This window comes from Nonomuraea sp. NPDC003560 (assembly GCF_042878785.1).
Classification (GTDB): Bacteria; Actinomycetota; Actinomycetes; order Streptosporangiales; family Streptosporangiaceae; genus Nonomuraea.
Genome location: NZ_JBIAOF010000010.1, coordinates 1 through 57,671, shown reverse-complemented (window position 1 = coordinate 57,671; position 57,671 = coordinate 1). Strand labels below are relative to the sequence as shown.

The following is a 57,671-nucleotide window of genomic DNA, read 5'->3' as shown; positions in this document are numbered from 1 at the left end:
CACCGGCCGCGGAGGCGGCGGCAGGAGCTCCACAGCAGCCACCGGCGGCGGGCGGCGCGAAAGCCTCTGCCAGGTCGCCGATGAAGCCGCCGCTGGTCTGGTCCGTCGTCATGATGGATTCCCTTCTGCGGGTGTGAGGTCGAGGCCATCAACACTTCGACCTGTATCGAATCAGGCACGACGATCCCACGCTGCTTAGACGTTCGTCAAGATAGACGAGAGTCGAAATAAGGGATGCCTGATAGACACATGCCCATGAACGCATCCACCGCCCAGCACCTCAACATCATGTCTCCCGCATACGCCGTCGAGCATCTGCCGCACGAAGGGGTGCCCGAGGACGATTGGCTGGTGCTCGTCCGCGCCCCGGAAGGGCTGACCGTGGTCCGCGAGGCCAGAGACATGGACGCGGCGGAGCAGTGGATCGGCTTCTACGGAGGCGCCACAGCACATGGCCTGGACCTTCCCGGGATGCTGTCCGCGATCGTCAAGCCGCTGGCGGAGGCGGCGATCCCGGTATTCGTGGCCTCGACTTTCCACGCCGACCTGGTTCTGGTTCCCAAGCCGAGGAAACAGCAGGCCATCGCCGTCCTTGAGGAAGCGGGGCACCAGGTGACGAGCCAGGGCGCGAGCGCCGCCGGGGCCGCGCAGCCGTAGCGGGGGCCAGGCGAACCAGGGCGGGACGGAAGCCGACCACGAGCGCGCCCCGGTCGCGGGCCTCGCGTACGGGCGCGACGGCGACGAACCGCCCAGGTCGCCGACGCTTTCGGCGTTCTGTCCGGCCAGGACGGCCCGGTGGCGGCGGCTGGTCAGGCTCGGCATGGAAGCCCTCAGCCGTCGCCCCTGCGCCGGAGAGTCAGATAGGCTCCGATAACTCGAACAGCTATGTTCGAGTTATCGGGAAGGTGGGGGGACGTGGCACCGCGAGAAGCGCCGAGAGAGGGACGAGCATCAGCAACGGTCAGTTCACGGTCGGCCAGAACGGTCACGCCGGCCGCCTCCGGCGGCGGACTCACCGTTTCTTACGATGGGTCAGCGTCGCTCCCCGGCCTCTTCCCGGAGGCCCGTCATGCGTAGCGCCGTGCCCCTGGGGGACGACACCATCGTCGTGCTGCTGCTGGCAGGACTGATCTTCATGGCGGCCCTGGTGCTGGGCGTATGGAAATACCGGCAGATGATCCACTCGGAGCGCCACAGGGCTCATCCCTATGTGGACATCGCACATCGTGCCGCATTGCTGTATTCGTTCGCGACGCTGCTGATCGCTGTCTTCGTCGAGCTGAGCGGCTGGCCGGCGGCAGTCGATCTCGTCGCGGCGGGAGTCGTCGTGGTGTTCTTCGTCGCGGCGATCGCGAGCTACGTCCTTCACGGTCGGCGCCGGGACACCGGCAATCAGTTCCGCCATCCCGTCCGCGGCACAACGGCGTTCATGGCGGCGCTCATCGTGGGCGAAATCGGCGGCTTCACTGTGCTGCTCGCCGGATTCGTGCAAGCACAACTGCTCTGAATCCTGTCCAGGCCACGCGTGCGGCGAGTCCGCCGCCCCACGCCGGAACCGGGCTCCCGCCTCAGGCGGCCAGCACCGACTGGATGGACTTCGTGACCGTGTCGGCGGCATCCTCACGGGCCAGGCGTCCTTGGCGTACCTCGTTCGCCGCGCCGTGCAGGATGTAGTGGGTGAGGCTGACCAGCCAGGCGGCGGGCAGGTCGGTACGGAAGACGCCTTGATCCTGGCCCCGGTGGACGAGGTCGGCCATGCGCTGGGCGGGTTCGGCGTGCAGGTCCCGGATCCGTCCCGCGGGAAGGACTCCTTCGGCCGCGGCCAGCAGGGCCGCTGATTCGGCCACCAGTTCCCAGCTGGACGCCAGCAGGCGGCCCATGGCTTCGCGCGCGTCGCCAGTCAGGTCGACGGAGGCCAGAAGCTCGTCACCGTCTCGCAGCGCCTCGACCAGTGCCGCCTCGATGAGGTCGGCCCGGGTCCGGAAGTGCCCGTACAGGGTCATCCGCCCGACGCCGGCAGCGCGGGCGATGTCGTCGGTGGTCGCATGCGGGTCCGAACGCATCAGTTCGCGTGCCGCGGACACGATGCGGGCGATGCTGCGCTCGGCATCGGCACGGCGCCTGGAACGCACAGGAGGTGCAGCCATGCCCCCAGCCTATCTCGTATGCGTGCATACGGCTTATAGTGACCAGCGCAACTCGTATATGGACATACGAGATATCGGCTGGAGGATCTGATGACCCAACCTGCAGTGCACCAAGCAGAGCTCCACGAGCCGCTCCCGGCCCGGTGGCGCATCCTCGGCTTCCTCGGCGTGGCCCAGCTCATGCTGATCCTCGACGTCACCGTCGTCGCCATCGCGCTGCCCCACATGGAGACGGACCTCGGTCTCGGTCGCGAGGCCCTGACCTGGACGGTCAGCGCCTACACGCTCACCTTCGGCGGCCTCATGCTGCTCGGCGGCCGCATCACGGACCTGCTGGGCGCCAAGCGGATCGTGATCGCCGGCCTGTTGCTGTTCACCGTCGCCTCGCTGGTCACAGGGCTGGCCGGGTCGGCGGGCATGCTGCTCGCCGGTCGGGTGGCCCAGGGCGTCGGGGCCGCGCTGCTGTCGCCCGCGGCGCTGTCGCTGGTGGTCGCCCTGTTCGACGGAGAGGAGCGGAACAAGGCCCTGGGGGTCTGGTCCGCGCTCGGCGGCGGCGGCGCCGCGCTCGGCGTTCTCCTCGGCGGCCTGCTCACCGCCGGTCCGGGATGGTCGTGGGTGTTCCACGTCAACGTGCCGATCGGCCTGGTGATCGCCGTGGTCCTCGCCGTACTGCTCCCGGCGCGTACGCCTTCGCCCGCCTCCCGGCCCCGGCTCGACGTACTCGGTGCGATCCTGGTGACGTCCGCCGGCGCGTCGTTGATCTACGCCCTCATCGCCGCCGGCGAGCGGGGGTGGCTCAGCGCCCTCACCGGGTGGCTCGTGCTCGCCGCTGCCGTGGGCTACGTGCTGTTCGTGCTGTGGCAGAGGCGGGCGCGTTCGCCCCTGATGGACGTGCGACTGCTCGCCCGGCGGCCCGTGGCGGTCGGGGCCTTCCTCATCCTGATGGCCACGGCACTGATGATCGCGGTGTTCTTCCTGGGAACCTTCTACTTCCAGCACGCTCTGGGCTACGGCGCGCTGCAGGCCGGGCTGCTGTTCCTGCCGGTCGCGCTGGCGACGATGCTCGGCGCCAACCTGACCGGGCGCCTGCTCGGCCGGTGGGGCGGGCGCGCCCTGGCCGTCTCGGGTCTGACGGTCGCGGCGATCGGCATGGCCGTACCGGCCTTCTCGACGAGCGTCGTCAGCGTCGTGGCGGGCGTGGCCGTCGCGGCGGCGGGCACCGGGGCGATGTTCGTCATCGCCTCGGCGACCGCGCTCGGTCAAGTGGCGCCCCACGAGGCCGGGATCGCCTCCGGCATCGTGAGCACCTTCCACGAGTTCGGCGCGTCCGTCGGAGCCGCCGTCATGTCCAGCGTCGCAGCCGCGAGCCTGGCCGGGACCACGTTGAACGGCTTCACCAGCGGATTCGCCGTGGCCGCGATCGCATCGGCGGTCGGCGCGGTCGTCGCAGCGCTGGTGACGCCCGGCCGCCCGTCACCCACGGCGCAAGCCGGCTCTCAGTGAGCGGGGACCGCCCGGTCCGGGCGCCACGGCCTGTCAACTCCCCTGAACCCGACTGGAAAGGATCACTGTGACCACGATCCGTCGTGCCACGCCCGAAGACGCCGCCATCGTGCACGACCTCATTCGCGGCCTGGCCGAACACCAAGGCCAGGCCGCGGCCATCACCGTAGGCGTCGAGGATCTGGAGCGGATGCTCGCCCGCCCCGAGATCACCTACCTGCTCGCCGAGCGGGGCGGCCGGGCCGTCGGCTACGTCTCCTGGCTGGAGCGCATCAGCTTCTGGTCCGGCCAGAACTACCTCGCCCTGGACGACCTGTACGTGACCGGCGCCGAACGCGGCGACGGCGTGGGCGAACGGCTGATGCAGGCCGCGGCCGAAGCCGCCGACGGCAAGGTGATCCGCTGGGAGGTGTCCGAAGCCAACGTCGCCGCGCAACGCTTCTACGCCCGCATCGGCGCGACCCTCACCGCCAAGAAGATCTGCCGCTGGCAACCGGCGCGGACTCGCCCGGAACCGTCGAACACCTGGTGAACGGCGTGGTATCCGCTTCTTCGCCGGGGCTCGCCCGCATACTGGGGACACGCCCCCTCCCATCGTCAATCGCTTCACATGCCCGTCGAGAGGGAGATCATGAGGGTTGTGGCGACATTCGGCCTGCTCGCGGCCCTTGTCGCAACCCCCTGCACGATCGCGGCGGGCGCGCCCGTCCTGCCGATGCCCGACCCTCCGGTGGAGGAGGGCGACAGCGCCGATCTCCAGACCAACCCTGAGGGAGCGGCGGGCCGGCCCAAGGCACCGGCGGGTATCGGCAATTGGACGGGGGTCAAGATCAGGCCGCGTCGCCCGCGTCAGGACAGTTACGTTCGCGTGCTCGTACGCTGCCCCGCCGAGGCCACCGACGCGATCGTGGCCGCCAAACCGTTCAACCCGCCGGGTTCGAGGACGTTCCGCACACAGCTGGGCGTCGGGATGAGGAACAACCGGGGCTTCGACAAGATGTACCTCTCCTACGACGCGCTCCTCGGCCGGCGCAGGGTCACGCTGAAATGCGTGAAGGTCACCATGCTGGAGCACCCGCGCAGGAGAGTGATAGAGCTGGTCAGCCGATCCGGCACCTACGTCTTCGTCCGAAGGTTCGAGCCCGGCAAGTTCTGACCGGTCACCCTATGCGAAGCCACCGCCCGGCGCCGGGCCCTGGCCGGCGCATGTCGTGACGGCGTCCGGTGACAGCGATCATTGTGCTCGAAAGGCATCCCCGTCCCCTGCCACAGCGGCATACTCTCGCGCAGGAACCTGATCAGGACGCGTACCGTTGATCATCTCGGAGGAGGGGATCGATGGCACCTGCCGACGACCACGGCTTGCCGGACGACCTGCGTACGGAGATGCGCCAGGGCTTCGGGCGCTGGATGTCCGGCCCTGCCAAGAGCCGGCAACCGCGCCGGGTCAAGCGCTGGAGCGCGAACGCGATGCTGGGCATGCTCGCCGCCGCCACCGCCGCGCCCGTCATCGTGAGCGTGGCGACCGGTCAGGCCGTCCCGGAACTGATCTCGTCGACGGGTGGCCTGGGCACGAACATCCTCAGCGAGCTGATCGTCCGCCTCGCCGACAGGATGCGCTCGCCCAGCAGGGAGCTCGCCGAGAGCGAACTGCTCGCCGAACTCCGCACGCTGCTGGAGGCCGACGACGAGCGTGCCGCCGCCCTGAGCCGCGAGCTGGCCAGGCTCCTGCGCGGCGTCGGCGCCACCGAGATCATCGCCGAGTCGTCCGGCTGGGCCGAGGCCGCCGAGACGCTGGACCTGCTCGGTTCGAGCTTCTCCGAGCTGGCGTTCCTGCAACTGGAGCTGAACGAGACGGTACGCAGGATCGAGGCCGCCGTACAGGAGCAGAACACGGCGCTCCAGCGGCAGGAGGACCGCCTCGACCGCGTGTCGGAGCTCGCGCGTGATGTGCACTGGCTGCGCTGGAGGACCGAGCCCGAGCCACAGGCGGACGTCCCGCTCGCCGGGTGCCCGTACATGGGGCTCAAGCCGTACGGGGTGCTGAACCGGCCGTTCTTCTACGGGCGGGAGGAGGAGACGGAGCTGCTGCGCGAGGCGATGGCAGCCAGGGTGCGGGGGCCGGGGCTGCACCTGCTGGCGGGGGCCTCGGGCGCGGGCAAGACGTCGCTGCTGCACGCCGGGGTGCTGCCCAGCCTGTCCTCCGGCCTGCCCGGTCTGCCCGAGGCCGCGCGGTGGCCGCGTACGATCATGAATCCGACCCGGGCCCCGCTCGCCCAGCTGAAGGCCCGGCTGGGCGCCGCCTTCGGCTTCGAGTGCCCCGCGCTGGAGCAGCAGCCGCACCGCGCGCACGAGGTCGTCCACGAACTCCTCGTCCGGCACGCGGAAGACCGTCCGCCGGGCCGCCTGATCCTCATCGTCGACCAGTTCGAGGAGATCTTCACGCTCGTCCGTTCAGCGGGCGAGGCCGAGGCGTTCCTGGAGGTCCTGCGCGCGATCAGCGAGGAGCCGGTCGGCCCTGACGACGCTCCGGCGGCCGTGGTCGTCCTCGGGGTGCGCGCCGACTTCTGGGGACGGTGCGCCGAGCACGACCTGCTGCGCGCCGCCCAGGACAGCCGGTCGACCACGCTCGGGCCCATGAGCGATTCCGGGCGTCTCCAGGCCGTGGTCGGCCCGGCGGAGAAGGCCGGGCTGAAGGCGGAGAGCGCGCTGGTCCAGGTGCTCATGGACGAGCTCAGGGCGCGGCCCAAGGACATGGGCGTGCTCCCGCTGCTCTCCCAGGCCATGCTCATGACCTGGCGCAACCGCGAGGGCGACCGCCTCACCCTGCGAGGCTACGACCGCGCGGGACGGATCGAACAGGCCGTGCGCAACGCCGCCGAGGAGGTCTACGGGGATCTGCCGCCGCACCGGCAGGAGGTGGCGCGCCGGCTCTTCCTCCGGCTGACCCAGGTGGTGCCCGACGGGCACGCCCGCAGGACGCTGCCGCTCGACCGGGTGGACGACGACGGCCGCGCGGTCCTGCACGCCTTCGCCGCGATGCGCCTGGTCGTCCTCGGCGAGAAGGCCGCCGAGATCTCCCACGACGTGCTCCTGGACGCCTGGCCCCGGCTGGGCGGGTGGCTGGAGGGCGACCGGCCGGGGCGCCTGCTCGTCGCCAGGATGCAGCAGCAGGCCGAGGACTGGGAACAGCAGGGAAGACGCGCCGAGCTGCTGTACCCGGCGCGCCGGCTCAAGGAGGTCAGGCTCGTCCTGGACCGCTGGGCGGGCGACGACCGCTACCCGGCGGTCGAGCCGGTGGCCGCACGCTTCCTGGAAGCCTCCACGGCGTCGCTGCGCCGGCGCCGGGTTGTCCGGCTCGCGTTCGGAACCGCGGCGGTGGCGGCGGTGACCGTGGCGGGATTGCTGGCGGCGAACTCCGTCCAGGAGGCCGCGGCACGCGACCGGCGCGCGATGTCGGCGGCCGTCGATTCCCGGAGCCGCTCGGTGCGGCAGGACGACCCGTTCCTGGCCGGCCTGCTCTCCGCCACCTCCTTCCGGATCGCGCCCGGCGACGAGAGCCGGCAGGGCATGATCGACTTCCTGGCCACCACGGCACGCGCGGTGCTGCCGAGCGCGGACGTGGCCGCCTTCAGCCCCGACGGCGCCAGGCTCGCCACGATCGAGACGGACGGCGTCATCAAGCTGCTGGACACCCGCACCCGCCGGCCGATCCTGACGATCCCGACCGGGCACACCGGCGCCGTCCATCACCTGCGATTCAGTCCCGACGGGAAGACGCTGGCCACCTACGGGCAGGACCACACCGTACGGCTGTGGGACGCGGCGTCGGGCAGGCCGCTCGCCGCCCCGATCCAGCCGGTCGCCGACATCGGCGACCACACCGGCCGGATCTCCTCGATCGCGTTCGCCCCTGACGGCCGTACTCTCGCCGTCGCCACGACGGGCGGACGCGTCACGTTCTGGAACGGGGACCGCTCGGACGGACGGCAGATCCAGACGGGAGGGCCCGTCGACGCGATGACGTTCGGGCCGGACGGCCGGACGTTGCGCGCGGTGGTCAACGGCAGGCTACGAGTCTGGGACAGATCCACCGGGCGGGCCTCATCGGCGATCCCCGGAACGGTGACGCATGCCGATGTGTCCGGCGACCTCCTGATCACCTCGACCGGCGACGAGGTCCGGCTCTGGAACGCCGCCACCCTCCGGCCCGCCGGCGCGATCCGTACCGGCCCGATCGACGGGCTGGCCCTCAGCGACGACGGCGGCACTCTGGCCGTGATCAGCGGCAGGCGGAACATCCAGTACTGGGACCTCACCACCCGCCGCCGCGTCGGCACGACCGTCACCGGCCACACCGGCGACATCCATGCCGTGCGCTTCGCGGCGGGCGACACCCTCCTCGCCACCGTCGGCGGCGACGCGACGGCGCGGCTCTGGAACGCCAAGGCCATGACCGAGCTCGGCGCCGCCGTCCAGGCCGGTGACTCCGCCACCGTCTCCTTCACCCCCGACGGGCGGGCCCTGGCGATGGCGACGGAAGGCGGCCTGCGGCTGCGGGACCTCGCCACGGGCCGGCTCCAAGCCCTGCCGCCCGGCGCGATCGCCCTGTCCCCCGACGGCCGTACCGTCGCCACCGTGACCGGCGGGAAGCTGACGCTCAAGGACCGCGCGACCGGCCGTCCGACCGGCACGCCGCTGCCCCTGGCGGACGGACGAGTCGCGTTCAGCGCGGACTGGCGTCTGGCCGCGATCGCCGTCGAGAACGACATCCAGGTCTGGAACCTCGCCACCGGCAAGCCCGTCGGCCCCGTCATGACCGGCCACGGAGCCGGCCCGCAAAGCTACGACCCCGACAGCACCGTGGTGACCGGCCCCGTCGACGGCATCGCCGACATGGCGTTCACCCCCGACGGCAAGCTGCTGGCCTCGGTCGGGGTGGACCTGACCCTGCGGTTCTGGGACGTCGGCACCGGCTCCTCGACCCGGTTCGTTGACGACTCGACCGAGTGGGTGGAGATCGACCGGGCCGGCCGCCGCGCGGTCACCCTGGGGATCTCGTCCGACGAGAAGCACGCCGTCATCCGCGTGTGGGACGTGGCGACCCGGCAGCCGATCGGCGACGCCTGGCAGGCCCACGGCATCGGCGGCGCCGGGGCCGCCGCGTTCAGCCCCGACGGACGCGTCATCGCCACCGGAGGCCGCGACGGCGAGATCCGGCTCTGGGACGTGGCCACCCGCCGCCCCCTCGGCAACCCGCTCGCCGGACCCCGAGCGGACGTCACCTCACTGGCGTTCAGCCCGGACGGCGCCACGCTGGCCGGCGCGAGCTCCGACGGAACCGTACGACGGTGGGCCGTCGCGTTCCCCGAGGATCCGCTGGCGGCGGTGTGCGAGGTGGCCGGACGGTCACTGACGCAGGAGGAGTGGCGTCGTAACCTGCCGACGACCACGCCACCGGAGAGCCTGGCCTGCGCCCCCTGAAGGGCGCGAGCGCGCCCCCCGCCGGGCCTGCGAGGTCAGCCCCGGCAGACGGCGTAGGCCCGGATGATCGTCTGGGTCAGGGCGCCGCCGGACGTGCCGGATCGCTCCGCTCCGCAAGGAGCCGGAGCCCGAGGTGGATCGCGACCGGCGCACGACTCTTGAGACGTGGCACAGCCTGGACGGCAAGCAGCTGGCGCTGGACAACGGGCGCGGCAAGCTCGTCACGGAGGAGTACGGCACCGGCGTCACGGGCGCGGACCTGGCCGAGGCGCCGGTCACACCCGAGGAGATGATCGCCAGGATCGGGGCGAGCGTCGACGCGATCCCCGTGACGGAGTTCGACGACGCCGACGCGACCAGGCAGCAGCGGATCTTCCGGACGATCTCCCAGTTGCTGGGCGAGCAGCCGCTGGTCGCCGACGTGCGGGCCGCGTTGTTCCGGGCGCTGCCCATGATCCAGGGGGTCGCGGTCAAGCAGGACGCGATCGACGCGGCAGGCCGCCACGGGGTCGCGTTCGCGTACACGGGGACCTGGGAACGCTTCGAGATCATCGTGAGCGCGCAGGACTACCAGTTCTTGGGGACGTACGGCGAGAGCGTCGCCGATCGCACCTTCGACCTTCCTGGCGGCGCGACCCGCACGGTCAAGGCGGGCACTCCTCTGGTGTGGAGCGCACGGATGACGGCCAAGGTCGTCGACAAGGCCGGAGACCAGCCGTAGGAGAGCTCGAGGTAAGGCGATCCACATCCCGACGCGGCGAGACGTGATCACGCCGCTTGACCACGACGCGAGCCTCACGATGGGCGCGGCCACCAGGCCGCGCCCATCGTCATGTGCGCCTCGGACTCGCCCGCCGCGCCCGGAACCCCACGACGTGGCCGACCTCAGCGTCCCGGGTTTGACGCGTACACTTGCACCTGTAAGACTGAACTAACAGGTGCAAGACAGACCCTCTCCAAGGACGACATGCCGACCAGCGAAGAGTTGCTCCGCCTGCTCGGCGCGGTCGGGCATCCACTCAGGTTGCAGATCCTCGCCGAGCTCGCCGGCGGCCGAATCCACGTCAGCGAGCTGGCTCGCCGGATCAAGGTGTCCCGCGCGCTGCTCTACATGCATCTGGAGCGGCTGGAGAAGGCGGGGCTGATCGAAGGGCGGCTGGAGCTGTCGGCCGACGGCAAGGCGATGAAGTACATCGAGCTGCTGCCCTTCGAGCTCACCCTGACGATCGACACCGTCCTCGCGGCTCTGCGCGCGGACGACGAGGAAGGACCCCATCAGGTGCAGGAGACCCCGCAGTGATCGACATCGGTTCCATCGTGATCCCCATCGTGGTCGTGCTGATTCTGTTCGGCGCGATCACGGCCTGCATGGCGTTCTACTTCCGGTTCGAACGGCACCGCACCGACGTGCTGACCGCCGAGATGGCCAGATATCGCGAACTGGCCGAGCAGGCCGTGCAGCGACAGGGTGAGGTGCAGGCCAGGCTGGGCGAGCTGACGGAGAAGGTCGCGGCGATGGAGAGGATTCTGCTCAGCGTCGACTGACGAGCCTGTGACACAGGTCCGGGGGCGAGCGGCAACTCACCCCCGGACGGCGGAACCGCACGACCACGCCGTGACGGCGTGCCTTTGACGCGTACGTGCTCCCACAGAAAGGAGAGCAGCTCATGCTGCTCGAACGCAAATCATCCCGCTGGCGTGCCCTCATGTGCTCGCTGGCGGTGGCCGCGCCGCTGCTGGCAGTGAGCGCCCCCGCCGCCGCGACGGCGGCCGATCCGGCACGGTCGGCACGGCAGTTCGCCGACGCCTACGTGCCCCGCCAGCTCAAGGAGCACCACATCCCGGGGGCGTCGATCGCCGTCGTGGCCGGCGGCCGTCAGGTCTTTGCCCAGGGGTACGGCGTCGCCGACGTGGAGACCGGCCGTCCCGTGGACGCCGAGCGGACGGTCTTCGCCCCCGCGTCGGTGGCCAAGCTGATCACCGCCACCGCCGTCATGCAGCTCGTCGAACGAGGCCGGATCGACCTGAACGCCGACGTCAACCAGTACCTCACCACGTTCAAGATCGACGACGCCTACCCGGGCCGGCCGGTCACCATGGCGAACCTGCTGACCCACACCGCCGGGTTCGCCGGCGGTGACTTCGGCACCGGCGCGGCCACCGCCCGTGATGTGCACCCGCTCGGCGCCCACCTCGCCGACCACCAGCCGCCCCGGATCCGGCCGCCCGGCACCAGGGCCGTCTACTCCAACTACGGGATGGGCCTGGCCGGCTACCTGGTCGAGGTGCGCTCGGGCCTGCCCTTCCACCAGTACGTGCAGGAGAACATCTTCCGCCCGCTCGGCATGACGCACTCCAGCATGGCCCAGCCCGAGCCCGGCCCCGTCGCCGAGGCGCTGGCCCCCGGTTACCGTCTCCAGGACGGCCACCAGGTCCGGGCAGAAGGGGCCAAATACGGGCACATGCCGCCGCACGGAGCCGGCTTCCGCTCCACCGCCACCGACATGGCCGCGTTCATGCTGGCCCAGCTGACCGGCGGCAGGGGGATACTCAGGCCGGACAGCGTGCGGCTCATGCAGAGCCGCCACTTCGGCAACGCCGATGGCACCGCCGGCATGGGGTACGGCTTCCAGGAGTACACCAGGAACGGCCGGCGCCTGCTGGTGCACCGGGGCAACATTCCCGGCTACTTCGCGATCATGGCGCTGATCCCCGACCGGGGCATCGGCGTCTACGCCTCCTACAACGGCATCGGCAAGGGCGGCCCCGACTCCGCCTGGTCCCTGGTCAACGCCTTCGCCGACCGCTTCGCCCCGGCCCCCGCCCCGGCGGACGGCACGCCGGGCCCGCTGCCCGACGTCGCCCAGTACACCGGCACCTACCGTACGGCCCTGGCCGCCGACATGACCGACCTGGGCAAGCTCAGCTCGCTCACCGGCACCGTGACGGTCAGCGCGGCCGGCGACGGCCTCCTGACCACCACCGGCGCGGTCGCGCTCGGCCCCACCGAGAGCCGCCAGTGGACGCAGATCGCCCCCGCCCTGTTCCGTGAGAAGAACGGCTACCGCACCATCCGGTTCCGCCCCGACGGCCTGCTGGCCACGGAGAACCCGGCGGGGCCGCTGGAGCGCCTGGCCTGGTACCAGTCGCCCACCTTTCATCTCGGCGTGCTCGGCGTGAGCCTGACCGTGCTGCTGCTGTCGGCTGTGGGCGGACCCCTCGCGCATGCCGTACGCCTCGCCCGGCGCCGCCGCAGGCCCACCGGCTCCGGCGGGTCCGGCGGGTCCGGCGGGTCCGGCGGGTCCGGCGGGTCCGGCGGGTCCGGCGGGCCCGGCGGGCCCGGCGGGCCCGGCGGGTCCGGCGGGTCCGGCGGGTCCGGCGGGCCCGGCATGGATGGCGGGCCCGGCAGCTTTGGCGGGGCCGGCGGGGTCGGCGACGGATCCGCAGTCGCGGGTGCTTTCGGGGTCGCCGCCGGAGGCGGGCGGGCGGCGCGGCGGCGGCCGGTTCGCGGGCCACGCCTGGCCGGGCTGCCCGCGTGGATCACGGCGGTGCTCGTCACGGCCTCCGCCGGATCGCTCGTGGCGATGTTCGCCGACTTCGACGCCAACCAGGCCGAGTTCTTCCTGGGCGGCAGCCCGTTGTTCACGGCCATCACCACGCTGCCCGTCCTGGCCGCGGCCGGGGCCGGGGTGACGCTGGTCACCGCCGGGCTGGCCTGGGTCAAGGGCTGGTGGACCCTGGCCGGACGGGTTCACTGCACCGTCGTGGTCCTCGCCGCGCTCGCCTACCTGAGTGTGGCCGCCGCCTACAACCTGATCGGCTGAGAGCCTCCGGCGGCTCCGCCGCCCGAACGGTTGGCAGGAAGGCTAAGCCGCGAGTGCCGCGACTACCTGCTCATCCAGGCGGGCGGCACCTGCGCAAGGTCCTGACCGAACACGGGCGCCATGTCAACCAGCATCGCCCGCATCAAGACCGCTCCCTCCTCCCCCCTTGCACGCCCCCAGCCAGGTGATCGACATGACCTCCCCGATCCACCGCCGGAGGACCGTCCCAGGACTGATCGCCGAGTACCGCGGAGCAGCCTGATCGCTCTACGAACGCCCAGTTCAGCAACGGTATTCGCGTTCGAGCACCGCACAGGCCCGCCGGGTTGGGTCAGTCGGCCGCTCTGCGCTTGCGGTAGGCGCGTTGCTGGCAGGCTCGCGAGCAGTAGACGCGAGGGCGGCCCGAGGGGGCGGATTCCAGTGGTGTGCCACACTCGGGGCATCTTTCGTCACGGCTTTCGTCACGCTCTCGGATCAGCACCTCGACGCCGTCGAGGAGGCGGCGCAGGCCGAAGGTGAAGGAGTCCTCCGGGTCGTCCCAGCCGCCCGTCTCCCACAGGCGCGAGAGGGCGGGAAAGCGGTCGAGGCGTTCGTACAGGGAGTCGCGGGCACCCCACCACTCCTGCTCGGACACGCCGCTGCGGCGTTCCTCGCGCCGGGTCTCGGCCAGGAGCAGCGCCTCGGCGTCCACGAACCGGCCGAGCAGGCCGACCACCGCGACCACCTCGGACGGCCGCAGCGCGGTGCCGGTCAGCGCGCCGAGCATGTGGTCGTAGTGGGCGACCGCGTTCGGGCCCGGCAGGTGGCGGGAGCCGCGCACCTCGGCCAGCCACGGGTGCCGCATGCGGAGCTCCCACGCCCGCCGGGCCGCCTCCTCCAGCCGCCCTCGCCAGCCGCCATCGGCGTCCGGGCCGGCGTCCAGAGAAGTGTCCGGGGCGGCGTCCGAAGTGGTGACGAGGGCTTCGCCCAGCACCTCGTCGCGCATCAGGTCCACGAGCTGGTCGCGGCCGGGTACGTGGCGGTAGAGGGACATGGTCGTGAAGCCCAGCCGGTCGGCGACCTTGCGCATCGACAACCCCTCCAGGCCCTCGGCGTCGGCCAGCTCGACCGCGGCCCGCACGATCCGGCCCAGGCTGAGGCCGGGCCGCGGCTCCCGTTCCGCGTCCCGCCACAGCAGCTCGACCCCTTGGTCCGGGTCCCCCGCCACACCTCGTGCCATTGGCACCTCCCTCGTTTATGGTGTACTACTCCGTGTACGCCATAAACAGCAAAGGGGAAACCTGTGTTCCACTTCCATGTCGCACCCGGCGGGGACGACTCCTGGCCCGGCTCCCTCGACCGCCCCTTCGCCACCGTCCGACGCGCCCGGGAGGCCGCCAGGGAGTCCGGCGGGGAGTCCGTCGTCCATCTCAGGCGCGGCGTCCACGTGCTGGGCGAGCCTCTGGAGCTCACCGAGGCCGACTCGGGCACCGTCTACCAGGCGTACGGCCACGGCACCCCCGACCAGGAGGACGTCGTGCTGAGCGGTGGCCGGACGATCACCGGCTGGCAGGTGCGCGACGGCGTCTGGCTGGCCGACGTCGGCGACCTGGAGACCCGCCAGCTCTACGTGGACGGCCGCCGCGCCGAACGGGCCGGGATCGAGGGGTTGCCCGGTTCGTCCCCGGCCGCGACCGCCACCGGCTACGTCACCGACAGCGCCGCGCCGCTGGCCTGGACCAGCCCGCGCGACGTGGAGTTCGTCCACCGCGGCGTGTACCCGTGGACCGAGGGCCGCCTGCCCGTCGCGGACGTCGCCCAGGACGGCGACCGGACCGTGATCACCATGGCGACGCCCGCCTTCCGGTGGGCCGCCGAGCTGTACAACTCCACCTGGGAGGGCACCACCTCCGCCGGTCCCGGCCTGCCCACCAGGATCGAGAACGACCCGAGCTTCCTGCGCGAGCCGGGCACGTTCGTGCTCGACCGCTCACGGCCGGGCCACCACGTGCTGCGCTACCTGCCCCGTCCCGGCGAGGACCCGGCCCGTACGCGGGTGGTCGCCCCGGCGCTGGAGACCCTGGTACGCGGGTCCGGCGCGCGGCGGGTGACCTTCCGCGGGCTGACGTTCGCCGAGGCGACCTGGTTGCGTCCGAGCCGCCCCGAGGGCTTCGTGCACTATCACGGCAGCGGCTTCTACGAGGGCGGCGGCGGCGGCGTGGCGGAGCTGGGCGAGGGGGCGTCCGTGACGTATCCCACGGCTTCCGTGACGATTCCCGCCTGCGTCACGTTCGAGGACTGCTCGGACGTGGTGATCGAGGGGTGCCGGTTCACCAGGCTGGGGGCGTCCGGGCTGGGGGTGTCCGGCGGCGAGGGGCACGTCGTGCGCGGCTGCGACTTCGACACGCTCTCGGCGGGGGCCGTCGTGGTGACGGGCAGCCGCGGCACGCTGATCGAGGACAACGGGGTGCGCGGCGTCGGGCTCGAATATCCGGGATCGCCGGGGATCGCGGTGATGGGGACGTCCGGGTGCGTCGTCGCGCACAACGAGGTCAGGGACGTGCCGCACTGCGGGATCACCGCCGGTCCCGGCGATGGCACCCGGATCGTACGCAACCGGACCGTCGACACCATGCAGGTGCTGGCCGACGGCGGCGGCGTGTACGTGTCGGGGCCGCAGGGCGGTTCCCATGACGACGGGGCGCTGGTGCTGGGCAACGTCATCGAGGACACCCGCACGCCGTACAACTTCGGGCTCTACACCGACTACGGCGCCTCCTGGGTTCGGGTGGAGGAGAACGTCGTCGCGCGCGCCGACAACACGGCGGTGCTGCACGTGGGCCCGCCGCTGGAGAACGTCGTCTACCGGGGCAACTTCTGGGACGCCGACCCGCTCGGCCACGACGCCCCGCCACCCGGGGTCACGTACGAGGAGAACCGCACCATCAAGGACGAGCAGGAACTGAACGCCGCGACCACCGCCATCCGCGCCCAGGCGGGCCCGCGCCGCACCCTCTGACGAACGCACGCCCGAGCCGGGACCAGTCGTCCCGGCCGGGCCGGTCGCGAGCGACGAGCACTCGATCGGCAGGCGGCCCGACAGCCCCGCCTCGGCCGCATGGCGAAACTGCCGGCGCAGTCATCGAGCACGCCATACGGGCTGCCGGCCGCCGTTCCTGATTCGAGACCGTGATGGCAAGGTCACCGTTCTCATGGACGAGATCTCGCCAGAATCGGTATCCAGACCGTATTCACCGGCATCCGAATGCCGCGCATGAACTCCATCATGGAACGGTCGGTGCAGACACTGGACCGCGGTCATCAAGCCCTCGACCGGCTCCACAGGCCGCCGCCGCTAGGCTCCGACGTGTTGGGATGCAGCCGGGAAGGGATCCGATCATCAGCAGCGACTTTGCCTCTCCGCCGGAGGACCGGTCACGGCCGGCGCGCCGCCGCGTCACCGAAGCGGCCGTCCTGAGCGCCCACGACCAGAGCCCGGCCGAGATCGCCCAATGGACCTGCCCGCATGGGCGGCATGCCGGCCATGGCTGCGTCGCCTGCTACCACGCCTGTGCCGAGGCCGATCCGGCACATCCGCAATGGGAGGTCGCGGCGTGGTTCACCACCGAGCGGCCGATCCCCATCAGGGCGTTGCAGGACGTGCACCGCCACGACCGCGGGCTCACGCTGACCCAGCCGTCGACGCCCCTGGTCTACCTTCTGAGCGCACGGGTGACAGCCGCTCTGGGCGTGGAGGCGGTGGCGGGAGTGGTGGGGTTCCTGGTGCAGAACCGGCACATCGTCGACGCGTTCACGGTGACGGAGATCCGCGCCGTCCACTCCTGAACGCCCCTCGCCGGGCGCCGCGGGCTGTGCGGCACCCGGCGTCGCGCACCGCGGCCCCTGGAGGACTGCGCCGGGCACCGCTGCACCGCGCCAACGCGGGAATCGACCCGTGCCCGATGGTCCCAGCCGTTCCACGCCCCGCCGGACGACCCCGAAGATGGGGGTCAGGCAGAGCGTTCGGGCTGTCCATCGATTGCGGCAGCGAGTTGACGCGCTGTTGGTCTTGCGGCCGGGGCCAGGCTTGTGGACCCTTGGACGGTGGCCGACAGCGTAGACGCGGTGTGCGATCACCCGTACCGGAGTTCCTGGATCCACCGCACGGTCAGACCGAGCCCGGTGGTCTCTCTGTCCACCGATGCGATCCCAAGGAAGGATCGCCTGGAGTGGTGGGCGCACATCGCCGCGCACGAGGTCGTCCCCACAGCGCTGTCCAGCGAGCACGCCGAGGACTTCCACGGCCGGGTGCGGTCCATCGACCTGTCGCATGTGCGGGTGGGCGACTTCACGATGTCGCCGCTGAAGGGCCGGCGCACCCCGGCCCACATCAGCCGGCACGACCCCGAAGGCTACGAGCTCTTTCTGCTGCACAACAACGCGAACCGGCTGCGGCAGCACGGCAACGAATCCTTGTTGCAAGCCGGTGACATGGGCTTGTTCGACACCTCCTCCCCGTACGTGACCGAGTTCCTCGGCACGGACCGGCCGACCCGGGTGACGCTGCTGTTCCTGCCACGCGATGCACTGCCGCTGACCAGCGGCCAGATGGAGCGGCTGCTGGCCACCAGGCTCCGGGCGGCCACCGGCTCGGGGGCGCTGCTGTCCCGCTACCTCACCGGCCTGCTGGAGCACGCCGACGGTTGCCACCCTGCCGAGCTGCCTCGCCTCGGCACCATCGGCGTGGACCTGGCCGCCGCCTTCCTGGCCGCGCGGATCGACGCCGGCCGCCAACTGCCGGCCGAGAGCCGGCAGCGGATCCTGGCAGCGCGGATCGACGCCTTCATCGACCAGCATCTCGGCGACGTCGATCTGGGGCCGTCGAGCATCGCCGCGCACCACCACATCTCCGTACGCACCCTGCACGCGCTGTTCGAGCAGCGGCACGAGACCGTCAGCGCCACCATTCGCCGGCGTCGGCTCGAACGTTGTCACGCCGACCTGGCCGACCCGCGGCTCAAGGACGATCCGATCGGCGAGATCGGCATGCGCTGGGGTTTCAGGAACGGCGCCGAGTTCAGCCGCGCGTTCCGCACCGCCTACGACCTCAGCCCGAGGGACCATCGCCGCCGGTCGCTCGCGGGACACGACCACCAGGACAGTCCGCACACGCCGGCCTGACCGGCCCGGCCGGGGAAGGTCAGCGGTCAGCGAGATCGCGGTAGGTGTCCCTGACGACCATCAGGCGGTCGCGGCGGAACCGAGGGGGCTCGGCGGCGCGCACCTCCCGTCCGCGGGCGGACCAGAAGGCCGCCGCGGGGACGTCGTCCTGCCCCTCGGGGATGAACTTGAGCACTTCCTCCACGGCCGAACGAGCCATGGACAGCGCCCGGCGGGCGTTCTCCGGGTCTTCGGGGACGTTACCGGCCGTGAGGTCGGCGAGCCACATCCACTCCCCGGCGTCGAGCAATTCGGACGGCTCCGCGCCGCCGAACGTCGGCCAGCCGACCGGCATGACCTCGCGCCCGGGCAGCGAGAACAGGTACTCCCGCGCCGCGCCGCAGTCTTCACAGGCACCCGAGTAGCACGTGGCCAGCGCGCCATCGACGCTGACCACGCCGCTGTCCCACTCGGTCTCCATCGAGCCGCACGCGCAGGGGTTCAGGTCGAGGTACACGAGAGCCTCGTCGCGGGTGCGGGCAATCGGCCGATCCGTCACACGCGCAACCTACAGGGAAGTGGATCAACCCACTAGGGTGTCGCCATGCAGGCACCGACCGCGTTCGAGCAGCGGCTCCAGAAGGCGCACGGGCGGCACGACCTCACCACCTGCCTCGCGCTGCTACGCCACGCCGACTTCGCCTGCCCGGTCAGCGACGCCGCCGCCCGGGGCGAGGAAGCCGTGGCCTGGCCGACGTACGCGGGGGCCGACCGGGTCTGGGTGACCGTGTTCACCTCCGAGGAGGCGATGCGGGAGGCCACGGGCGGCGCGGCCCGGCATTTCCGGGTGTTGTCGCTGGTCGAGCTCGCGGCGGGCTGGCCCGACCCGCGCTGGGGGCTGGCGGTCAACCCGGGGCTCGAACCGGCGTTCCTGCTGGAGTCGGGCACGGTCGCGCGGCTGGCGGTGCCCACGCTGGAGCAGGACCTGGTGGCCGAGCCCGGTCATGGCGTCCCGATCGTGCAGAAGCTGCTGCAGGTGGCGCAGATCCAGGAGTTGCTGGACGACGAACGGCCGCGCGTGTCCGGCTACTGCCATCACGCGCTCGACGTCGAACACATCGCGACCCCTTCGGTGCTCGCCGACGCGCTGCTCCAGGAGGACGCGCTGACCGCGGAGGGCGCGGTCAACCTGTTGCGCTGGCCGGCCGTCGGGGTGGAGCTCTACCGCACCCCGTACGGCGGCGTCGACGAGCGGGGCCGGACGGCGATGGCCGGCTGGGTGATCGAGGAGCCGCCGTTCGCCGGCATGGGCCTGGTGCCGAACGCCGCCGAGACCATCAGGGAGTACAAGATCGACGGCGTCGGCCTGCCGCACGGCGCCGAGATCGTGGAGCTGGGGTCCGACGGCGAGGAGCGCGTCCAGGCGAGGTACGACGCCGACCTGGGCCGCTGGCTGATGGTGGCGGACCGGTGAACGGGGAGTCGTACCGCGCCCGCTGGGACGGGACGGAGTACGAGGCTTCGCCGGACCTCGTCGACGGCCGGCTGTTCATGCGCCTGTACGCCCCGGCCCCCGCGGACGGTTTCGAGGAGGCGGCGCCCGGCCGGTTCGTACGCGCGGTTCCCGCGGCCGGCTGCGCGGCCGTCTGGCACGTGACGACCTTCTGCGAGTGGCGCGGCGCCCCCTTCCTGGTGCACGCGGAACGGGAGGCGGAGCTACTCGTCGAGTACACCGGCGGGAACGCGTTGCACGCGGCCGGGCTCGGCCTGGAACGGATTGAGCGCGGCGTGTACCGCGCCTGGGTGCGGCGGGAGGAGGTCTCAGCGCTCGGCGAGCAGGCTGTGATGATCGGGGCGGCCGGTGAACAACATCCTTGATGATCTCTTTCGAGCCAGATGATGTTGTTGTTATATTCACCCCAGTTAGGGGGTGGGGCCTTGACCGAAGACGCTGACATAGTAGGGCTCCAGGCCTACGCCGACGAGTTACGCGAAACCTTCATGCGCATGCAGCGCGACGCGAGCGAGCTCAACGCCCGCGCCCAGGCGATCCGGGTCACGGAGAGATCCGCCGACGGGCTCGTCTCGGCCACGGTGAGCGTCCGCGGCGAGCTGATCAGGCTCGATCTCGACCCCCGGCTGTACCGTCGGCCCAACGCCAGGGGGCTGGCCGACGCGATCACCGACACGATCCGGCGGGCCACCGCCAAGGCGCTGGAGGAGCTGGTCGACCTCTTCGAGCCCGTGGTGCCGCCCGAGCAGTTACGCGCCCATCTGGAGGGCGACCTGGACACCGTGCTCGATCAGCTCTCCGGCCCGCTGCCGGGAGAAAGACGCCGCCGATGAGCGCCGACGACCGGGCGGACGTGCACATCCGCGAACCGATCAGCCACAGCCTGAACCAGTGGGACGCCATGGCGACCGACCTCGGCACCGCCTGGCCCGCCATCGCGGCGCGGATCCGGGCGTTGAACGCCGCCCGTCCCCAGGGCGACGGGCCGGACGGCGTGTCCTTCAGCAGGCAGTACCTGGCGGGCGGGGGTCCTGAGAGATTCCTGCGCGACACCGATGATCTGATCAAGGAGATCTCCGGCTCCGGGCCGCTGCTGCGCGCGACGGTTTCCAACACCCTCACCACCGAGCAGGCGATCGACCTGGGCCTGTCGAACGCCTACCGAAAGGCATGATGGCGGGCAAGGGCGACGTCACCACCGCCACCGACGAGGCGCGGAAGCCGGCAGGCGGCACCGGCGCGTTCGACGGCGGGATCGCCACCAAGGACGTGGAGCCCGTCTGGGAGACCGAGGCGTTGCCCGGCTGGGTGGTCCACCACCTGATCCCGTTGCTCACGGCGGGCCAGAGCTGGCCCGAGGGAAGCGAGAGCAAGCTCTGGGAGTTACGCGTCGAGTACGTCAAGCTGATGAACCTGCTCATCGGCACCCTCGACCCGACCGCCGCCACGGTGCAGACCCTCAACGGCAGCCTCCAGTCGCCGGCCAAACCGGCCATCTTCAAGCGGCTCGCCAAGCTCTACGACGACAAGGCCGGCGTGGTCGCCAAGGCCCAGGAGTCCTTCTCCTACGCGAAGATGGTCGACAACTTCGCCCGCGAGACGCAGTACACCAAGCTCTCGATCAACGTCGCCTTCTGGATCGCGGTGATCGCCGCGTTCATCGCCCTGATCGCCGCGGGCTTCTTCCCGCTCGCCAGCCTGATCCTGCGCAGTGTCGGCACCGCCGGAGGCACCAGGATCGCCATGATCATGCAGCGTCTGGCGCTGGTGGCGTCGAGGTCGGGCGCGGTCACCGCGAGCGGCCAGGTCAGCAAGCTCGCCGCAGCCGGCGCGGGGTCGTTCTTCAACAAGGCGCTGGCGTACGAGCTGTTCGAGGAGATCTCCGAAGAGCTCCTGATCGACCTCACCACCCAGTACCAGCAGATCAAGATGGGCACCCGCGACTCGTGGGACTGGAAGAAGGTGAAGGCGGCGGCGATCGGCGCCGGCGCCGGCGCGATCGCGGGCACCAAGCTCGGCGATCCGATGTCGCGCTTCGCCAACGACCTGCCCGGCATCTCGCGGCTGAACCGGATGGCGGGCGACAACCGCGGCGTCGGCAACGCGTTCCTGCGCTTCCCCGGACGCGCGCTGAACACCGGCCTGAACAACATGGTCGCCTCGCCCGCCGGCAGCATCGTCGCCAACTACGCCGTCTACGACCAGTTCGCGCTGCCGGGCGCGGAAGGCTTCTACGGCGGCTTCCTCGGCGGCGCGGGGCGTACGAACACCCTCAGCCCGACCAATCTGGAGGTCCTGCACGCGGCCGTCACCCCCGTGACCTCGCTGAGCAATGTGTTGAACGAGGCGATGGCGGCCCAGCAGAACGGGTCCGCCGCCACGGCGGGTCCCTCTCTCGGTGACCTCTCGTCCACGGCCGGTCCCCAAGCCAGCCCGTCCGACTCCGGCTCGACCCCGATGGTGCCGCAGAACTACGGGGCACGAGGAGGCCGGGGCGCACAGACGCCCGACCTCGCCGTCCCCGACGCGCCCCAGACGCTCAAATCGCAACCGTCCCACAACACGAAAGCCCAGCAGGACCCCCAGGCCCAACAACTTTCCGACACCCGGAACCCTTCCGACTCCCAACCCGCTGCCCAAGCCCAACCCCAGTCGCAGGACCAGAGCCGGCCCCAGCCCCAGCCCCAGGACCAGAGCCGGCCTCAGAGCCAGAGCCAGAGCCAGGAGCAGGGCCAGGCTCAGGACCAGCGGCCGGCTGTACAGGACCCTGCGCCCGACCAGCGCTCGGCCGTTGCCCAGGACACCCCCGCCACCGTCGAGAAGACCGGCACCCCCGACTCCCAGCCGACCACCCCGGACCCGGCCGGTGCTCCTGACGCGACCGGCGACCCGGGAGCGACGAACGGGTCGGACTCGACCAGCGCGCCGGTCAAGTCCGACGCCACAGCGGTCCCCGGCCACACTGTGGCCCCCCATAACCCCGACGCCGCGAGCACACCGGATTCCGCGAATTCGACGGAGACGTTCACCACTCCGGAGACCGTGAACCCGGCCGGGTCGTCCACCACGCCGGAGCCCGCGAGGACGTCCGAGACCGTGATCACCGGCATGGCGTCGCAGGCGGCCGGATCCCCCATGACGGGACAGCAGGGTCCTGCCCCGCAGCAGGCGGCGCCCGTGCCGGTGGTCCAGCAGGCGGTCACCGGTGAGCGGGCGCGGACGCTGGTTTCCCGGCTGATCGGGGCGGCTCGGCGGGTCAAGAGCTCGCACGCGGTCGTGGGCGGCCGTCCCCTGGGGGGGTCGTTCGTCGCCAACGGCCGCGAGAGCGGCGTGCCGCCCCTCACGGTGGAGGAGGCGCGGGCGGCGTTCCAGGCCGAGGTGCACGCGTCGGACATCGGCGCGAACGTCACCGCCCTGCGCTGGACCGGGCCCGGCACACTGGTGGTCGAGTTCAGCGACCGCCCCGACCAGACGTTCGTCTTCGAGGTGGGCCACGTCTCCCGTAGACGGCTCGGGCGTACCGTGGCGTACGCAGGCAACGTCAACAAGGGTCGGCTCGCTCCCGGCGTGGCCCCCGACCAGGTGGCCAGGCTGTTGCTGCACGAGATCGTCGACACGCTGCACGCCCGCGGCCACCCTCGCCAGAACCTGCTCCGCCGCCTGATCAGGCGGCCGAACGGCCGGGACGAGTGCCTGGCGGCGCGCGTACGTGAGGAGGTGTTCCTGGCCCGCCGGATCGGCGAGGTGACCGGGTCACAGCGGGACGTGCTCATGGCCGAGCGCGCCGTCGTACGCGACTTTCTTCAGGCTCGTGGGGTGTGGCCGCCGTCTTCCTCGGCCCAGCAACCGGCTCCGGCACCCACCACGCCGTCGATCATCGGCCTCGTGGCCCGGATGAACGAGCAGGGCCGGGCGATCGAGTACGCCGTGCTCGATCTCGACCTGGCGCTGACCGCGCAGATCGACCGGCTCCTGCGCATCGAGGCGGACCTGCAGCTCCAGGCGATGGTCACGACGGCCGGGCGCGAGAACAAGCTGCTGGAGGCGGTCTCCGAGGCGAGGACCGCGTACGAGGACGCCCGGGCGCTGGTGCACCTGGCGGACAGCTCAGAGACGCGGATCACCGAATTCGGGACGGCGCTGCACCGGGCCCGCCTGCTCCAGCAGCACTTCGAGGCGGAGGTGAACAGCCTCGCCCTGGTCCCCGCACTGCCCGACGCGGCCCTGCCAGAGGAAAACGTGCTCCGCGGGCACATCCGCGCGCTGCGCGCCGCGGCCGGCGAGCTCACCGCGGCGGCGCGGCGCTCCCCCGCGACGGCGGCGGACAGGAACGCGGCGGCGGACTCGGCCCTGCGTGCCGCCGAGTCGTACCAGTTGCTCTTCGACCGGATGGAGCAGGATCGCCGCTACCTGCTCACTCCGCCGCCCGCGCTCGTCTCGCAGCTGCTCAGGCTCGCGAGCAGCTACGAGCAGCACTACCGCCAGGTCGCCGTGCAGGAGGAGGCGGAGAGCGCGCGTGCCGCCAGGGACATCGACGCGCTGCACACCGCCCTGCGCGGGAGCGTGGCGGAACGCCAGGCCACGGTCGCGGCACTGCGCTCGGCCGCCGATGAGGCCGTGGAGGCGACAGGCGAGGCCGTCAAGGCCCAGCGTGACGTGGTGCGGGCCTACGAGCAGGCGACGAGCAGGGCGTACGAGCAGGCGGCGAACGCCCTGGCCGGCAAGAAGGTGGAGGCCGCGCGCGCATGGCGGGCCGAGGCGGCCGACCTCAGCACGCTCGGCGCTCGGCACGAGCGCGCCGAGTCGCTGGCGATCGAGGCCCGCGAGGCCCAATGGGAGCTCCGTGCCCTGCTGGACGAGGTGATCGAGGGGAACGCGGTCGACCACACCCTGCTGAGCGCCCGTATCGAGGCGGCGGCCGAGGCGCTGGCGAGGTACCGGGAGATGCTCGCCGAGCTGCGGGCGGAGGCGCCCCCTCCCGCGTCGCTCGCACCGCCCGGGACGGACGGCCGGCCGAACACCGAAGTGAGGCGGCTCTGGAGGCACGTCCAGGACCGGGCGCGGGCGATCGAGGCCGCCAGGGAGCACGCCGTCGCGCTCGGCCACCGGCACCGCCGGGCGGCACGGGACGCCGAGCAGGATGCCCGAACCGCGCAGCGGAATGCGACCCGCCCCGACCACGCCGGGGCCAGGCGCACGCGTGTGGCCAGGGACGACGGCGCGACCGAGCGCAGGCGCAAGGCCGAGCAGGACGCCAGGTCGGCGTCGGCCACCGCCGACTTCCATGCCGGCGTGGCACGCCGGTACGAAGCCGCCGCTGAGGCCGCCGCGCACGCCCTCGAAGCCGTCGACGCCGCGCTGACCGCCCTGATCGAGACGAGCGGCACGGAATCCCCCACCGCCGGACGGGTTGAGTCGGCGTTTGCGGAGGTGGAGAGCCGGTGGACTGCGTACGAGGCGGCGCGCGAGGCGACCCTGCCGTCGCCGCTCGCCCTGCTGGGCGTCTTCCCGGCGGGCCCCATCGCCGACCTGACCAAGCTGACCAAGCTGGTCAACGATCTGCTCGCCCGTCAGGGCGTGGCCGCGCGCTTCACCGAGGAGGAGCTGGAACGCCAGATTTACCAGGCGTTCCGTGCCGCGGTCTCGCCGGACGGCATGATCCTGCGTCTGAACGCGGCGGGCGCGACGGTGCGGATCCGCCTGAAGCTGACCGACCTGGAGGAGGTGGCGAAGCCGCTCCGCCGCTCCTCCGAGACGATTCTCGGCCGCATGCGGCAGGGCGGCGGCCAGTCGAGCCGCACCGACCGCAGGACCAGTGGGTTCGACTTCAGCAAGGACCTGGTGCAGCTGCTCAGATGGCTGAGGAGGCTACCGGCTGAGCACGTCCGGCAGATCCTCATGTACGCCGTGGTGCGCGCCCACTTCGGCTGGGGCGACGCGCACGCCGTCTCCACCTCCGCGCAGGAGAACTGGCAGGGCGGCAACGTCGAGGACTACCGCGGCAAATCCTCCCAGTTCGCGGCGAAGGCCAGCTGGGAAGTGGAAGTCCGCACGTCATCCGGGCCGCCGGTCGGCGACACGATGCCCGCCGGGGACACCACGCAGCGTCAGAGCCTCTGGATCCCGCACACCTATCTCCTCGACTCACCCGCGAACCCTCTCCAGCTTCCGGAGAACGAGCGGCAGCGCATCCCCTTCCCCGAACATGTCGTCACCGCCATGACCGGGCTGGGCCGGCTGGCGGACCGGGCGGCCGAGCAGATCGGCCGCCTCGACCTCAGTCCCGTCGCCCGCCAGCAGATCCTCACCACGATCACCGAGGACCTGCCCAGCTATCTGGGCCAGGCCGTCAACGATCCGTCGGGGCTGCGTCGCACCATCACGGTGGACGGCGTGGCCCGTGCCGTGGTGACGGTGCGCACCACCGTGCTCCCCGGCGCCCTGCCCGTCGGCGGCACCAGCTTCGAGCATCCTCAGGAGGCGCTGCGCAACGCGTCCTCGCACGCTGGCCAGCAACGCTCCAGCAACAAGCACCACGGCTTGGGGGGCGGCGTGGGCGCCAACCTCAATCCCAAGGACCCGGACGCGGACCACCAGATCGGGATCGACGAGGACGGGCAGTTCACGCCGCAGATCGTCCCGTATTTCGACTGGGGCCAGGCGTCCTCGGCCTCGGCCGGCGTCACCACGGTCAGCATGCGCGCGGGCGTGCACAAGTCGGTGGGCCACACCGCCGGCTTCCTGCTCGGCATGACGCACACGGTGACGATCCAGGTGGACGGCCACCCGCCGATCCAGCTCACCGAAGGCGGCACCGGGCTGTTCCGCATGGCCGAATCGGCGGCCTACCGGTATGGCCTGCCGGTCGACCCCGCCGCGGAGGTCGCACGCGACGCGGACGGGAACGTGGTCCTCAGGGACGACGCGGTCAAGATGAACCCGCCCGGCAGGGAGGGCAGGCTGCCCACCTGGCTCGGCACCCCGCCGGACCACACCCGGGGCGCGGGTCCCGCCCTGGTCCAGCAGGTCACCGGCATGAACGAGGTCCGCGCCCAGGTCGAGGAGTACCTGCGCGGAAAGGGCGTGCTACCCAAGCTCGTCGACGGCGTGCCCGTCTACTCCCGCATCCCCTGGGTCAGGGCGGGCCAGATGGCCAACGAGCAGCTCGTCGCCGAACAGTTCTCCGCCGAACGTCTGGAGACGGGCTACGACCAGGCGGCCCAGGAGGGCCTGTTCATCAACCTCGTCCATCACCGGCAGGGCCTCGCCGCCGAGCACTACACCCTGCGCATCAGGCTGAGGCAGGACTTCGGCGCCGTCGACTACGAGGGGGTGACGAGCGCCGAACGGATGACGAACGTGGACATCGGCTCCGACACCCACTCCTCTACCCTCACCAGGGACAGCTCCAGAAAAGGGGGAGTCCGGGTGGAGGCCGGGTTCCAGGACCACCCCGGCCTCGACGTCGGCAATGCCAGCGGCTCCGGCGGCTTCGGCCTGGCCAACACCAGCGAGTCCGGGACGAGCAGCACCGTCAACCAGGTGAAGCTCGTCGAGGGCAACGGGCTGAGCGCGGTCTTCCGCGTCCCGCACACGATCCAGGTGGACCGGATGATCGGCCCGAACCTCAGCCAGCCGGTGGTCAAGGGCCAGGCGGGCCAGGCGCGGATCGTGCTCCCCGCCGACCTGCTGCCCTTCGCGCGGGCGCGGGACGGGCACCCGCGCCCGGAGGGCCCGCGGTTCCGCACCGGGTCCGCGGTGCTCCGGCGGGCCACGGTCGCCCATCTGGACGTGGGCGACGTGGCGACGGCCGCCGCGAACGTGCTCGACACGTCGCTCCACCGCGACTCGCCGCAGTTCCAGCATTTGGCGGCGTTCTTCAACGTCCGCGCCCTGATCAGCCACGGCGAGGTGTTCCCCGACGTACGCGGCAAGCCCAGAGGCGACAAGGCGTTCTCCAGCGGTCACCGTACGGGGGTGGACACCCGGACGACGGACGGGACGCGGCACGAGCCGGTCACGCTGCGCCTGGAGCCGGGCGAGTCCCGTTTCCTGTCCGTCACCGACATGGTGGTCGGCGACATCAACCTCACGCTCGCCGCCCACAACGGCGTCCAGCGGACGTCCAAGCCGCGCGAGGTGACGGGCGGCCTGGGCGTGCCGCTCTCCTTGAAGGTGGAGCCCGGTAGCGGAGGGGCCGCCGTCTCCTGGGGAGGCACGACCACCGAGGAGCAGAAGGCGATCTCGGGGCCCGAACGCCTGGGCATCGACACGGGCAAGCAGTACGTGTTCGCGATGAACGTCACCCCCCAGCTGACCGTGGGCGCGCGGGAGGGCCGGCTCTACGACGGGACCGTCGTCTACCTGCTCGCCGAACGCGACGCGCTCGAACTGTACGTCAGCGGGGAGGTGCGCCTGCCGCTGCACCAGCTGGCCGACGCGGCCGAACGCCTGATGAACGGCGACCTGAAGCTCGGGCGCCGGGTCGCGATCACGTTCATGGCCCGATACCTCGAGGAGCTCGCGGCGGCCAGGGAGAACCACCCGTCGGGTCTCGCGGGCCTGCCCACCCTGCCCGGCATCCCGCTCACCTCGGGCCACAGCGTCGGCCGGGCGCTCGCCGCGCTCCTTGAGCTGTTCGACGCCGACCGGCTGGCCGAGTTCATGCCGCCCGGCATCCCCGAGGGACGTCCGGGCGAGCTGGCCGGCGACACCATCGACCGCATGCTGAGCAGGCCGGAGCTCCATGCTCAGATCCTGACGAGCCTGTTGGCCGCCGCCGCGCGGCTGGCGAACGGCGAGGTGTCCGCCCAGCTCGCGCCGACCTACCAGCACGCCCTCGGCATGAGCACGGTCAAGGGGGTGAGCCTCCACCCGACCGGCGAACCGGACACCGAGGTGGAGCTGCTGGCCGAGATCATGGCCGCGGTGGAGAAGGTGGCCCCGGGCGCGCTCGCCGAGGACACCCTGCTGTGGCGGGCGCTGACGGCCGACTTCTCCGGCGAGACATGGCTCGGGAAGATCGACGACATGCTCGACCCGGACCACCCCGGCGGCGAGTACACCGTCCAGATCGACGGGGACACCGAGCCGCTGGAGATCGTCGTACGGGCCGAGCTGGGTGACGACGTGCAGTACCGGGGCGAGGTCTTCGACTACGGGCAGATCCTCCAGCTCTACACGATGTCCGAGGAGAACATCTCGGAATCGTCGTCGCTGACCGGGTCCCCCAACTCCAAGGGAGCGGCAGGCGAGACGTCGCTCACGGGGACCACCGACTGGGGGCGCAGCGGCACGGGCGCGAGCAACTGGCAGCAGACCCAGCTGCGGCGGGCGGCGTCGTTCGACGGGGCCAGGGCCGAGGTGCGGCAGGGCATCACGCTCTCCATCGAGGTACGGCGGCCCTCCCGGAACCTGCGGCCTGCCCGCACCCGGTTGTCCGGCACCATCGACCGGCTCATCCCGCCCGGCATGACCGCGGGCAAGGGAGAGGTGCCTGCGCCGGTCGCCGTCCCGGACCCGCGGCCCCTTCCCGCACCCGTGAGCTTCACCCCCGAGAGCACGCGGGCGGACGGGCTGGCCAGGGCCGTCGAGCGGCAGCTCGAAGCCGAGCACAGCGTGAAGCTCTCCCGGGAGGACTCCAGGAAGCTCGCCCGGCTTCTGTCGGGCAGCTCCAGGAACGTCATCTTCCCGTACATGCTGGCCAAGGACGGGCACATGGTGCTCAAGGTGCCGGGGCCGCACGGCAAGGAGGTGGCGATCCATGTCGGAGCGATTCTGTCCGAGCCCGCGACGATCGCCGCGGGTCTCGCGGGCCTGGAGATCGGCCAGGTCGACCGACGCCAGTGGACCACCAAGGCCGACGCGAGCGACACCAGGCTGCGCCCGCTCTCGCTCTCCGGCTCCTCCAGCGAGAACGACGGGTCGTTCATCTCCGACTTGCTGAGCCAGCTCACGATGAGCCTCACGGACTGGTTCGGCGTGACCGCCGGCGTCCGGGACCAGTCCAGCGACGGCTCGTCGGTCAGCGGCGGGAACCGGGACGAGACCAGCGTCTTCGAGAAGGGCGAGAGCAGCAGCGCCGTTCGCTTCCGCGTCGACTACACCGTGCGCTTCGAGGTCACGCCGGACTCCGGCGCCGCCCCTGACGACGGGGGCGGGATGCGGCGCGTCGTGACGGGCGAGGCCGACGTGCTCGTCTCCGACGACGTGCTCGCGGCGATCACGCAGCAGGCCGAGGACCCGCCGCCGCTCCCGGCGCAGCAGGAGCCGCCCGGCGTGCCGCGCCCGCCGCGATCCCTGGCCGCGATGCAGGAAGGCGGCCTCGACGCGCAACAGCTCGCCGCCGCGCTCGCGGCCCTGCCGGAACCCGTCGTCCATCTCGACGCCGACCTTTCCCGGCCGCCGTACGGGCAGCTCAGGCAGGCGCAACTCGCCGCCCGCGCGCTCGGCGGAGAGCTGTGGGTCACCGTCCACCTTCCGGACGGCTCGACCCCGACCTACCTCGCCACGCCCGACGGCCGGCTGCGGGCACAGGGGGAGGACGGAGACTTCGGACGGCGCTTCTCCGGCGTCCCGACGGCCCTGGTCGCGCTCGCCGAGCAGCACGGGATCGACCTGCGCGCCCTGCACGACGCGACGGCCCGCGACACGCCCCTGGCCAAGTCGCTACGGCACGAGCTGCGCAGACGCGCCGTCCTGCCGTCCACGGCTCCCGCGCCGGGCTGGCCGGTGAAGACCAAGCCCGACGACACGCAGGACCGTGCGGGGGACGACGGCTACACCACCGCCGTCCCGCTTCCCGACTCCCTGTTCGTCGCCGACGGCCGTCCGGAGGGCGAGGACGACCTCACCGTCGACGAGGCCAGGGAGGCGTTCACGGACCTCCGACTCACCGATTTCGACGCCGACGACCTGTGGTCGCTCAGCTGGAGGGACGGCGACACGCTCACGGTGCAGTCCGACTCCTTCGGGACCCTCACCTTCGAGGTCCAGGTGGAGCCCGTACCGGACGGGTACCTCGGCCGTACCAAGGCCGCCCCCAAGCGGAAGGGCCACTACGTGATGACCCTCGCGCCTCGGGTCGCGAAGGGGCAGGTGGCCAGGCTCATCCTGCACGAGATCAGCGATGTCCTGCAGCGCCTGGCCGAGGGAGACGGTCACACCCACACCGGATCGACCGAGGAGACACGCGACGAGTGCGTCACCGCGCGCGGCAACGAGCTGCGCTACCTGCGGCGCAAACTCCAGGAGGCGTACGAGGCCGGGGACACCGATGCCCAGCTCCAACTGCTCAAGGAGATCACGGCCGTCGAGGACGATCTCGCCGCGCGCACCGGGACGCGCCCGCAGGACAGCAGCATCGACGGCCTGATCAACTGGGGGCCGCCGCCCAGCGAGTTCGAGGCCATGGGCATCGTGGGCGATCCCCTGCCCGTCGGTGACGGCGCCTTCCAGGTCACGCTGACGGACGGCTCGTCCGCGATGCTCCTGGAGTTCCCCTCGACCAGCCAGAGGGACCTGCACCTTCGGGTGACCGAGCTCGGCAGGCTGCTCGGGGTGAATCTTCCCTCCCCCTCGCCGGCCGGTGACCGCCATGTCCTGGTCCCGTGGGTCGAGGGCCTGCCGCCCACCTCGCAGGGGCTGCCGACCACACGGCAGGCCGTGCTGATCGGCTATTTCGACGCGCTGCTCGGCATCCAGAACCGGGACAACCGGCTCGTCGTCGCCGAGGACGGGTCGTTGGTCCCGCTCCACGCGCCGTTCGAGGGTTGTGAAGAGCCGGGGGACGGCCTGGCCCGGCTCTTCCACCGGGACGGCCGCTGGCGGTCCAACCCGTTGTCGCCCTCCGACGTCGCGCGGCTCGGGGAGATCCTCCAGAGCGCCGGTCGCCGCTTCACGCAGCCGGCCGAGCTGATCGTCTTCGACGAGGTCCTGGCCAGGCACGAGGAGATCGCGGCCAACGCGATCGGCACGGACAGCGTGCTGGACGCCGGTCCGGACCGGCCGCTGCGCTTCGCCGACCTGGAGGAGCTGGCCTGGGTGGACAGCGGGCGGCGCGAACTGCTGGCCGGCGCCCCGGCCCCGGCCGAGGACCCGACGCGGCTCGCGGAGAACGTCGGCCTCGGCGCCGTCTCCGAGCGGCCGCACCCACAGGGGCGGGTCGTCACGTTCGCCGATGGCTCGGAGGCGCTCAGGCTCGCGCCCGAGCACGCGCCCAGGGCCGTGCTGGAGGCGTTGGTACGGCGGGCGCTGGGGCTGGCCGGGCCCGCGGTGCACCAGGACATGAACGGCGTCGTCCACCGCTCGGTAGGGAGCGACCTGCTGCGCACGAGCGCGGCCACGGGGATCAGGGAGACGCTGAACGCGCCCGCGTTCTCCCTCACCGCCGACCTCGTGATCTTCAACGACGGCCGGTGGGCCCTGCGTCACGCGTTCGACACCGCCGAGGAGGCCGACGAGTACGAGGCGCTGCTCGACCTCCGGCACGCCGCCAGGGACGCCGAGCCCGGCTACTACCGCGCCGGCCCGACCGTCGTCTACGAGCACCGGCTCGGCGGACCGCCGGCCGGTGAGGCGGAGAAGGGGATGCTCGCCGCCCGCGCGCTCTACGTCCTGCTCGCCCACAGGACGGCCGCCGAGCAGGCGCTTTCCGCCAACCCGTTCCTGCGCACGTTCCTCGACGGCGGCTCGATGCTGCTCTCCGACGACATCGACCAGGTCAGGTCCCGACTGGACGGGCTGCGCATGGAGTTCATGTTCGCCGACCTCGAATACGAGCTCGACAGCTTGCTGTACACGCTGGACGAGTTGGAGGGGGTCCTCGCCGACGCTCCGGTGTTCCTGCCGCGAGCCGCCGGCTCACCCGAGGCACCGCCCCCGTTCGCCCAGCCGGCGGCCCCCGCCCCCCTCACCGACGGCGACCTCGCCGGCCTCCCGGGGCGGGCGGGCCACGTGTCCGCGCGGGTGCCGGCGGGCCTGATCCCGCCCGGGACCGGGCCCGGGTCGGAGTTGTCCTTCGGCGAGGTGGTCGAGGGCGTCGAGGACGGCGGAATCCTGGGCGACCGGCCGCACAGCGTGCGGCTGACGATTCTGGCCGGCGACTACGTGGCCGCCTCGGAAGTGTCGCTGAAGCAGAACCACGCCGCGTTCAGGTCGGACGCCCGGTTCAGGGTGCTCGCCGTGCAGACCACCGCCGACGGCGAGCAGCACTACTTCCTGGTCCAGCCGTCCGCCGGGCCCACCACGATCCCGGTCGCGCCGCCGGCGCTCAATCCCGCGACCGCGCCTCTCATGGAGTACGTACAGCGGACCGCGGCCGGGGTGCGGCTGCACAGCGAGGGCATGCCCCTCTCCCCCTCCACCCCGGTACGGCCCGTCGCCGGGGCGTTCGTGGTGGAGGGCCGCTTCGGCGGCGACGTGGCCCTGATCCGCCGCGACCATATCGAGCCGGGCACGCTCGCCGCGCTGCTGCTGGCCGTTCCCGGGCTGGGCCCCGACGACGCGATCCTGCTCGCGGGGAGCGACCTGGCGGACGAGACGTTCCCCCAGGAGCTGGCCGACGCCACGGGCCGGGCGGTGATCGCCGCGAACGGGACGGTGGATCTCTCCCCGCAGGGGGACCTGCGGGCGTGGGGGCCGGGACGGATGCCCGGCGACTTCCACGTCTTCCTCCCGGCCGGGTGACGCACGTACGCGAGAGGCACCTCGCCGGGCCGGTCCCCGGGCGGTCGGCGGCTGTCGTCCCTGCGGTCCGGTCAGCCGATTCTGCCGGAGACGGCGTCGTCCGCGTCGTTGCCCCAGACGTCGTCGTCCTCGTGCAGCCAGGTGCTGTTCTCCGTCTCCTCCTGCTCGCCGGCCGCCCCCGCGCCGCCCATCGGCATGTATGGGAAGCCGTTGCCGGTCGCGGACGCGGATCTGGCGTTGAGCGGGAGCGCGCCGATGCCGGTCATGGCGCCGCCGGCGCCGTTGCCGGTGCCGTAGCCCGCAGGAGGGATGCTCCCGTTCGGGAAGGAGGTGGAGGTGTCCGGGGTCCAGCCGGCCGGGCGCCGGAAGTCCGCCAGCGTGGTCGAGCCGGAGGTGTCCGGCAGGCCGCCCGTACCCGGCAGGCCGGTGCCGGTGTCCGGGCCGGTGCCGCCGCCGGGGTACGCGGCGCCGCGGTCGGCGCCGCCGGGATCCCCGCCACCGGGGGTGCCGGTGCCGGGGTGGGTTCCGCCGGGGTCGGTGCCCGTGCCGGAACCGTCGGGGGTGATCCCGCCCGGATAGCCGTCCGAGCCGAGGGGGTCGCCGGGCACGTCGGGCATGGAGGGGCCGCCGGGCGGGGTGTCGTCGATGCCGTCGAAGTCCTCGTCCTGGAAGTGGTCGTCGGGACGGGTGAAGGAGTCCGGATCGATGTCGTCCCTCTCGGTGCGGTCAGACGTCTCCACCGGAGGGGTCGGAGCCGTCGGGTCCTTGAGGTCGGGCACGACCTTGTGGATGGTGAACGGCCACTGCTCGTAGGTATGGCGCAGGTCGTTGTTGAGCAGCCGGAGATGCTGGCCGGCCAGTTCGTCCGGAGAGCCCCACTCGTACCCGGCGTTCATCGTTCTGTACCAGGCGGGGATGCTGTCGTCCCAGGTCTCGCCGTTGTCGCTCCACGCCTCGCCCCTGTGCTCCACGAAGTCCCGGTGGGCCAGCAGCCGCTTGCAGAGCGCCTCCAGCGGTCCGCCCACCGCCCTGAACTTCTCCGCCAGCTCGCGGATGGTGGCGTGCAGCGTGCGCAGCGACTGCTGCGACTCCACCGACGAGGGCCCTTCCCAGATCTTGGCCATCGCGGTCGCGCCCGACACCAGGGCCTCGTTCATCGAGGTGAGCCGATCGGCGGCCGACAGGTAGGACGCCGCCACCTGCTGGAGGGACGACACATCGATATCCGTGATCACCTTCTTGATCCCCTTCACGCTCCGTCCGTCGTCGTCGACGGAGAAGGGCGCGCCCCCGCTGGGGCGGATCGGGTGATCCGCGGACACGTCTACGGCCATCTCTAGCCCCCGTTCGCGGCGTCGGCGCGCTTGTAGTTGCCCGCGCCGGCGTCGATGAGCGCGAAGGCGATCCTGAGCTTCTCGTTGAGCTGCTCGTAGACCGCGGTCAACTCCTTGTGGCTCTGCACCAGCGCCGCCCCGAAGCTCTTGCCGCCGTCCCAGCGATTCACCTTCGCGAGGTGATCGGCGAACGCCTGACACGCTCCGCCCTGCGCCTCCACGTCGGGCTGGGAGCCCTGACCTGGCGTCGTGGCGGTGGTCAGCCGGGCGTTCGGATCGCTGCCGTACAGTTCTGGGAATTTCGCCCAAAGGGCATTGGCGACTTTTACCAGCTCCGCCGGAGCGTACTCGACACCGTCTCTGTCGGCGACCAGACCCGGCCAGCTCTGCTCCAAATGCCAACCATTGTCGGTTGGTGCCATGACAGCCTCCCGCATGCGATTGATCAAGAAGCCTACTAGGCGGCCATGCCGTATAAAAGCGTGATATCCATCATCATTAAGTTTCTTTCGCAACCTGCGTAACATTGTCCGTCATGCAGACCCGAAAGGATCTTTACCAGGCGCACAAACTGATGACCCAGCGCCTGGGTCTGGCGCTGCTGCAGGGCGAGCCCGATCTGCCCGAGTCCCCCATGCGGCGGTACAACGTGGCGACCTTCGCCGGCATCATCCTGCTGGTGCTGATCACGGCCGGGTTCGGGATCTGGGGCATGCTCAGCCCGGGAGGGGCCACCAAGCTCAAGGAGGCGGGCCAGCTGCTCGTGGAGGAGGAGACCGGCGCCTCCTACATCTACAACCAGAGCGACGGCAAGCTCCAGCCGGTGGAGAACTACGTCTCCGCTCGGCTCCTGCTGGACAGCCAGGAGATCAAGGTCCGCACGGTGTCGGCCGAGTCGCTGGCCGGCTTCGCACGGGGGCAGAAGGTCGGCATCTCGGGCGCGCCCGACTCGCTGCCGAAGCCCCAGAAGCTGATCAGATCTCCGTGGACGGTCTGCGTGGTCGAACAGCAGGACGCGACCGGGGTCCGCCGTCCGTACGTCACGCTGCTGGGCGGGATCGACGTCGGCGGCACGCCGGTGGGCGGCGACGCGCTGCTCGTCGACGACGGGCAGCAGAACTGGGTGTTGTGGAACAACTACCGCATGCTGGTCAGGAACCCGCGCCGGCTCACCGACCAGGCGCCGCGCCGCGTGCCGATCTCCTGGGTGAACTCCATCCCCGCGGGTCCGGACTTCGCCGCGCCGGCGATCGCGCAGCGCGGCAAGCGGGTGCCGGGCCCCGGCGGCCGGCCCGCGAGGGTGGGGCAGGTCTTCACGCCGGCCGCCGTGCCCGGCGTTCCGGAACGCTGGTACGTGCTGCTCGCCGACGGCCTCACGCCCGTCACGCACACGCAGGCGACGCTCCTGCTCCAGGACCCGGACACCAAGATCGCCTACGGCGGCGGCCGGGTGCGCCCGATCGCCGTGGACGCCGCCACCGTCAACGCCGCCAAGATGTCGGCCCTTCGCCTCCTGGGCGGCGGGCTGCCGGTCACCATGCCGCGCTTCCGCGCCCCGGCGGCGGACGCCCCCTTGTGCGCGGTGTACGCCGACACGGTCAGGGGCTCGGTCCGGGCACGGCTGACGACCGGGGCGACGCTGGCCATCCCGAAGCCGCCGAGCAGCGGCAACCCCGACCGCGTCGACCAGGTGCTGCTGCCGCCCGGCGGCGCGGCGCTGGCCGGCCAGCTCTCGGGCGAAGGCCGGACCGACGCCATCCACGAGTACTCCCTCATCACCGACGAGGGCAGACGGTTCCGGCTGGCCTCCCCCGACCTCGTCGGCACGCTGGGCTACGACGCCGCCCAGGTGGCGCCGGTGCCCGCGCATCTGCTGCGGCTCATCCCGGAGGGCCCGCTCCTGGACCCCGCCGCCGCGCGGAAGCCCGTCGCGGAGACGTCGCCCGAACGCCTCCCCCGCCGCCCCTGAAGCCCGTCCGCTCAGGTGCGGGGGAGACCGCCCTGCGTGTCCAGCTTGGGCATCAGCGAGTGGCTCTCCACGCTGTACTCGAGCGCGGTGTTGCTGAACTCCGGCAGGTCGCCGGACTTCAGGGTGTCGAGCTCGTTCGGTATGCCCTTCATCGTGGGGAACATCTTCCCGCTGGACTCGGACACCTGGACGGCCTGGTAGAACAGGGTGCCGAGGATGGTGACCGCGATGCCGTGCTTGATCAGCACCTTCTTCATCGACGTGGTCGTGGTCCGGCTGACTTTGAGGTCGAGCGCGTACGCGATGAAGTTGCCGTAGACGCTGTGGCGAAGCGCCAGCAGCGTCATGGCATAGAGCGCCAGGTATCCGGCGACGCAGACGCAGGTGAGCGCCCCCACGTGGTACAACTTCGCGCTCTGGTCGACCGCCTCGCCGGTGGCGTTCCGTGTCGACCTGAGCGTGGCCAGGGACTTGGTGAACTCCGCGTAGGCCTCGTCGAACTTCTCGCGTGCCGTGCCCTCCCAGGTGGTCCCCGTGCCCGTGACCGTGGCCTGCAGTTGCTTGAGCTGTTCCTCCAGCGCGGCCAGTTCGGAGGTCGTCCCGCCGTTGTCGGTGGTGCGCCAGGTCTTCGACGACCCCGACATGCGCCCCGGATCGGAGATCATGAGCCCGATCATGGCCACTATGTAGAAGGCCCAGGGACGCCTGATCAGGAGCGCCGCGGCGGAGGCGGTGGCGGCCGCCTTGTAGTACAGGCCCTTGCCCTCCTCGTAACTCATCTACGTCTCCTTGCCGATGATCTCGGGGGCGATGTCCTCGTCGTCCTCCCAGACGCCCTCGTCCTCCGACAGCAGCGAGCCTTCCTGCCGGTCGCGTTCGTCGAGGCCGTTGCCCGAGCCGCCCATCGGCATCATGGGCATCATCGGCATGCCGCTGCCCATCCCCCCGGACGTGCCCATGCCGGGAACCTTCGGACCGGCTGCGGCGCCACCGCCCGAGCCCGCGCCGTTGCCGGTCGGCGACCCCCATGTGGTCCCCGGCCGGGTGCTCAGGTCGGTCAGGTTCGGGTTCGGCGTCCCGTTCAGGGCCCTGGGGTCGTACGACGACAGGGCGGTCGTGTCCCGCGGGGAGTTGATCGCCGAGTCGATGTCGGGGACCTTCATGTTCGGATCGCCGGCGCCGGACAGGCCGGGGTCCGGCCGGTCGATCCCCGGCAGGCCGGTGCCGGGAAGGTCGCTCCCGGGCCGGTCGGCGCCCGGCACGTCGCCGTTCGGCGGGGCCGTGCCGGGCAGGTCGGTGTCCGGCCGGTCCATGTCGGGCAGGTCGGCGTCCGGGAGGTCGGCACCGGGCGGGTCGGCGTCCGGCATGTCGAGGTCCGGCGATTCGGGCATCTTCGGGGTCGGCACTCCGCCGCCGGTCGGGTCGTAGTCCTGGTCCTTGCGGTACAGGCCGGCGTTCTCCTCCTCGGCCGCGTGGTAGTTCGCGTCGGCCGCCTTCAGCGCGGCCTGCCAGCTCTGCAGGGCCTTCTTGCCTCGTTCCAGGGCGGTGGACTGGGCCGCGATCGCCTGGTCATGGGCGTGGGTGAGCCCGTAGCCGATCACGCCGAAAGCGGGGAAGGGCACCCCCATGTGGCCGGACTTGGCGCGCAGTGTGTCGATGATCGCCGTCTGTCCGTTGATCTGGCCGCTCGCCGCGTTGAGCGCGCCGTCCGTGAAGGAGATGCCCGATGACGGCTGCGGCAGCTGGGTGCTCATCGGGATGCCGTACTGGCCGTAGGGCTGCTGCCCGGTCGGCTGCGCGCCGGCGCCGTTCTTCTGCTGGTCGCTCACCTGATCACCGGATCCGTCACGTCATGGCTCCCGTTCCAGGCCGACCTGTCCTCCGACAGGTAGGTGGTGCGCTCCAGGTCTCCGCCCGCGTCCCCGTTCGGGCCCGCGCCGCCCGTCATCGGCAGGAACGGCGTGCCGGACAGGCCCGCCGCACCGCCGCCGCGCATCACCCCGAGTCGCCCGCCGGGTGTGTACGCGCTGTTCGGCGAACCGATCACCGACGGTACGGGCTGGTTCGTGGCGCCCGGCGCGGCACTCATGCCGGGGGTCGCCACGAGGGGTGGACGCTCGCCGATCGTGGGCTGGTAGAACGAGCTCTCGGTCCGGGCCGGGTCTGCCTCGGGAGTGGTGTCGTCGAGCTCGGTCCTGTCCTGGGCGCCGATCACCGGCGGGGTGGTGCCGTCCTCGGCGCCCGTGCCCGTGCCGGTGTTGCCGGCCTGGTCGCCGGGTTGTTGTCCGGGTGTGTGCCCGCCGGCGGGCTGGTCACCGCCGGCTGGCCGGTCGTCCGGAGGCGTCCCCGGAGCGGCGTCGTCCGCGCCGTCCCGCGGGGGCTGGTCCTGCGTGCCCGGGTCGCCGGCACCGGTCGTGCGCCCGTCGCCCGTGCCCGTGCCGGCCGGGTCGCCCGCGCCGGTCGTGGGATCGTCGCTCCTACCCGTCCCGCCGTAGACGACGCTCGTCGTGGCGAGCGGGCCGCCCGGGACCGTGACGGCCGGCAACTCGTAGGTGATGTCGTACGGGACCGAGCCGAGATGCAGGTCGCGGATCTTCTCGTTGAGCTTCCGCAGCGCCGCCTGCGCCCGCATGTTCTCCAGCAGGGCGACGGCGTTGGCCTCGTCGTCGCCCTGCCGGTCGAGCCCGTACAGCGCCCGGTGGACCCGTACGACCTGCTGGACGTCCGGGTCGTTCTTGTCCAGTTTGATGCCTTCGACCTCGGCGATGGCCACGGGGACGGAGGTGGCGTAGCCCTCCAGGCTGCGGCCCATCTCCGCGAGCTTGCGCGCCAGCTCGTTGCCGGTGGCGTACAGGAGCTCAAGCGCGATGCGGGCCCGGTCGGCGTCCGGCCCCTTCCAGATGGTGAGGATCCGGCCCGCGTCGTCCTCGAGCCCGACGACCGCGTTGAGGACCGCCTCGGCCGTGCTGATGTAGGTGGATCCGGCGAGTCTGACCAGGTCCGGCTGTGACGTCGCCAGCAGGCGCTGGATCTCCGCCTTCGGATGGACCTCCGTCTCACCGGAGGGGACCTGGTCGCCCCGGATGACGAGCGTCTCCCGCTTGGAGCCGGCGCCGGCCGTGGTCATCCGCCCTCGTTCCGGGTGTCCGCCTCGGCGTGGTTGGCGGCGCTCGCCTCGATCGCGGCGATGACGCTCTTGTACGCCTTCACGAACTCGGCGTAGACCTGGCCGAACTTCTGCCCCGCGCCGTCCCTGCCCGCGGTCGAGCCGAACACCTTGGCGTCGATCCACTCGCCGAACTGGGCGGCGCCGGGCTGGACGTCGGCCAGGGCGCGCCCGCTGACGCCCGGCTTCTCCATGGCCTGCAGATTCTTCGACATGGCCGCGGCGATCGACCTCATCACGGAGGGTTCGTGCACCCTGCCGTCGCCCTGGAACTTGTCGGCCGTGTGCGGCGGGATGCCGAGCGGGTCGGTTCGTGGTTCGGGTTCCTGGTTGCCCATCGCTTACCCCTGCTGATACGAGACCCCGGTCACCACGTCGCCGTGGCGACCGGGAGGCGGAGGCGCGTCAGTCCGTCCAGATGGCGATGTTGCGCCGCTCGGCGGCCTCGTAGTTGCCCTTGGCGATGTTGACCGCGGTGGCGGCCTCGAAGAGCTGCCTGCCCATGGCCCGTTCGTGGGCGTCCCACTGGTCCTTCTTGGTGTTGAAGAACTGCTCGGCCTCGCCTTCCCAGCTGGCGGCGAGCTCCTTCTTGATGTCGGCGAACAGGTCGTCGGTGACCTTGTCGAGCTCGGTCACGACCTTCTTGAGCTCCTCGTAGGCCTGCTCCATGCTGCCGAACTTGACGTATGTGTGATCATCGGGAACGGTCACTGGGATCTCCGTGGCGTCGGCCGGCTAGTTGCTGTTGATGACGTTGTCGATCCGGCCCGTGAAGCCGTCCCTGGCCAGGGATCCCGACAGCTCCATGTTCTGGTCTGCGGCGTTCCGGTAGACCCCGGCGCCCATGTTGAGCCGGTCGTGGATGTCCTCAAGGATCTTGATCACGGCCTTGAACTCGACGTCCCACTCGTCGAGGGCGTGGCTGAACTTCTGGGCCGCGCCGCCCCGCCACCCCTGGGTGGTCAGGTCGCCCTTGATCGTCTGAACGCGCTGGCGCATGCCCTCGATGTACTGCGCGGTGTCCTCGCAGTACCCGGCGGCGTTGGTCAGCTGCGTCGGACTTGCTCCGTACAGTGCCACTGGACCTCCAAGTGGACATTTCCTTGTCTCGCATACCGGTTGGCCGACATGAATAGGGCGAACCCTTGCGAAACAACATCGACTCGCATGTTAACCACCACCCGTCCCAGCGATCACAACCGTCCGGCCGACGAGAAGAATTCTGCGCTCAATGCCAAAACATTCTGCGCTCTGTGCTAAAGACGCGCGGAATCCCGCATCACAGGATTGCTCCTCGAACAAATCGCCTTTCGCTCTTTTGGGGATGAAAACGTGAGAATCACGAAGAGGACTGCCGGTGCGGTCGTCGCGACCGTGCTCGGCACGACGGCGGTCTTCACCGCCACCACCGCCTCGGCGTCCCGCCAGGCGGCCGAGACGCCCGCCGTCGTCTGCGGCCCGGGTTACACCGTCCAGCGTCAGGCCGCGTTCGCCGGCGGCGTCGCCTACCTGCTCTACAACCCCGGCAAGCAGAACGCCTGCGCGGTGACGTTCAAGACCAAGGACGTGGGCACGCGCAGCATGGTCTGGTCCGCGGTGGACGTGAAGGGCGCGGGCGTGGTGAAGAACGAGGAGATCACCCCTCTGCACACCGTGCCGGTCTACCACGCCGCGCCGACCGGGTCCTGGGTGAAGTTCTCCGGCGGCGTCAAGACCGCCGACTCCGGCGGCGCGTACGAACGCATCGGCTGAGATCCGCGGGCAGGCCCGCAACGGGCGACCTGTACGGCTGACCGTTCACGCGGTTAGTGTTTCTGATCGTTTGGGCGGGTCGCAGGCTCTGGGGGCGCGGATGGCCGGGTTCGGAAGCATCGACAGCCTTGTCAACTGGACCACGGCCGAGGACTCGGCGGTGACCGGAGGCATGTCCGCCACGGTCGTCATGAGCGACGGCGACACGGGTGAGCCCGGACCGGTCGCTCCTGCGACGGCCGTCGCCGGCCTCGGGCAGGAGCCGTACGTCCAGGAGGTCGGGGACGACGGCGAGCACCGGCCGGACGACGGCGCCGTGGAGCCTGGGAACCCGGGCGGTCTGGTCGAGATCTCCGGCGACGACCCCCCACCCGAGCCACACGACCCGCTCCCCACCGACGCGCCCCCCACCGACCCGACGGCCCCCGCCCGCGAGGACACCCCGGCCGCCGAGGACGACCCGGCCCCCCAGAGCCCGCGCACCCTGGAAACCGGCCCTTCCGACTCCACCCCCTCGGATCCCCCCGCCGACCCCGAGAGGCCCGCACCCACCGCCCGACCCGCCGACTCCGAGGCACCCGGATCGACCGCGCCGGAGCCGCCCACCGACTCCGAGGGCACCGGCACCCCCGAGGCCCAGCGCCCCCCGTCGCCCACGACCCCCGACCGTCCCGAGAAGACCCCGTCGTCCGGGGAGCCGACGCCCGACCGACCGGCCGCGACCACCCCTGAGAACACCACCAAGGCGCCCGACGCCGCGAAACCCCCCACGACCACCACCCCCAAGGCGGACGACACCGAGAAATCTCCCAAGGAAGCCGCCCCGGCGAGCAGCGGCGGCGGGACGCCGAGCGGCGGCGGGACGCCGAGCGGCGGCATCCCCACCGGCGCAACCCCGGACCCCACCGCCGCCACCCCCGCCGCCGCGAACAAGGACGGCTCAGGCAAGGAACGCCCCCAGGACCCGAAGGCGACCGCGCTGAGCAACGGCGGCGTGTCCGGCGACTGGCGCAAGGCCAGCCCGGAGGCGATGGAACGGCTGGGCCAGAGCCTCGCCCCGACGCAGGCGGGCGGTACGCAGACGCCGGGAGACCGGTTCAGGGCGGTGGAACGCGCGGTCAGAGGCGCCACCCCCGGCTTCCCGGGCTTCGGCCTGGTCGGCAAGTTCGCCTTCGACGGCGCCTACGACGCGGCCCGCAACTCCGCCGCCGACTACCTCAAGCACGCCAAGAACCAGCTCGGCCGCTGGCAGACCCAGCTCAACGAGGGCGCCAAGGTCATCAGGGACGCCAACGACAAGAGCACGCTGAAGAAGTAGGAACCATGGATCATTACCGCAACGGCACGACCCTGTACACGATGGCCGTGGCCTCCTGCAACGCGGGCGCCATGCTGAAGACCAACGTGGTGCTCTCCGTCGTCTGCAAGATGTGCGCCGCGCTGATCGGCACGATGCTCTCCAGCCCCGAGGACATCCGCGGCACGGCCCGCGAGGTACGCGCCGCGACGCACGAGGTCGAGCAGGCGAAGGAGAGCGTACGGCAGCTCATCGCCGGGATCTCCAGCCAGGACTGGGCGCAGATGGCCCGGCCCGAGATGGAGCAGGTGGCCGAGAGGTTCACCCTTGAGGTGGCCAAGACCGGCGGCGTGTACAAGGAGCTGGCCCACACCCTCGACCAGCTCGCGAAGATGTCCCACACGGGTGCGGTGTCGTCCGTCGCCCTGGGCGGGTTGTTGCTGAGCCTCTCGGCCGCCGGGCACTTCTTCCCGGGCAATCCGCTGGCGGCCTCGGCGGCCGTGCGGGCGCAGGGGGCGTTCAGGCGGTTCTTCTCCAAGATGCTCGTGGTGTACGGCTCGGCCGCCGCCCTGGCCTGGCTCGCGAGCGGGCTGATGTCCGCCTTCAAGGACACGGGCATGTCGGAGGCGGTCACGCTCACCGGCAAGGACGCGCCCGCCTTCGAGCAGGTCGTCATCGCCGACCTGCCCACGCAGCGCCCGGCCTAGCTCACAACTCCAGCCGCCGCCGGATGCGGTCGAGCTCGCCCATCACGTCCTCGAACGTGCGGTTGTAAGCGGACTCCGCCTCCTTGATCTGGTTCAGCGCGGCGTCCGGGTCCCTGAGGTACGTCATGGGGTTGTCCTCGGAGTCGCCGAACGTCTCGCTCATGCCCTCGGCGACCTGCCGCTGCAGGTCGGCGGTGGCGTCGTTCAGCGCCGTCTTGATGAGGTCGGCCAGCTCGCCGGACGACAACCGCAGGCCCTTGGGGTGCAGTTGCAGCTCGCGGACGCCCTCCTGGCCGCACACGACGGTGACCAGCCCCTGCTCGTCCTGGGCCCGTCCGACGAAGGAGTCCATCTTCTTCTGGAACTCCTCCATGCGGGCGAACTGCTGGTCGGCCCCCTTGAGCAGCTTCTCGACGTCGATGTTCGCGAAGTCTCCGAATTCCTGCACAGCCTCACTCCTCCGCTCGAAACGGCCAGCAAAGTATCAGCCCGACAACCCGCGGACCCAGGTGTAGAGCTCCAGCACGCCGGCCGCCAGCGGGAAGAGCTCGACGATCAGCAGCAGGTCCAGGATGTCCCCGGCCCGTCCCCAGAACGGCGACGGCTTGCCCGAGGCCAGCCCCCTCCCGACGCCCACCATCAGCAGGGACGCCCACAACACGCAGACCGCCACCGCCAGCGCGCCGATGACCCCGCCCTTGGAGCTGAGCGCGAAGGCCGTCATGGCGAGTCCCGCCATGCCCGGCCCGAGCAGCCAGAGCCGCTGGCCGACGCCGGAGAACACGCGGGCGCGCATGATGAGCGTCAGCGAGATCGCGACGGTCATGATGTACGCGATCAGGCCGTCGTGCAGCACCAGCAGCGCCTGGGCGACCAGCGCGGCCAGCCCGACGGCGACGATCTGCGCCGTGGCGTGACGCTGGGCGACCACGGTGCGCTCCTGGATCGCCGCCGCGTCGAGCCGCTGGTTGTCGGCGCGCAGTTCCTCGGCCGTCGTGGGCATGGCCGGCAGCGGCACCCGGGCCAGCCGGAACGACAACGTCGGCACCAGCGGGCTCAGCGCCAGCAGCACGGCGATGGCCACGGCCGCCACCCCCGCAGGGACGGTTCCGGTCAACATGACCACCGCCGCACAGACCGCGCCACAGGCCGCGGCGATGGACGTACCGAGAAAGCCGGGAATGCCATGCGAAATCGTCATCCCGGCGACGGCGGCGGCAAGCGCGGTGCAGGCGAACGCGGCGAGCAGGTGAGGAGCGCCGACACCGGCCAGGCCGCCGGTCCCGGCGGGCGTGGACAACCCGGCCAGGAAGGCGTACGGCAGCGCCGCGTGACCGATCAGCGCGCTCGCCATGGAGTCGCCCATGGCCCGCGACAACACGGTTCCGGCGGCGATGAGCAGCAGCGCGAGCGTTCCGAAGACGACCGGCCCGACCAGCGGGGGCAGGCCCGCCAGGGCCAGGCCGACGGCCCCGAGGACCAGCAGCCCCGTGGCCCCGGCCGCGCCGACAGCCGTGGTGTGGGCCGCCGTCCACTTGCCCGGCCCCTCGCGCACGCCGGTGGCCACGACGTCGGCGACGTCGTCGAAGATCGCGGCCGGCAGGATCGACTCACGGGGGCGCAGGTAGAGGATCTCGGCGTCGAGCACGCCGAGCGCGCTGAGGCTCTGCTCCAGGTCGAGCGGCTCGCCGCCGAGACGCTGCAGCGTCCAACCCGGCGACGACGTCGCGTCGCCGCCCACCTCGCCGAGCATGCGCAGCAGCCCCGGCAGCACGTGCGGCAGGGGGATGTCGGCCGGCAGCGTCAGGTCGGCCTTGCGGCTCGGCCCCACGATCGTGACGTTGCACAACGTCGGCAGCGGCAACGGCAGTTGCGCGAGCGCGCCCTGCTGAACCGGCCCCGACGGCGCCTGAGCGGGCTCGGCGGCTTCCCCGGCGGGGGGCCGGGACTCGGGCGGCGGGGGCTTCTGAACCATCGATCCCACGGTCCACTCCGTCCCAAAAGGATCACGGACAGCACAGACCATAGCGGGTCGATTCTGGTAAGAACGTCGCGTGAGCAAAGTGGTTGTCCGGCGCCCGGAGCGTCGTCCCGGCCCGAAGCCACCTCGCGGAGAAGTCATGCTGGAGTCCCCGCCGGAGATCCCGGAGGTTCAGGGCCAGGGTTTCATGGCGGTACTCACCTACCTGCCCATGGTGGCCGGGGCCGCGGCGATGGCGCTGATGTTCACCGCGGGGGGCGCCAACACCAGCCCGGTCATGTACGTGGCCAGTGGCCTGTTCGCGGTCTCGATGCTCGGCATGAGCATCGGCCAGATGGGACGCCAGTCCGGCGAGCGCAAGCACCGGCTGAACGGCGCCCGCCGCGACTACTTCCGCTACCTCGGCCAGATCCGCAGGAAGGCCAGGCGCGCCGCCAAGCAGCAGCGCGAGGCCCTGGAGTGGAGCGGACCCGAGCCGGACTCCTTGTGGTGGATCGCGATGGGCCCCCGCCTGTGGGAGCGCCGCCCCCGCGACGAGGACTTCAGCACGATCCGCCTCGGCACCGGCGTGCAGAAGCTGGCCATCCAGCTCTTCCCGCCCGACTCCAAGCCCGTCGAGGACCTGGACGCGCTCTCCTCCGGCGCGCTGCGCAGGTTCATGCGTGCGCACTCCACGCTCGCCCGGCTGCCCGTCGCCGTCGCCCTGGCCTCCTTCGCGCGCATCCGGCTCACCGGCGACCTCGCGGCGATGCGGGACCTCGTCCGTGCCGTGATCGGGCAGGTCGTCACCTTCCACTCCCCTGACGACATGCGGATCATGGTCTGCGCCGACCACGAGCGCATGCCCCACTGGGAATGGGTCAAGTGGCTCCCGCACGCCCACCATCCCGACCTTGCCGACGCGTCCGGGCCCGTCCGCCTGATGGCCGAGGACCTGGGCGATCTCGATCGCCTCGTCGGCGGGGACCTCAAGGAGCGTCCCAGGTTCCAACCGGGCTCTCCGGCCGACGAGCTGCCGTACCACCTGGTGATCGTGGACGGCGGGCACATGCCGCACGACTCGCAGCTCGGCAGCGACGCCATCCAGGGCGTGACCGTCATCGACCTGACCGGCTCCACCGGACCCGTCGAAGAGGGCAACACGCTGCGGCTGGAGGTCCAGCGGGACGACCTGCACATGGTGAAGATCGACCACGCGGGCAAGGAGCGCAGGACGCGCCTGGGCGCTCCTGACAGGCTGTCCTTCGTGTGGGCGGAAGGGCTGGCCAGGCAGCTCTCCCCGCTGCGGGCCTCGTCCAGGAGCGGCGGCGACGGCGAGGACATGCTGTCGATCAACACGACGCTCACCGACCTGCTCGGCATCAGCGACCCGCGCGGCCTGGACCCGGCCGTCACGTGGCGGCCGCGCGCCGGGCGCAACAGGCTGCGCGTGCCGATCGGGCTCGGGGCGGACGGCCGCATGGTCGAGCTCGACATCAAGGAGTCGGCCCAGGGCGGCATGGGCCCGCACGGCCTGCTGATCGGAGCCACCGGCTCCGGAAAGTCGGAGCTGCTGCGCACGCTGGTGCTCGGGCTGGCCGTCACGCACTCCTCTGAGATCCTCAACTTCGTTCTGGTCGACTTCAAAGGCGGCGCGACCTTTCTCGGTCTCGACTCGCTCCCCCACGTCTCGGCCGTCATCACCAACCTGGAGGACGAGCTCCCGCTGGTCGACCGCATGCACGACGCGCTGCACGGCGAGATGGTGCGCAGGCAGGAGCTCCTGCGGGCGTCGGGCAACCACGCCTCCCTGCGCGACTACGAGCGGGCCCGCGAGCAGGGCGCCAACCTGTCGCCGCTGCCCACGCTCTTCGTCGTGCTCGACGAGTTCAGCGAGCTGCTGTCCACCAAGCCCGAGTTCATCGACCTGTTCGTGATGATCGGCCGGCTCGGCCGCTCGCTCGGCGTGCACCTGCTGCTGGCCTCCCAGCGGCTGGACGAGGGTCGCTTACGCGGGCTCGACACGCACCTGTCGTACCGGATCGGGCTGCGGACGTTCTCGGCGATGGAGAGCCGGGCGGTGCTGGGCGTGGCCGACGCCTACGAGCTGCCCTCGGCGCCGGGCAACGGCTACCTCAAGTTCGACACGACCGGAATGACCAGGTTCAAGGCCGCCTACGTCTCCGCCGCGTACCAGCCCGACCCCCGGCACGTGACCGACAGCGGCCGGCCCGCGGCGCGCGAGGTCATCGAGTACGGCCACGCCTACGCGCCGCTGCCCGCCGCCGAGACGCCTGCGGAGCAGGCGCCGGCGGAGCCGGAGGAGAGCGGCGCCCAGTCGAGCCTGCTCGACATCGTGGTCGGCCGGCTGAAGGGACGCGGCCCCGCGGCGCACCGCATCTGGCTGCCACCGCTGGCCGAGCCGCCGACGCTGGCTCACCTGCTGCCCGCACTGTCGGTGACCCCGGAGCTCGGGCTGTCCACGCCCGGCTGGGACGGCCGGGGCCGGCTGCATGCCGTCATCGGCATCATCGACCGGCCCTTCGACCAGCGACGCGATCCGTACTGGCTGAACCTGTCCGGCGCGGCCGGGCACGTCGGCATCGCGGGCGGCACGCAGAGCGGCAAGAGCACGGTGCTGCGCTCGCTGATCGCCAGCATGGCGCTCACGCACACGCCCCGGGAGGTGCAGTTCTACTGCCTGGACTTCGGCGGCGGCACGCTGTCGGCCTTGGAAGGGCTGCCGCACGTGGGCGGCGTGGCCAACCGGCAGAACGCCGACCGGGTCCGCCGTACGGTCGCCGAGATCTCGGGCATCCTCCAGCAGCGCGAGCGGGACTTCGCCGACCAGGGCATCGACTCGATCGCGACGTACCGCAAGCGGGTGGCCGACGGCAGCGTCGAGGACGACGGCTGGGGCGACGTGTTCCTGGTCGTGGACGGCTGGCTGACGATCCGGCAGGAGTACGAGAGCCTGGAGCAGGTGATCACCGACCTCGCGGCGCGCGGGCTGGGCTACGGCGTGCACGTCATGGCGACCACCAACAAGTGGTCGGAGTTCCGTCCGGGCATCCGCGACCTGTTCGGCACCAGGATCGAGCTGAAGCTCGGCGACGCCTACGAGTCGGAGGTCAGCCGCAGCGCCTCGCTCGCGGTGCCCGAAGGCACACCGGGACGCGGGCTCACCAAGGACGGCATGCACTTCCTGTCCGCCCTGCCCAGGATCGATGGGGTTCGCAGCGCCGACGACCTGGCAGACGGGCTGCGTTCCCTCGTGGAGGTCGTCGCCGAGTCCTGGCAGGGGCCGGCGGCCAGGCCGGTCCGGCTGCTGCCGTCCCTGCTGCCCGCGGCCGACCTGCCCGGCCCGCAGGAGACCGGCGGGAACCGGATCGCGATCGGCATCGACGAGGCGACGCTCTCCCCCGTCGCGGTCGACTTCGAGGCCGATCCGCACTTCGTCGTCTTCGGCGACACCGGGTGCGGCAAGTCGAACGTGCTGAAGTTGATCATGGAGGGCCTGGTCGCGCGCAAGACACCCAGACAGGCCCGGCTCGTCGTGATCGACTACCGCCGGTCGCTGCTCGACACCGCCGCGACCGAGCACCGCATCGGGTACGCCGTCTCCAGCGCGGCGGCCGCGGAGCTCGTGCAGGAGGTCCGCTTCGCCCTGCTCAAGCGGCTACCGCCCGCCGACCTGACCCCCGACCAGCTCCGCGAGCGCAGCTGGTGGCAGGGATCGGACCTGTACGTCGTGGTGGACGACTACGACCTGGTCGCCACCTCCAACAACCCCCTGCAACCGCTGGCCGAGCTGCTGCCGCAGGCGCGGGACATCGGCCTGCACCTGATCCTGGCCCGGCAGATGGGCGGCGCCAACCGCGCCATGTACGACCAGGCGGTGCAGCGGCTCAAGGAGATGGCCAGCCCTGCGCTGATCATGTCGGGCAACCGGGAGGAGGGCGTGCTGTTCGGCAAGGTGCGACCGCAACCGCTCCCGCCCGGCCGCGCCTTCTTCGTGGACCGCAGGGCCGGGGACCGGCTGATCCAGACCGCGTCGCTGGAAGAGGAGGAAATCGGGCCTGATCTTTCGTGATGATCTCCACTATGCTCGATCTTCATGAGCAAAGGCTTGGTTGACGTCTCCTACAAGGCGCTCGACGAGTGCCGGACGCGCGTGCACATCGCCTCGAAGGACTTCGCTCTCGACGAGATTCTCAAGGCCAGCAAGTCGCAGACACCGGCCGACACGACGGAACCCAGGGTGCTCGGCATGATTCCCGGCGTGACCGACCTGGCCGCCAAGATCGATGCCGTCTGGGCCGCCGTCCGCGTCGAGCTCGGCAGCGGCCAGGGCAGGCTGGAGGCCGTGGAGCGGGCGCTCGACGAGGTGGAGAGCAATCTTCGCAAAGCGGCGACGGCCTCGGGCGCATGACCGACTACGGCGTACTCGCTCCGGATATCAGCGACATTCCCGGCGGTTGGGAGTTCCTGCAGCTGCTCGCCTGGGTCACGGGCGAGCCCGAGACCATCGAGGCCATCGCCTACGCCTGGGAGTCGTGCGGGTCCCACGCCGCCATCGAGACCTCCGCGCTCATCAAGAACCTCAACGAGGTCGACGACAAGTGGGACGGCGAGTCGGCGGACGCCTTCGACCACTACATGCGCCGGTTTCCCCCGGCGGGCGGCTCGTTCAACAAGGCGGTCCACGAGGGCGCGGCGAAGCTCAGGACCGTCGCCGCGGAACTGAAGACGGCCGGGCCGAACATCTCGCAGCTGCGTGACGACACGGTCGGCGCCGCGCAGAAGTACATGGTCAACTACCTGGCCGGGCACCCGAACACCAGTGAGGCCGACGCGCGGGCCGTGATGTTCGCCGACCCGTGCTTCACCGACATCGTGAAGAGCAACCTGGAAAAGGCCAGGGTATTCACCAAGAAGGTCGAGGACGCCATCGGGGCCGCCAGGACCACGCTGGGCGGCATGCTGAAGCCCGACGCGAACGCCGGGCTCGGCTTCTTCACCGCCATCCCCGATCCCGGAGGGCCGGACTTCGACCCGGGCGACAAGAAGGTCATCTGGACGAAGGCGGCCTCCAAGGAGACGCGGACGTCCGGCACCGGCAAGGGGTCGGGAGGGGGCTCCGGGGCGGGCGGTGGCCCGTCGGCGGGCACCCCCGCGCCCAAGGCCGAGGTGGTCGAGTGGATCAAACAGGCGCTCACCGTCATCAGGTCACCGGAGATGGCGGACGTCATCCGCCAGCGCGGCATCGACATCACCGACCTCGACCCCAATGACCCCCAGGACGTCCAGCGCATCTGGACGATCATCTACCACGAGTCCGGCGGCAACCCCAACGCCATCAACAACTGGGACATCAATGCCAAGAACGGCATCCCGTCCCAGGGCCTGATGCAGACCATCCCGCCGACGTTCAACGCGCACGCCCTGCCCGGCCACGAGAAGATCCTCGACCCGGTCGACAACATCATTGCGGGCGTGCTGTACACCTACAGCCGGTACGGCAACCTCGCCGGCCACCCCGGCATCTCGTCCCTGGAGCGAGGCGGCGGCTACCAGCCCTACTGACCGGCGGCGCCCGTCGGGAACGGCGACGCACCCTGCCCGGAGCCGTCCGAGCAGGGTGTGCACCGGACCGGGTCAGCCGCAGTTCGCCCAGCCCGCGGCGGTGCTGCCGGTGCCGACGCTGCCGGAGAACTTCACGCAGCGGCCCGGGGCGGTCAGCTTCACCGGCCCGGCGTAGTACTTGTAGTCGCCGCTGTCGGTCGCGCTGTCCCCGTCCTGGACGTCGAGCGTCGCGCTCACCGGGCTCTCCTTGCCCACGCCCGCGTACTTCATCGTCACCACGCAGTTCTGCTTGGTGCCGCTGTTGTACAGCTGGAAGGTCTCGCCGCCGTTGAACGACTGTGAACGCTGCACGTAGAAGCCGGACCCGCACACCTGGATGGGTGTGTAGGGGTTCTTCGGCTCCGGCTGCGCCGCCGGCGGCGCCTCGCTCTGGGGCGGCTCGGGCGCGGGGGCCTCCGTCGTGGGCGGCGGAGTGGGCGCCTGCTGGGTGCTCTTGGTGGGGGCCGGAGCCTCTGTGCTCTTCTTGGGGGCCGGTGTGGGGGCCTCGGTGCTCTTCTGAGGGGTCGGCGTCGGGGGTTCGGTGCTCTTCTTGGGGGTCGGGGTCGGCTCCTGGGACTGCTCCGGCGTCCTGGTGTCCCTGGCCGTCGGCGTCGCCGTGACCGTCTTGGTCGCCTGCGGGCTCTTCGGCTGTGAGGCCGTCGGCTGCGCAGTGGTCGGCTGCGGCGTGGTGACCGGCTGGGTGGACAGCGGCGAAGGCGTCGGCACCGTGCTGTACACGGGAGCGGTCGGCACGCCGGACGGCTCCTCGGTGGGCAGGATGAGCGGGCCCACCCCGTACGGGTCGGCGTCGGACGGCGTGGCCCAGGGCACGGCCACGTCGGCCTGGTCGGTGCCCGGCTCGCCCGGCTGCGGAACCGTCCCGTCACCGGGGCCGGTCGTCCCGTTCCCGGCCGCGTCGGCGGACCCGGTGGCCCCGTCGGTGGACCTGCCCTCGGCCGCGACGCCGACCGAGTCGATCCGGTTCGTGTCCGTGTAGCGGCTGGCGCCCCACAGGCCCACCCCTGACAACACCATGAGCGCGGCGACCGACGCCGTCAGGCCGACCGGAAACTTCCGGCGCGGGGCAGCCGGATCCACGACCGACGCCTGCCACACCTTGGGCCGATGCGGCGCCTCCCGCATGGGCTGCTGCACCCTGGGCGGCTCCCAGGTCTGCTGGGGCTGCTGCGTCTGCTGGAGCTGGGGCTGGGGCGGCTGCACCGGCACGCCTTCGAGCGGTTCGGCGCCCTCCGCCGCCGCCAGAGCCGGAGGAACGAAGGCCGGGGTGTTGGCCGAGGCGTCGGACGACGGCAGCTTCGCCGTGACCTCCTGATCCGCCGGCGGGCCGCCGAGCAGGCGCAACAGCGCCGCGTCCGCGGCGGGCCGCTGCCTGGCGTCCTTGGACAGCGCCGCGGAGACCACGTTCCGCACCGGCTCGGCGAGGGTGCCCAGCTCGGGCGTGCCGGTCAGCACCTCGTCGGCGTCCTGACCGAACGGCGCCTTCCCGGTGGCCGCGAAGACCACCGTGGCGGCCCAGGCGAACAGGTCGGCGGAGGGGCCGTACGGCTCGCCCCTCAGCTGTTCGGGCGAGCGGTAGCCGATCTCGCCGGCGGCCTCGCCGAGGTCCAGATCGGTCACCCGGACGCCGTCGGCGCCCATGATGACGTTGCCGGGGGTCAGTCCCCGGTGCGTGACGCCCGCCAGGTGCGCGGCGGTCAACGCGGTCAGCGTCCCGACGGCCACCCGCTCCACCCCGTCGGGGTCGAGCGGCCCGTCGGCGGCGACGGCCTCGGCCAGGCTGCGCCCCTCGACGTGCTCACGTACGACGTAGAGGTGGCCCTCGCGCAGACCGGCGTCCAGCGTGCGCGCGATGGAGGAGCTGGAAAGGCGCCGGACCTTGGCGAAGCGCGCGACGCCTTCCGCGTCGGCGTCCGGCTTCGCGGCCAGCACTTTGATCACCCGGAGGGGCGCGTCCTCCGACTCGCGGCCGAGGAAGGCCACCCCGCGCGGCCCCTCCGGCAGGCGTTCCAACAGGTCGTGATCGCCCAGCCTCGGTGGATCGTCTGGCTGTAACGGGTGCATCGTAGGTTCCCTTCGTATCCAGGCGCTGCGCTGCGGGCAGCGCCTGCATCAGCGGTCAACTGACGTCATGGGGCGGTGGGCCCGTGCGCCATCCACGGCTTCTGCCGAGCGGCAGCACCAGTGCGAGGGTGCCGGCCACGGCGGTGAGGAGCAGCGCTCCCGCTGTCACGGTCAGCGCGGTGTTCCGGGCCGCGAGGTTCTCCGGGGGGACCTGGGCGATCGCGTCCGCCGCGATGGGATCGGGCGGCGGCGCGGCCACCACGGGACGGCCCGCGGGCTCGAAGGGCAGCACGGCGCTGACCGCCTGCACCGGGTTCACCATGCCCGCACCCGTGCCCTCGCCGATGGAGCCGTCGGCCGTGGCGATGATGCGCCGCCGTACCTGCTCCTGGTCCAGGTGCGGGAAGCGGGCGCGCACCAGTGCGGCGGTCCCGGACACGTAGGCGGCGCCGAAGCTGGAACCCTCGAGGTCCAGCTTGTACGACCTGCCCGGCCAAGGGGCGATGATGCCGACCCCCGGCCCCAGGACGCCGACGGGCGTGGCCGTGTTGGACGAGTCGGCGCGTCGCCCGTCGGGAGTGGCCGAGCCTACGGCCAGCACGCCCTCGTAGGAGCCCGGATAGGCGGGCACGTCCTCCTTCTTGTCGGTGATGTTGCCCGCGGCGGCGACGATCACGACGTCCCTCGCCAGGGCGTTCCGGACGGCCGCCTTGAGCGCGGGATTGTCGGCCGCCTTGATCGAGATGTTGATGACGTCGGCCTTGAGCTGGACCGCCTTGTCGATGGCCGCCGCCAGGGTGGCGACGTGGCCCTCGGCCTGGCTGCTCTGCTTGAGCACCATGACGGTCGCCCGCGGGGCCACGCCGTGGAAGGCGACGCCTGGATAGACGCGCCCGGCGATGATCCCCGTGACGGCGGTGCCGTGACCGACGCAGTCGGTGTAGCCGGTCCCGGTGAAGTCGACGTAGTCGGAGAGCCAGGGCAGCTGCGGGTGCCTGACGTCGAGGCCGCTGTCGATGATCGCCACCCGGACGCCGGCGCCGGTGCTCAGCCGCCACGCCGTCTTGATGTCGAGCCGCGTCTGTGCCCAGGGCTCTCCGCCGGGCAGCTTCACCACGCCCGGTTCAGGGCTGCACTCGGCGTCCGCCGTCGTGGCGGCCGCCGGAGCAGCGGCGGCGCCGAGTCCCAGCACGGCGGACAGCAGCACCCGGCCGATCGTCCGCGCGCGTCCCGTCCTGCCCGGACGTCTCCGACAGCCGTGCCCCGGGTTCGCGGGACGTGGTCCCCACCTCCGGGTCATCACAGTGGCGTCGCCCACTTTCACACGGCGACGGTCACTCCACCGCTCTGCCAGGGTCATCTCAGCCATCCGGGTCCAACCGCGTCTAACCGCCGAACGCAGCGATCGACACGACCAGCAGGGTGGCGGGGAACGCGGGCGTCCGGGCTCTGGCATCAGCGCCCACGTGCACGCCTGTCCCGATCATGTCGATTCGTTCGAAAGGCAGTCTTGCGACGCCGGGTGACCCGTGTCGTTAGCGGAGAGTGCGAGATATCTTGGCGAGGAGTGCATGCCGTCCAGCGCCGAGGGACGCGTGAAGGCGAACCACTCCCGCTCTGTCGGAGGCCCTGAAGCCGGCATGATCGTGCTGTTGGTCCGGCGGGTGGCCTCGGGGGAGGCCGCTGCGGCCAGGGCAGTGCTGCTCGGGAACGCCGTCCGGGGCTTCGGCGTAGAACCCGTGGACGGCGCCCTCAAGCAGCGCGGCTGAACCCCACGGCCAGCCGGCGGACGTCCGCACGGATCGAGCGCCGCAGCAACCATCTGAGCACCGGCTCCAGCACCCGCTCGGAGCCGGTGCGCGGGGTGACGCGCACGTGGAAGGTGAAGCGGCACCGTTCCTCACCGAGCGGTTCGACGAGCCTGCCGCCCTCGGCGACGATCCCCGAGGTGGTCCGCCACGCGAACGACCGCCCCGGCTCCACGGCCACGACCTCGCCGCCGTTGCGATAGGTCTTGCCGGCGAACCGCATGACCTCGGCGGTGGTCGTCCCCACCCGCACGAGTCCCTCGGACGACGGCGCCATCGTCTCGACGCCCTTCCGCCACCGCGGGTCCTGCGCGTAGTCGGCGACCACCGCCCACACCCGCGCGGCGGAGCAGTCGATCACACCGCCCTCTCGAAGCTCGATCATCCCGCCACGATACTGCCGGCGGTTCTGCCGCGGTTCGCGGCGTTCCGGCAGGCCGGCGGGGTGGCGGATGGCGCGATCCGGGGTGTCGGTAAGGCTTGTGTCATCAGGTGCACGCGTTCGCGTTCCGGCTGGTCAGAGTGCCACCGGAGGACGGCCGGAACGGGCCGGGGTTGAGCGTCATGTGCCGGGCAGATGGTGGTCAGCTTGCGGCCGACCGCGTTGTGTCTGCGTTCCTGACGGTCAGGGGGGCGAGGATGCCTGCGGCGACGAAGAGCAGCGCCAGGACGCCCCAGGTCCAACCACCGGCCAGTTGCAGCATGCCGGTGATCAAGATGGGGCCGACAACGTAGCGGCTGACCGAGCGACCCATGCCGAACGCCGCCAGGTACTCGCCTCTCTGGTCATCCGGAGCGAAGGCGTACGACAACGTCCAGGCCGCGGGGACAGCGATCAGTTCCGCCGCGGTCAGCGTCACCAGCGCAGCACAGAAGAGTGCGAGAGGCATCGACTGGGCCGCGTACCAGAACAACAGACAGGCGGCAGCAGCGAATGCCGCAGCGACGGGCTGCCATCGCCGGGCAGCTCTGAGGCTTGTGATGTGGCGTGCTATGAGAGCTTGGAAGACGAGCGCGAGGACGGTGTTGATGGCGTACAGCGCCCCGAGCAAGCCGTCCGGCAATGTGGTCGCCTGGGCGAGCCACAGCGGAAAGGCGAGGTTGAGGATCGGTTGCCAAAGCTGCAGTACGCCATCCACACCAGCCAGCGAGAGCAGCCGCAGGTCACGTAGCACGCCCAAGCCTCGCCGGACCGGGGCGGGCTCTACGGTCCGAACCGGTTGGGGCAGGGTGGCGAAGGCCGCGGTGACCAGCAGATAGGCCGCCGCGTTGGCCAGGATGATGGTCCGGAAGAGTCCGGTGCCGGCCAGCAGCCCGCCGAGTGGACCGCCGACGCTGATCGCCAGATTGATCACCGTCCGATACGAGGCCAGCACCTTTACCCGGCTGTTCCCTTCGACGATCTCTGCCACGTACGCCTGGGTCAGCGCGGTCGCGATCTGGTCGGCGACCGTGATGACGGTGACGACCACGAGGTACCCCCACCAGTCTCCGACGAAGGCGTAGGCGGCGGTTCCGGCAGCGCGTAAGGCATGCACCAGCACCAGTGCCCGCCGGACGCCGTAGCGGTCGGCCGCCCGGCCCAGCGGTATCGCGGCGGCCATGGCCGCGGCGCCCGCGATGCTCAGGCCCAGCCCGACCTGGCCGGCGGCGAGCCCCACCACGCCGGTGAAGTAGACGGCCGAGAAGGCCAAGAAGAGCCCCGAGCCAAGGAAGTCCACGAAGCTGGCGCCGAGCAGCCGCCGCACCGCTCGACGCTCGGTACGACCAGTATCTTGTGTCATAGTCGCACTATTTTGCACCCTGGGGCAGCATTGCGCCATGAACGATCCCGCCGAGGCCATAGGCCACACCCTCGCTGCGAACCTGCGCGCTGCACGTCAAGACCGCGGCTGGCGGCTGGAAGAGCTGGCCACCCGGTCCGGCGTCAGCCGCGGCATGCTCCAGCAGATCGAGACCATGCGCACCAACCCGAGCATCGCGACGCTCGCCCGGATCAGCGCCACGCTGGGTGTGTCGATCGGCGAGTTGGTGGAGCCTCCGGAGGAGCTTGGCCGCGTCTCCCGTGCCGCCGACGCCGTGGTTCGCTCCGAAGGCCGCGCCAGGCTCCTGATCAACGACAGCCAGCCGCCCTTCACCGAGCTCTGGGAGTTCCGGCTGCCTGCCGGCGACAAGATCTCCACGCCCGCGCATCCGCCCGGCACCCGGGAACTGCTGCAGCTCCACTCGGGCAGCGTCGCGGTCACCATCGGCGGAGCGCTGTTCCAACTCGCCGCGGGAGACGCGCTCCGCATGCGAGGCGACCGCCCGCACGCCTACAGCAGCCAAGGCCCGGAGCCGGCCCACTTCACGATGGTCGTGGTCTATGCCGGCGCTCGAGACCCTCGCTACGCGAGCCTTGTCCCCGGCTGATTCGACGGTCTGACGTGCGGCTCCGCCCTACGGCGCTCCGATCCGTCACAACGACCTGCAAGTGCCGGCGACGATGACCGTCCTGTCAGCACTGGCCGGCCACGATACGAGGCCTCCTCCGCATCGGCCGGGGGGGGGGGGGGGGGGCGCGCCCCCCCCCCCCCCCCCGGCGCGGGGGGGGGGGGGGCCGGGGGGCGGGCCCCCCCCCCCCCGGCGCGGGGCGGGGGGGGCCCCCGCCCCCCGGGGGGGGGCGGGGAAGCCGA

General features: G+C 71.5%; 45 protein-coding genes (1 of these 45 running past the window's edge). 27 read left to right on the top strand and 18 right to left on the bottom strand.

Annotated features, from left to right (window positions below; genetic code table 11):
* Nucleotides 1-112 carry the start of a hypothetical protein gene (locus tag ACFYUV_RS33815; protein WP_387675710.1) on the bottom strand. 146 nt of this gene lie to the left of the window's left edge, so only the first 112 of its 258 coding nucleotides appear in the window; the start codon lies at nt 110-112; the stop codon falls past the left edge of the window.
* A gap of 143 nt (nt 113-255) precedes the next feature.
* On the opposite strand from ACFYUV_RS33815, the gene ACFYUV_RS33810 reads away from it, so the two are divergent.
* Nucleotides 256-657, top strand: a complete 402-nt coding sequence (locus ACFYUV_RS33810; RefSeq protein WP_387675707.1) for an ACT domain-containing protein — start codon at nt 256-258, stop codon at nt 655-657.
* A 412-nt stretch (nt 658-1,069) separates the two neighbouring features.
* The gene (locus tag ACFYUV_RS33805; RefSeq protein WP_387675704.1) at nt 1,070-1,507 is read left to right on the top strand and encodes a hypothetical protein; all 438 of its coding nucleotides are present in this window, start codon (nt 1,070-1,072) and stop codon (nt 1,505-1,507) included.
* Between the two features lie 61 nt (nt 1,508-1,568).
* On the opposite strand, the gene ACFYUV_RS33800 is transcribed toward ACFYUV_RS33805, so the two are convergent.
* Nucleotides 1,569-2,147 (bottom strand): TetR/AcrR family transcriptional regulator, encoded by a 579-nt coding sequence (locus ACFYUV_RS33800; protein ID WP_387675701.1) that lies wholly within the window; start codon nt 2,145-2,147, stop codon nt 1,569-1,571.
* A gap of 90 nt (nt 2,148-2,237) precedes the next feature.
* Between ACFYUV_RS33800 and ACFYUV_RS33795 the strand changes: the two genes are divergently transcribed.
* From ACFYUV_RS33795 to ACFYUV_RS33760, 8 genes are all read left to right on the top strand, one after another.
* On the top strand, nt 2,238-3,650 hold the full coding sequence (locus ACFYUV_RS33795; RefSeq protein WP_387675698.1) for an MFS transporter: 1,413 nt from the start codon (nt 2,238-2,240) through the stop codon (nt 3,648-3,650).
* A 67-nt stretch (nt 3,651-3,717) separates the two neighbouring features.
* Nucleotides 3,718-4,182 (top strand): GNAT family N-acetyltransferase, encoded by a 465-nt coding sequence (locus tag ACFYUV_RS33790; protein WP_387675696.1) that lies wholly within the window; start codon nt 3,718-3,720, stop codon nt 4,180-4,182.
* 78 nt (nt 4,183-4,260) lie between these two features.
* Nucleotides 4,261-4,806 carry a hypothetical protein gene (locus tag ACFYUV_RS33785; protein WP_387675693.1) on the top strand — a complete coding sequence of 182 codons (546 nt, stop codon included), beginning with the start codon at nt 4,261-4,263 and terminating at the stop codon, nt 4,804-4,806.
* Between the two features lie 182 nt (nt 4,807-4,988).
* Nucleotides 4,989-9,134, top strand: coding sequence for an AAA family ATPase (locus ACFYUV_RS33780; RefSeq protein WP_387675691.1), 4,146 nt, complete (start codon nt 4,989-4,991; stop codon nt 9,132-9,134).
* Between the two features lie 133 nt (nt 9,135-9,267).
* Entirely contained in the window at nt 9,268-9,855 is a 588-nt protein-coding gene (locus ACFYUV_RS33775; RefSeq protein WP_387675689.1) for a hypothetical protein, read from the top strand.
* Nucleotides 9,856-10,101: 246 nt separating this feature from the next.
* On the top strand, nt 10,102-10,434 hold the full coding sequence (locus ACFYUV_RS33770) for a winged helix-turn-helix domain-containing protein (RefSeq protein WP_364339121.1): 333 nt from the start codon (nt 10,102-10,104) through the stop codon (nt 10,432-10,434).
* Complete coding sequence (locus tag ACFYUV_RS33765; protein WP_352326865.1) at nt 10,431-10,679, top strand: hypothetical protein; 249 nt, start codon at nt 10,431-10,433, stop codon at nt 10,677-10,679. The genes ACFYUV_RS33770 and ACFYUV_RS33765 overlap by 4 nt, the downstream gene beginning before the upstream one ends.
* Nucleotides 10,680-10,801: 122 nt before the next feature.
* Nucleotides 10,802-12,958, top strand: coding sequence for a serine hydrolase domain-containing protein (locus ACFYUV_RS33760; RefSeq protein ID WP_387675686.1), 2,157 nt, complete (start codon nt 10,802-10,804; stop codon nt 12,956-12,958).
* 331 nt (nt 12,959-13,289) lie between these two features.
* Here the strand turns inward: ACFYUV_RS33760 and ACFYUV_RS33755 are convergent, their stop codons facing one another.
* The gene (locus tag ACFYUV_RS33755; RefSeq protein ID WP_387675684.1) at nt 13,290-14,177 is read right to left on the bottom strand and encodes a TetR/AcrR family transcriptional regulator; all 888 of its coding nucleotides are present in this window, start codon (nt 14,175-14,177) and stop codon (nt 13,290-13,292) included.
* A 63-nt stretch (nt 14,178-14,240) separates the two neighbouring features.
* On the opposite strand from ACFYUV_RS33755, the gene ACFYUV_RS33750 reads away from it, so the two are divergent.
* The 3 genes from ACFYUV_RS33750 (at nt 14,241) to ACFYUV_RS33740 (ending at nt 18,118) form a co-directional block, all read left to right on the top strand.
* Nucleotides 14,241-15,956 (top strand): right-handed parallel beta-helix repeat-containing protein, encoded by a 1,716-nt coding sequence (locus ACFYUV_RS33750; protein WP_387675681.1) that lies wholly within the window; start codon nt 14,241-14,243, stop codon nt 15,954-15,956.
* A gap of 356 nt (nt 15,957-16,312) precedes the next feature.
* The gene (locus ACFYUV_RS33745; RefSeq protein ID WP_387675678.1) at nt 16,313-16,783 is read left to right on the top strand and encodes a hypothetical protein; all 471 of its coding nucleotides are present in this window, start codon (nt 16,313-16,315) and stop codon (nt 16,781-16,783) included.
* 258 nt (nt 16,784-17,041) lie between these two features.
* Entirely contained in the window at nt 17,042-18,118 is a 1,077-nt protein-coding gene (locus ACFYUV_RS33740) for a helix-turn-helix domain-containing protein (RefSeq protein WP_387675675.1), read from the top strand.
* 19 nt (nt 18,119-18,137) lie between these two features.
* Here the strand turns inward: ACFYUV_RS33740 and ACFYUV_RS33735 are convergent, their stop codons facing one another.
* Nucleotides 18,138-18,656, bottom strand: coding sequence for a hypothetical protein (locus ACFYUV_RS33735; RefSeq protein WP_387675672.1), 519 nt, complete (start codon nt 18,654-18,656; stop codon nt 18,138-18,140).
* A 45-nt stretch (nt 18,657-18,701) separates the two neighbouring features.
* Between ACFYUV_RS33735 and ACFYUV_RS33730 the strand changes: the two genes are divergently transcribed.
* From ACFYUV_RS33730 to ACFYUV_RS33710, 5 genes are read left to right on the top strand one after another with little or no spacing between them, the layout of a single operon-like run.
* A complete protein-coding gene (locus ACFYUV_RS33730; RefSeq protein WP_387675669.1) occupies nt 18,702-19,571 on the top strand; it encodes an SseB family protein in 870 nt (289 codons plus the stop codon).
* Nucleotides 19,568-19,975 (top strand): hypothetical protein, encoded by a 408-nt coding sequence (locus ACFYUV_RS33725; RefSeq protein WP_387675667.1) that lies wholly within the window; start codon nt 19,568-19,570, stop codon nt 19,973-19,975. Before ACFYUV_RS33730 ends, ACFYUV_RS33725 begins: the two co-directional genes overlap by 4 nt.
* 60 nt (nt 19,976-20,035) lie before the next feature.
* Nucleotides 20,036-20,443: a YbaB/EbfC family nucleoid-associated protein gene (locus ACFYUV_RS33720; RefSeq protein WP_387675664.1), complete on the top strand. Its 408-nt coding sequence runs from the start codon at nt 20,036-20,038 to the stop codon at nt 20,441-20,443.
* A complete protein-coding gene (locus ACFYUV_RS33715) occupies nt 20,440-20,784 on the top strand; it encodes a hypothetical protein (RefSeq protein ID WP_387675661.1) in 345 nt (114 codons plus the stop codon). Before ACFYUV_RS33720 ends, ACFYUV_RS33715 begins: the two co-directional genes overlap by 4 nt.
* Entirely contained in the window at nt 20,781-33,296 is a 12,516-nt protein-coding gene (locus ACFYUV_RS33710; RefSeq protein WP_387675658.1) for a hypothetical protein, read from the top strand. Before ACFYUV_RS33715 ends, ACFYUV_RS33710 begins: the two co-directional genes overlap by 4 nt.
* A gap of 71 nt (nt 33,297-33,367) precedes the next feature.
* Here ACFYUV_RS33710 and ACFYUV_RS33705 read toward each other — a convergent pair whose 3' ends face one another.
* Nucleotides 33,368-34,549 carry a WXG100 family type VII secretion target gene (locus tag ACFYUV_RS33705; protein WP_387675655.1) on the bottom strand — a complete coding sequence of 394 codons (1,182 nt, stop codon included), beginning with the start codon at nt 34,547-34,549 and terminating at the stop codon, nt 33,368-33,370.
* An 83-nt stretch (nt 34,550-34,632) separates the two neighbouring features.
* Nucleotides 34,633-35,052, bottom strand: coding sequence for a hypothetical protein (locus tag ACFYUV_RS33700; RefSeq protein ID WP_387675652.1), 420 nt, complete (start codon nt 35,050-35,052; stop codon nt 34,633-34,635).
* A gap of 113 nt (nt 35,053-35,165) precedes the next feature.
* On the opposite strand from ACFYUV_RS33700, the gene eccB reads away from it, so the two are divergent.
* Nucleotides 35,166-36,599, top strand: a complete 1,434-nt coding sequence (gene eccB / locus ACFYUV_RS33695; RefSeq protein ID WP_387675649.1) for a type VII secretion protein EccB — start codon at nt 35,166-35,168, stop codon at nt 36,597-36,599.
* 11 nt (nt 36,600-36,610) lie between these two features.
* On the opposite strand, the gene ACFYUV_RS33690 is transcribed toward eccB, so the two are convergent.
* The 6 genes from ACFYUV_RS33690 to ACFYUV_RS33665 all read right to left on the bottom strand — a co-directional run bounded on the left by ACFYUV_RS33690 (nt 36,611) and on the right by ACFYUV_RS33665 (nt 40,845).
* Entirely contained in the window at nt 36,611-37,378 is a 768-nt protein-coding gene (locus tag ACFYUV_RS33690) for a WXG100 family type VII secretion target (RefSeq protein ID WP_387675646.1), read from the bottom strand.
* Nucleotides 37,379-38,428 carry a hypothetical protein gene (locus ACFYUV_RS33685; RefSeq protein ID WP_387675643.1) on the bottom strand — a complete coding sequence of 350 codons (1,050 nt, stop codon included), beginning with the start codon at nt 38,426-38,428 and terminating at the stop codon, nt 37,379-37,381. It lies immediately after the preceding gene.
* The gene (locus ACFYUV_RS33680; protein ID WP_387675640.1) at nt 38,425-39,726 is read right to left on the bottom strand and encodes a hypothetical protein; all 1,302 of its coding nucleotides are present in this window, start codon (nt 39,724-39,726) and stop codon (nt 38,425-38,427) included. The genes ACFYUV_RS33685 and ACFYUV_RS33680 overlap by 4 nt, the downstream gene beginning before the upstream one ends.
* Nucleotides 39,723-40,103, bottom strand: a complete 381-nt coding sequence (locus ACFYUV_RS33675; protein WP_387675638.1) for a hypothetical protein — start codon at nt 40,101-40,103, stop codon at nt 39,723-39,725. The genes ACFYUV_RS33680 and ACFYUV_RS33675 overlap by 4 nt, the downstream gene beginning before the upstream one ends.
* A gap of 67 nt (nt 40,104-40,170) precedes the next feature.
* Nucleotides 40,171-40,476: a WXG100 family type VII secretion target gene (locus tag ACFYUV_RS33670; RefSeq protein WP_357701773.1), complete on the bottom strand. Its 306-nt coding sequence runs from the start codon at nt 40,474-40,476 to the stop codon at nt 40,171-40,173.
* Nucleotides 40,477-40,500: 24 nt separating this feature from the next.
* Nucleotides 40,501-40,845 (bottom strand): WXG100 family type VII secretion target, encoded by a 345-nt coding sequence (locus ACFYUV_RS33665; RefSeq protein ID WP_364339079.1) that lies wholly within the window; start codon nt 40,843-40,845, stop codon nt 40,501-40,503.
* Nucleotides 40,846-41,097: 252 nt separating this feature from the next.
* On the opposite strand from ACFYUV_RS33665, the gene ACFYUV_RS33660 reads away from it, so the two are divergent.
* The 3 genes from ACFYUV_RS33660 to ACFYUV_RS33650 all read left to right on the top strand — a co-directional run bounded on the left by ACFYUV_RS33660 (nt 41,098) and on the right by ACFYUV_RS33650 (nt 43,521).
* Nucleotides 41,098-41,517, top strand: a complete 420-nt coding sequence (locus ACFYUV_RS33660) for a hypothetical protein (protein ID WP_387675633.1) — start codon at nt 41,098-41,100, stop codon at nt 41,515-41,517.
* Between the two features lie 100 nt (nt 41,518-41,617).
* On the top strand, nt 41,618-42,835 hold the full coding sequence (locus ACFYUV_RS33655; protein ID WP_387675630.1) for a hypothetical protein: 1,218 nt from the start codon (nt 41,618-41,620) through the stop codon (nt 42,833-42,835).
* Nucleotides 42,836-42,840: 5 nt separating this feature from the next.
* Nucleotides 42,841-43,521 carry a hypothetical protein gene (locus tag ACFYUV_RS33650; RefSeq protein WP_387675628.1) on the top strand — a complete coding sequence of 227 codons (681 nt, stop codon included), beginning with the start codon at nt 42,841-42,843 and terminating at the stop codon, nt 43,519-43,521.
* Between the two features lies 1 nt (nt 43,522).
* Here the strand turns inward: ACFYUV_RS33650 and ACFYUV_RS33645 are convergent, their stop codons facing one another.
* Both ACFYUV_RS33645 and eccD read right to left on the bottom strand, forming a co-directional pair.
* On the bottom strand, nt 43,523-43,969 hold the full coding sequence (locus tag ACFYUV_RS33645; RefSeq protein WP_387675626.1) for a YbaB/EbfC family nucleoid-associated protein: 447 nt from the start codon (nt 43,967-43,969) through the stop codon (nt 43,523-43,525).
* A 36-nt stretch (nt 43,970-44,005) separates the two neighbouring features.
* A complete protein-coding gene (eccD, locus tag ACFYUV_RS33640) occupies nt 44,006-45,496 on the bottom strand; it encodes a type VII secretion integral membrane protein EccD (protein WP_387675623.1) in 1,491 nt (496 codons plus the stop codon).
* Nucleotides 45,497-45,641: 145 nt separating this feature from the next.
* On the opposite strand from eccD, the gene eccCa reads away from it, so the two are divergent.
* From eccCa to ACFYUV_RS33625, 3 genes are read left to right on the top strand one after another with little or no spacing between them, the layout of a single operon-like run.
* Nucleotides 45,642-49,574 (top strand): type VII secretion protein EccCa, encoded by a 3,933-nt coding sequence (gene eccCa / locus ACFYUV_RS33635; RefSeq protein ID WP_387675620.1) that lies wholly within the window; start codon nt 45,642-45,644, stop codon nt 49,572-49,574.
* 24 nt (nt 49,575-49,598) lie between these two features.
* Complete coding sequence (locus ACFYUV_RS33630) at nt 49,599-49,913, top strand: hypothetical protein (RefSeq protein ID WP_387675618.1); 315 nt, start codon at nt 49,599-49,601, stop codon at nt 49,911-49,913.
* The gene (locus tag ACFYUV_RS33625) at nt 49,910-51,067 is read left to right on the top strand and encodes a transglycosylase SLT domain-containing protein (RefSeq protein WP_387675615.1); all 1,158 of its coding nucleotides are present in this window, start codon (nt 49,910-49,912) and stop codon (nt 51,065-51,067) included. The genes ACFYUV_RS33630 and ACFYUV_RS33625 overlap by 4 nt, the downstream gene beginning before the upstream one ends.
* Before the next feature lie 72 nt (nt 51,068-51,139).
* Here ACFYUV_RS33625 and ACFYUV_RS33620 read toward each other — a convergent pair whose 3' ends face one another.
* Complete coding sequence (locus tag ACFYUV_RS33620; protein WP_387675612.1) at nt 51,140-53,137, bottom strand: hypothetical protein; 1,998 nt, start codon at nt 53,135-53,137, stop codon at nt 51,140-51,142.
* 106 nt (nt 53,138-53,243) lie between these two features.
* Complete coding sequence (locus ACFYUV_RS33615; protein ID WP_387675609.1) at nt 53,244-54,395, bottom strand: S8 family serine peptidase; 1,152 nt, start codon at nt 54,393-54,395, stop codon at nt 53,244-53,246.
* Nucleotides 54,396-54,828: 433 nt separating this feature from the next.
* Between ACFYUV_RS33615 and ACFYUV_RS33610 the strand changes: the two genes are divergently transcribed.
* On the top strand, nt 54,829-54,957 hold the full coding sequence (locus ACFYUV_RS33610) for a hypothetical protein (RefSeq protein ID WP_387675607.1): 129 nt from the start codon (nt 54,829-54,831) through the stop codon (nt 54,955-54,957).
* On the opposite strand, the gene ACFYUV_RS33605 is transcribed toward ACFYUV_RS33610, so the two are convergent.
* Both ACFYUV_RS33605 and ACFYUV_RS33600 read right to left on the bottom strand, forming a co-directional pair.
* Nucleotides 54,941-55,381 (bottom strand): SRPBCC family protein, encoded by a 441-nt coding sequence (locus ACFYUV_RS33605; protein ID WP_387675605.1) that lies wholly within the window; start codon nt 55,379-55,381, stop codon nt 54,941-54,943. The two genes, ACFYUV_RS33610 and ACFYUV_RS33605, sit on opposite strands and share 17 nt — an antisense overlap.
* 199 nt (nt 55,382-55,580) lie before the next feature.
* On the bottom strand, nt 55,581-56,744 hold the full coding sequence (locus ACFYUV_RS33600; RefSeq protein WP_387675602.1) for an MFS transporter: 1,164 nt from the start codon (nt 56,742-56,744) through the stop codon (nt 55,581-55,583).
* 73 nt (nt 56,745-56,817) lie between these two features.
* Here ACFYUV_RS33600 and ACFYUV_RS33595 point away from each other — a divergent pair, with 73 nt between their 5' ends.
* Nucleotides 56,818-57,408 (top strand): helix-turn-helix domain-containing protein, encoded by a 591-nt coding sequence (locus tag ACFYUV_RS33595; RefSeq protein WP_387675599.1) that lies wholly within the window; start codon nt 56,818-56,820, stop codon nt 57,406-57,408.
* Nucleotides 57,409-57,671 lie beyond the last annotated feature (263 nt).

Excerpts from the sequence above, each read along its gene's own strand:
- ACFYUV_RS33730 (WP_387675669.1), top strand. The coding sequence starts at position 18,702 with ATGCAGGCACCGACCGCGTTCGAGCAGCGGCTCCAGAAGGCGCACGGG.
- ACFYUV_RS33680 (WP_387675640.1), bottom strand. The coding sequence starts at position 39,726 with ATGACCACGGCCGGCGCCGGCTCCAAGCGGGAGACGCTCGTCATCCGG.
- ACFYUV_RS33810 (WP_387675707.1), top strand. The coding sequence starts at position 256 with ATGAACGCATCCACCGCCCAGCACCTCAACATCATGTCTCCCGCATAC.
- ACFYUV_RS33710 (WP_387675658.1), top strand. The coding sequence starts at position 20,781 with ATGATGGCGGGCAAGGGCGACGTCACCACCGCCACCGACGAGGCGCGG.
- ACFYUV_RS33805 (WP_387675704.1), top strand. The coding sequence starts at position 1,070 with ATGCGTAGCGCCGTGCCCCTGGGGGACGACACCATCGTCGTGCTGCTG.
- ACFYUV_RS33655 (WP_387675630.1), top strand. The coding sequence starts at position 41,618 with ATGGCCGGGTTCGGAAGCATCGACAGCCTTGTCAACTGGACCACGGCC.
- ACFYUV_RS33610 (WP_387675607.1), top strand. The coding sequence starts at position 54,829 with ATGATCGTGCTGTTGGTCCGGCGGGTGGCCTCGGGGGAGGCCGCTGCG.
- ACFYUV_RS33755 (WP_387675684.1), bottom strand. The coding sequence starts at position 14,177 with ATGGCACGAGGTGTGGCGGGGGACCCGGACCAAGGGGTCGAGCTGCTG.
- ACFYUV_RS33700 (WP_387675652.1), bottom strand. The coding sequence starts at position 35,052 with ATGGCACCAACCGACAATGGTTGGCATTTGGAGCAGAGCTGGCCGGGT.
- ACFYUV_RS33745 (WP_387675678.1), top strand. The coding sequence starts at position 16,313 with ATGCAGCCGGGAAGGGATCCGATCATCAGCAGCGACTTTGCCTCTCCG.
- ACFYUV_RS33690 (WP_387675646.1), bottom strand. The coding sequence starts at position 37,378 with ATGAGTTACGAGGAGGGCAAGGGCCTGTACTACAAGGCGGCCGCCACC.
- eccB (WP_387675649.1), top strand. The coding sequence starts at position 35,166 with ATGCAGACCCGAAAGGATCTTTACCAGGCGCACAAACTGATGACCCAG.
- ACFYUV_RS33795 (WP_387675698.1), top strand. The coding sequence starts at position 2,238 with ATGACCCAACCTGCAGTGCACCAAGCAGAGCTCCACGAGCCGCTCCCG.
- ACFYUV_RS33785 (WP_387675693.1), top strand. The coding sequence starts at position 4,261 with ATGCCCGTCGAGAGGGAGATCATGAGGGTTGTGGCGACATTCGGCCTG.
- ACFYUV_RS33605 (WP_387675605.1), bottom strand. The coding sequence starts at position 55,381 with ATGATCGAGCTTCGAGAGGGCGGTGTGATCGACTGCTCCGCCGCGCGG.
- ACFYUV_RS33675 (WP_387675638.1), bottom strand. The coding sequence starts at position 40,103 with ATGGGCAACCAGGAACCCGAACCACGAACCGACCCGCTCGGCATCCCG.
- ACFYUV_RS33625 (WP_387675615.1), top strand. The coding sequence starts at position 49,910 with ATGACCGACTACGGCGTACTCGCTCCGGATATCAGCGACATTCCCGGC.
- eccD (WP_387675623.1), bottom strand. The coding sequence starts at position 45,496 with ATGGTTCAGAAGCCCCCGCCGCCCGAGTCCCGGCCCCCCGCCGGGGAA.
- ACFYUV_RS33630 (WP_387675618.1), top strand. The coding sequence starts at position 49,599 with ATGAGCAAAGGCTTGGTTGACGTCTCCTACAAGGCGCTCGACGAGTGC.
- ACFYUV_RS33770 (WP_364339121.1), top strand. The coding sequence starts at position 10,102 with ATGCCGACCAGCGAAGAGTTGCTCCGCCTGCTCGGCGCGGTCGGGCAT.
- ACFYUV_RS33800 (WP_387675701.1), bottom strand. The coding sequence starts at position 2,147 with ATGGCTGCACCTCCTGTGCGTTCCAGGCGCCGTGCCGATGCCGAGCGC.
- ACFYUV_RS33780 (WP_387675691.1), top strand. The coding sequence starts at position 4,989 with ATGGCACCTGCCGACGACCACGGCTTGCCGGACGACCTGCGTACGGAG.
- eccCa (WP_387675620.1), top strand. The coding sequence starts at position 45,642 with ATGCTGGAGTCCCCGCCGGAGATCCCGGAGGTTCAGGGCCAGGGTTTC.
- ACFYUV_RS33760 (WP_387675686.1), top strand. The coding sequence starts at position 10,802 with ATGCTGCTCGAACGCAAATCATCCCGCTGGCGTGCCCTCATGTGCTCG.
- ACFYUV_RS33715 (WP_387675661.1), top strand. The coding sequence starts at position 20,440 with ATGAGCGCCGACGACCGGGCGGACGTGCACATCCGCGAACCGATCAGC.
- ACFYUV_RS33595 (WP_387675599.1), top strand. The coding sequence starts at position 56,818 with ATGAACGATCCCGCCGAGGCCATAGGCCACACCCTCGCTGCGAACCTG.
- ACFYUV_RS33650 (WP_387675628.1), top strand. The coding sequence starts at position 42,841 with ATGGATCATTACCGCAACGGCACGACCCTGTACACGATGGCCGTGGCC.